54 protein-coding genes, 2 tRNA genes and 3 pseudogenes (2 of these 59 cut by a window edge) are annotated in these 57,671 nt (G+C 39.9%); 39 read left to right on the plus strand and 20 right to left on the minus strand.

Annotated features, from left to right (window positions below):
• A protein-coding gene (locus tag U735_RS0103600; RefSeq protein WP_157364999.1) for a type IV secretory system conjugative DNA transfer family protein crosses the window boundary here: on the plus strand, positions 1–1,392 show its 3' portion. 195 nt of this gene lie to the left of the window's left edge; only the last 1,392 of its 1,587 coding nucleotides appear in the window; the start codon falls outside the window, past its left edge; its stop codon occupies positions 1,390–1,392.
• A 567-nt stretch (positions 1,393–1,959) separates the two neighbouring features.
• Here U735_RS0103600 and U735_RS0103615 read toward each other — a convergent pair.
• From U735_RS0103615 to U735_RS0103660, 10 genes are all read right to left on the minus strand, one after another.
• Positions 1,960–2,643: a potassium channel family protein gene (locus U735_RS0103615; RefSeq protein WP_031442520.1), complete on the minus strand. Its 684-nt coding sequence runs from the start codon at positions 2,641–2,643 to the stop codon at positions 1,960–1,962.
• A gap of 8 nt (positions 2,644–2,651) precedes the next feature.
• Positions 2,652–4,400, minus strand: a complete 1,749-nt coding sequence (locus U735_RS0103620) for a TrkH family potassium uptake protein (RefSeq protein ID WP_031442521.1) — start codon at positions 4,398–4,400, stop codon at positions 2,652–2,654.
• Positions 4,401–4,783: 383 nt separating this feature from the next.
• A complete protein-coding gene (locus tag U735_RS0103625; RefSeq protein ID WP_031442522.1) occupies positions 4,784–5,608 on the minus strand; it encodes a DUF4138 domain-containing protein in 825 nt (274 codons plus the stop codon).
• A 12-nt stretch (positions 5,609–5,620) separates the two neighbouring features.
• Positions 5,621–6,553 (minus strand): conjugative transposon protein TraM, encoded by a 933-nt coding sequence (traM, locus tag U735_RS0103630; protein ID WP_031442523.1) that lies wholly within the window; start codon positions 6,551–6,553, stop codon positions 5,621–5,623.
• Positions 6,543–7,157 carry a conjugal transfer protein TraK gene (locus U735_RS0103635; RefSeq protein ID WP_031442524.1) on the minus strand — a complete coding sequence of 205 codons (615 nt, stop codon included), beginning with the start codon at positions 7,155–7,157 and terminating at the stop codon, positions 6,543–6,545. Before U735_RS0103635 ends, traM begins: the two co-directional genes overlap by 11 nt.
• 30 nt (positions 7,158–7,187) lie before the next feature.
• Entirely contained in the window at positions 7,188–8,030 is an 843-nt protein-coding gene (locus tag U735_RS0103640) for a hypothetical protein (RefSeq protein WP_031442525.1), read from the minus strand.
• A gap of 3 nt (positions 8,031–8,033) precedes the next feature.
• Positions 8,034–8,615 (minus strand): hypothetical protein, encoded by a 582-nt coding sequence (locus tag U735_RS0103645; RefSeq protein ID WP_031442526.1) that lies wholly within the window; start codon positions 8,613–8,615, stop codon positions 8,034–8,036.
• A 4-nt stretch (positions 8,616–8,619) separates the two neighbouring features.
• On the minus strand, positions 8,620–11,025 hold the full coding sequence (locus U735_RS0103650; protein WP_031442527.1) for a TraG family conjugative transposon ATPase: 2,406 nt from the start codon (positions 11,023–11,025) through the stop codon (positions 8,620–8,622).
• The gene (locus U735_RS0103655) at positions 11,012–11,296 is read right to left on the minus strand and encodes a membrane protein (protein ID WP_031442528.1); all 285 of its coding nucleotides are present in this window, start codon (positions 11,294–11,296) and stop codon (positions 11,012–11,014) included. Before U735_RS0103655 ends, U735_RS0103650 begins: the two co-directional genes overlap by 14 nt.
• Positions 11,296–11,583, minus strand: coding sequence for a hypothetical protein (locus U735_RS0103660; RefSeq protein ID WP_031442529.1), 288 nt, complete (start codon positions 11,581–11,583; stop codon positions 11,296–11,298). The genes U735_RS0103655 and U735_RS0103660 overlap by 1 nt, the downstream gene beginning before the upstream one ends.
• Before the next feature lie 202 nt (positions 11,584–11,785).
• Between U735_RS0103660 and U735_RS0103665 the strand changes: the two genes are divergently transcribed.
• The 32 genes and pseudogenes from U735_RS0103665 (at position 11,786) to U735_RS0103825 (ending at position 39,378) form a co-directional block, all read left to right on the plus strand.
• A complete protein-coding gene (locus U735_RS0103665; protein ID WP_157365000.1) occupies positions 11,786–12,442 on the plus strand; it encodes an N-acetylmuramoyl-L-alanine amidase family protein in 657 nt (218 codons plus the stop codon).
• 97 nt (positions 12,443–12,539) lie between these two features.
• A pseudogene (locus U735_RS0103670) lies at positions 12,540–12,944 on the plus strand (DUF3347 domain-containing protein); the annotation flags it as partial.
• Positions 12,945–13,399: 455 nt separating this feature from the next.
• Positions 13,400–13,965 (plus strand): annotated as a pseudogene (locus U735_RS24410) (helix-turn-helix domain-containing protein).
• Between the two features lie 81 nt (positions 13,966–14,046).
• Positions 14,047–14,694 (plus strand): class I SAM-dependent methyltransferase, encoded by a 648-nt coding sequence (locus U735_RS0103685; RefSeq protein WP_034247996.1) that lies wholly within the window; start codon positions 14,047–14,049, stop codon positions 14,692–14,694.
• A 142-nt stretch (positions 14,695–14,836) separates the two neighbouring features.
• The gene (locus tag U735_RS0103690) at positions 14,837–15,211 is read left to right on the plus strand and encodes an ArsR/SmtB family transcription factor (RefSeq protein WP_031442533.1); all 375 of its coding nucleotides are present in this window, start codon (positions 14,837–14,839) and stop codon (positions 15,209–15,211) included.
• Positions 15,208–15,810, plus strand: coding sequence for a mercuric transport protein MerTP (merTP, locus tag U735_RS0103695; RefSeq protein ID WP_031442534.1), 603 nt, complete (start codon positions 15,208–15,210; stop codon positions 15,808–15,810). The genes U735_RS0103690 and merTP overlap by 4 nt, the downstream gene beginning before the upstream one ends.
• Positions 15,807–16,028 (plus strand): GDCCVxC domain-containing (seleno)protein, encoded by a 222-nt coding sequence (locus tag U735_RS25910; RefSeq protein WP_084681069.1) that lies wholly within the window; start codon positions 15,807–15,809, stop codon positions 16,026–16,028. The genes merTP and U735_RS25910 overlap by 4 nt, the downstream gene beginning before the upstream one ends.
• A 19-nt stretch (positions 16,029–16,047) precedes the next feature.
• Positions 16,048–16,434, plus strand: coding sequence for a metal-sensing transcriptional repressor (locus U735_RS0103700; RefSeq protein WP_031442535.1), 387 nt, complete (start codon positions 16,048–16,050; stop codon positions 16,432–16,434).
• Between the two features lie 69 nt (positions 16,435–16,503).
• Entirely contained in the window at positions 16,504–16,773 is a 270-nt protein-coding gene (locus U735_RS0103705; RefSeq protein ID WP_027066246.1) for a thioredoxin family protein, read from the plus strand.
• Positions 16,774–16,775: 2 nt separating this feature from the next.
• Entirely contained in the window at positions 16,776–17,387 is a 612-nt protein-coding gene (locus tag U735_RS0103710) for a cation transporter (protein ID WP_031442536.1), read from the plus strand.
• Between the two features lie 165 nt (positions 17,388–17,552).
• Positions 17,553–19,811 carry a heavy metal translocating P-type ATPase gene (locus tag U735_RS0103715; RefSeq protein ID WP_031442537.1) on the plus strand — a complete coding sequence of 753 codons (2,259 nt, stop codon included), beginning with the start codon at positions 17,553–17,555 and terminating at the stop codon, positions 19,809–19,811.
• 20 nt (positions 19,812–19,831) lie between these two features.
• On the plus strand, positions 19,832–20,044 hold the full coding sequence (locus U735_RS0103720; RefSeq protein ID WP_031442538.1) for a heavy-metal-associated domain-containing protein: 213 nt from the start codon (positions 19,832–19,834) through the stop codon (positions 20,042–20,044).
• Between the two features lie 14 nt (positions 20,045–20,058).
• On the plus strand, positions 20,059–20,664 hold the full coding sequence (locus U735_RS0103725; protein ID WP_157365001.1) for a zinc-dependent peptidase: 606 nt from the start codon (positions 20,059–20,061) through the stop codon (positions 20,662–20,664).
• A gap of 219 nt (positions 20,665–20,883) precedes the next feature.
• Positions 20,884–22,443, plus strand: coding sequence for an IS21 family transposase (istA, locus tag U735_RS0103730; protein ID WP_051891860.1), 1,560 nt, complete (start codon positions 20,884–20,886; stop codon positions 22,441–22,443).
• Between the two features lie 17 nt (positions 22,444–22,460).
• Positions 22,461–23,186 carry an IS21-like element helper ATPase IstB gene (gene istB, locus U735_RS0103735; RefSeq protein WP_031442541.1) on the plus strand — a complete coding sequence of 242 codons (726 nt, stop codon included), beginning with the start codon at positions 22,461–22,463 and terminating at the stop codon, positions 23,184–23,186.
• Between the two features lie 128 nt (positions 23,187–23,314).
• A pseudogene (locus tag U735_RS0103740) lies at positions 23,315–23,593 on the plus strand (zinc-dependent peptidase); the annotation flags it as partial.
• A 56-nt stretch (positions 23,594–23,649) separates the two neighbouring features.
• Positions 23,650–24,045: a hypothetical protein gene (locus tag U735_RS0103745; RefSeq protein WP_232233165.1), complete on the plus strand. Its 396-nt coding sequence runs from the start codon at positions 23,650–23,652 to the stop codon at positions 24,043–24,045.
• 118 nt (positions 24,046–24,163) lie between these two features.
• The gene (locus U735_RS0103750) at positions 24,164–28,579 is read left to right on the plus strand and encodes a CusA/CzcA family heavy metal efflux RND transporter (protein ID WP_031442544.1); all 4,416 of its coding nucleotides are present in this window, start codon (positions 24,164–24,166) and stop codon (positions 28,577–28,579) included.
• Positions 28,580–28,595: 16 nt separating this feature from the next.
• Entirely contained in the window at positions 28,596–29,846 is a 1,251-nt protein-coding gene (locus U735_RS0103755; RefSeq protein ID WP_031442545.1) for an efflux RND transporter periplasmic adaptor subunit, read from the plus strand.
• A gap of 203 nt (positions 29,847–30,049) precedes the next feature.
• Positions 30,050–30,388, plus strand: coding sequence for a P-II family nitrogen regulator (locus U735_RS0103760; protein WP_031442546.1), 339 nt, complete (start codon positions 30,050–30,052; stop codon positions 30,386–30,388).
• A 4-nt stretch (positions 30,389–30,392) separates the two neighbouring features.
• Positions 30,393–30,809 (plus strand): Fur family transcriptional regulator, encoded by a 417-nt coding sequence (locus tag U735_RS0103765; RefSeq protein ID WP_031442547.1) that lies wholly within the window; start codon positions 30,393–30,395, stop codon positions 30,807–30,809.
• 73 nt (positions 30,810–30,882) lie between these two features.
• Entirely contained in the window at positions 30,883–31,014 is a 132-nt protein-coding gene (locus U735_RS26065; protein ID WP_262482701.1) for a hypothetical protein, read from the plus strand.
• 12 nt (positions 31,015–31,026) lie between these two features.
• A complete protein-coding gene (locus tag U735_RS25915; RefSeq protein ID WP_394357435.1) occupies positions 31,027–31,170 on the plus strand; it encodes a SpoIIAA family protein in 144 nt (47 codons plus the stop codon).
• A gap of 43 nt (positions 31,171–31,213) precedes the next feature.
• Complete coding sequence (locus tag U735_RS0103775) at positions 31,214–33,775, plus strand: heavy metal translocating P-type ATPase (RefSeq protein ID WP_031442548.1); 2,562 nt, start codon at positions 31,214–31,216, stop codon at positions 33,773–33,775.
• 222 nt (positions 33,776–33,997) lie between these two features.
• Complete coding sequence (locus U735_RS25920; RefSeq protein WP_232233167.1) at positions 33,998–34,159, plus strand: hypothetical protein; 162 nt, start codon at positions 33,998–34,000, stop codon at positions 34,157–34,159.
• Between the two features lie 44 nt (positions 34,160–34,203).
• Positions 34,204–34,452 carry an acyl carrier protein gene (acpP, locus tag U735_RS0103790; RefSeq protein ID WP_031442549.1) on the plus strand — a complete coding sequence of 83 codons (249 nt, stop codon included), beginning with the start codon at positions 34,204–34,206 and terminating at the stop codon, positions 34,450–34,452.
• A 75-nt stretch (positions 34,453–34,527) separates the two neighbouring features.
• Positions 34,528–35,319, plus strand: coding sequence for a cation transporter (locus tag U735_RS0103795; protein ID WP_031442550.1), 792 nt, complete (start codon positions 34,528–34,530; stop codon positions 35,317–35,319).
• 45 nt (positions 35,320–35,364) lie between these two features.
• Complete coding sequence (locus U735_RS24425) at positions 35,365–35,565, plus strand: hypothetical protein (RefSeq protein WP_034247998.1); 201 nt, start codon at positions 35,365–35,367, stop codon at positions 35,563–35,565.
• Positions 35,566–35,857: 292 nt separating this feature from the next.
• Positions 35,858–36,058, plus strand: a complete 201-nt coding sequence (locus U735_RS0103810) for an adenine nucleotide alpha hydrolase family protein (RefSeq protein WP_031442553.1) — start codon at positions 35,858–35,860, stop codon at positions 36,056–36,058.
• A gap of 475 nt (positions 36,059–36,533) precedes the next feature.
• Entirely contained in the window at positions 36,534–37,733 is a 1,200-nt protein-coding gene (locus U735_RS0103815; RefSeq protein ID WP_031442554.1) for a di-heme oxidoredictase family protein, read from the plus strand.
• Positions 37,734–38,174, plus strand: coding sequence for a QcrA and Rieske domain-containing protein (locus U735_RS0103820; RefSeq protein WP_031442555.1), 441 nt, complete (start codon positions 37,734–37,736; stop codon positions 38,172–38,174).
• Positions 38,146–39,378, plus strand: a complete 1,233-nt coding sequence (locus U735_RS0103825) for a hypothetical protein (protein ID WP_031442556.1) — start codon at positions 38,146–38,148, stop codon at positions 39,376–39,378. Before U735_RS0103820 ends, U735_RS0103825 begins: the two co-directional genes overlap by 29 nt.
• Positions 39,379–40,298: 920 nt before the next feature.
• On the opposite strand, the gene U735_RS0103835 is transcribed toward U735_RS0103825, so the two are convergent.
• Entirely contained in the window at positions 40,299–40,709 is a 411-nt protein-coding gene (locus U735_RS0103835; RefSeq protein ID WP_031442557.1) for a protein NO VEIN domain-containing protein, read from the minus strand.
• 481 nt (positions 40,710–41,190) lie between these two features.
• On the opposite strand from U735_RS0103835, the gene U735_RS0103840 reads away from it, so the two are divergent.
• The 5 genes from U735_RS0103840 (at position 41,191) to U735_RS0103860 (ending at position 44,770) form a co-directional block, all read left to right on the plus strand.
• Positions 41,191–41,508, plus strand: coding sequence for a hypothetical protein (locus tag U735_RS0103840; protein ID WP_031442558.1), 318 nt, complete (start codon positions 41,191–41,193; stop codon positions 41,506–41,508).
• Positions 41,509–41,634: 126 nt separating this feature from the next.
• Complete coding sequence (locus U735_RS0103845; protein ID WP_031442559.1) at positions 41,635–42,033, plus strand: DoxX family protein; 399 nt, start codon at positions 41,635–41,637, stop codon at positions 42,031–42,033.
• A gap of 6 nt (positions 42,034–42,039) precedes the next feature.
• Positions 42,040–42,465, plus strand: coding sequence for a DsrE family protein (locus tag U735_RS0103850; RefSeq protein WP_031442560.1), 426 nt, complete (start codon positions 42,040–42,042; stop codon positions 42,463–42,465).
• Between the two features lie 2 nt (positions 42,466–42,467).
• Entirely contained in the window at positions 42,468–44,126 is a 1,659-nt protein-coding gene (locus U735_RS0103855) for a bifunctional metallophosphatase/5'-nucleotidase (RefSeq protein WP_031442561.1), read from the plus strand.
• 11 nt (positions 44,127–44,137) lie between these two features.
• Positions 44,138–44,770, plus strand: a complete 633-nt coding sequence (locus U735_RS0103860; RefSeq protein WP_031442562.1) for a TlpA family protein disulfide reductase — start codon at positions 44,138–44,140, stop codon at positions 44,768–44,770.
• 260 nt (positions 44,771–45,030) lie between these two features.
• Here U735_RS0103860 and U735_RS0103865 read toward each other — a convergent pair whose 3' ends face one another.
• From U735_RS0103865 to mutS, 9 genes are all read right to left on the minus strand, one after another.
• Complete coding sequence (locus U735_RS0103865; protein ID WP_455550044.1) at positions 45,031–46,185, minus strand: IS256 family transposase; 1,155 nt, start codon at positions 46,183–46,185, stop codon at positions 45,031–45,033.
• Between the two features lie 181 nt (positions 46,186–46,366).
• Positions 46,367–49,450: an efflux RND transporter permease subunit gene (locus U735_RS0103870; protein ID WP_031442564.1), complete on the minus strand. Its 3,084-nt coding sequence runs from the start codon at positions 49,448–49,450 to the stop codon at positions 46,367–46,369.
• A gap of 12 nt (positions 49,451–49,462) precedes the next feature.
• Complete coding sequence (locus U735_RS0103875; RefSeq protein WP_031442565.1) at positions 49,463–50,965, minus strand: efflux RND transporter periplasmic adaptor subunit; 1,503 nt, start codon at positions 50,963–50,965, stop codon at positions 49,463–49,465.
• Positions 50,966–50,986: 21 nt separating this feature from the next.
• Entirely contained in the window at positions 50,987–51,277 is a 291-nt protein-coding gene (locus U735_RS0103880; protein WP_031442566.1) for a hypothetical protein, read from the minus strand.
• 18 nt (positions 51,278–51,295) lie between these two features.
• The gene (locus tag U735_RS0103885) at positions 51,296–52,480 is read right to left on the minus strand and encodes a TolC family protein (protein WP_031442567.1); all 1,185 of its coding nucleotides are present in this window, start codon (positions 52,478–52,480) and stop codon (positions 51,296–51,298) included.
• Positions 52,481–52,551: 71 nt separating this feature from the next.
• Positions 52,552–52,992, minus strand: coding sequence for a hypothetical protein (locus tag U735_RS0103890; protein WP_031442568.1), 441 nt, complete (start codon positions 52,990–52,992; stop codon positions 52,552–52,554).
• Between the two features lie 1,297 nt (positions 52,993–54,289).
• A tRNA-Leu gene (locus U735_RS0103905) sits at positions 54,290–54,373 on the minus strand.
• Positions 54,374–54,510: 137 nt separating this feature from the next.
• Positions 54,511–54,583: transfer RNA gene (locus U735_RS0103910), tRNA-Gly, on the minus strand.
• A 167-nt stretch (positions 54,584–54,750) separates the two neighbouring features.
• Positions 54,751–57,327, minus strand: a complete 2,577-nt coding sequence (gene mutS, locus U735_RS0103915) for a DNA mismatch repair protein MutS (RefSeq protein ID WP_031442570.1) — start codon at positions 57,325–57,327, stop codon at positions 54,751–54,753.
• A gap of 209 nt (positions 57,328–57,536) precedes the next feature.
• Between mutS and U735_RS0103920 the strand changes: the two genes are divergently transcribed.
• Positions 57,537–57,671 carry the 5' portion of an RNA methyltransferase gene (locus U735_RS0103920; protein ID WP_031442571.1) on the plus strand. 396 nt of this gene lie beyond the right edge of the window, so only the first 135 of its 531 coding nucleotides appear in the window; it begins with the start codon at positions 57,537–57,539; its stop codon lies off the right edge, out of view.

The raw sequence follows: 57,671 nt of genomic DNA on the forward strand, positions 1-57,671 counted from the left end.
CTGGGATTTTTTATAGGCTTCAATTATCACTTTGGAATTCCTAAAAATCCTGAAAAGTTCAAGGTCAGATTCAATCTGTTGAACGGTAGTCTAGTACTTAAGAATATTCGACGGGGTGCCTCTATCATAGGGTCGGCCGGAAGTGGCAAAACAGAAAGCGTGGTCTATGGTTTTCTAAAACACTTTGGCCAACACCGGTTTTCCGGGGTCATCCACGATTATAAAGATTTTGAGATTACTGAAATGGCCTATCCTCTTTTTGGTAAGGCCGATATTCCCTTTCATATTATCTCCTTTGACGATATCCATTGCCGGGTAAATCCCATTGCGGCCCGCTATATGACAGATGAAGAAAGCGTTAATGAGATTTCAAGGGTACTTTTGGAAAACCTCTTGGAACAGCGGGAATCCATTGCCATGGGATCTTCCAAATTCTTCAACGATGCCGTTGAAGGTCTTTTGGGCGGGTTGATCTGGAAATTGAAAACTGACCATGCGGAATTTTGTACCCTGCCACATCTCATTGCCACCTATCAATACCTGGATACCGAATACCTGATACATTTTCTAAGTTCCAATTATACCTCCAAGGCCATGGCGGATGCATTTATCTCCGGAAAGGATTCCGAACGACAGACCGCTGGGGTAATGGGTACTCTGGCCAATGCACTAAAAAAGATCAGTACCCAGCGTATCTTTATGGCCCTTTCGGCCGATGAAGTGCCCTTGGATATCAACAACTCTGTGCACCCATCTGTGGTTTCCATAGTGAACAATCCCAAATTTGAAACCGCCTATTCCCCGGTAATAGCCACCATAATACATACCATAACAAAACAAATGTGTATTCGTGAGCGGCCACCCTCATTTATCCTTATGGAGGAGGCCCCTACCATTCGATTGCTCAATATGCACCGTATTCCTGCAACTTTAAGAAGTTATGACATTGCCACTATTTATGTGCTCCAGGACAAGATACAAAACGATATGATGTACGGGGACAAGGCCAGCAGGGCCATTTTGAGCAACCTTTCCTACCAGTTCTTTGGGAAGGCAAACGACCCCGATACGGCCCGATATTACGAACGCTTTTTTGAAATCGTTAAACGGCCGACCATGAGTGTGAGCAAGGGAGAGAATACCTTAAATTTTGATACCCGTATTACCAAAGGGGAGCGGGAGGTAAGCAAGATACGGGCGGAGGAATTTTTTAGGTTGAAGGAAGGGGAGTTCATCGCCTTCGCCGATGGTAAGGATAAAAAAGTACGTTTTCCCAAACCTAATATTGTCAAAGGACTTCCCGAGCCTAAATTCCAAATCGGGGATGCGGCTATAAAAGCAAACTTCGAACAGATCCATTTGGATGTTAGGAAGTTTCTGCAATTTAAATGAATGCGATCACTCCGCATATTGGGTAGGAAAGTTTTTGATAATATGAGTCCTCTTAAAAATAGGGGAGTAATTTAAGCGTTATTTTTAACCAAAATTTCCTGTATTATGACACAAAGGAAACACTTCGAAATTCAAGTTCAAGATGTTGCTGGACACGCTATCGAATCAATTAGTCATCATGTACTGGAGCAGATGCATGATATCTATCCGGCAAAGATAATTACTTGAAAGACCCATTTTATAACAAACGGGTAGAGAAGTATTGACATATAGGGACAAAGAGGGTTTTATTCCGTATAACAATGTATAGGGTTGTTGCAATTTCCCTTGTGAGCCATAAAGCCCATTGTTTCATTTGCGTCATGTTCTTCTTTGAAAACAAGATATTCGCAATCGTCAAAAGTAATAATGGTCATTTCTGAGAACGGTATATTCTTTATTTCCGATTCAATGGGCAATTTATGAGTATTGCTATTTTGAGTTTGCATTGTTTGTTCCGGTTTCTCTTCACAAGAACATAAAACACAAATAATAAGACTATAAAAAAAAATAATTTTAATTTTCATTTTATTGGTTTGTAAAGTTTTGTAAATCTTTGTTGGCACCATAAATGACTAAAATTTCATTAGCATTCAAAATAGTATTTGGCGATGCCACACCTTGAACACTGTCTTCACTTCTAGTCTTGCCGACAACACTGGTAACTTCAGTTTTTTTAATTGTTGTTAAAGCTAAAAGGTTGAATTTTGACCTTAATTCAATTTCTTTGATAGTTTTTCCAACAAATCTAGTTGGAATTTCAACTTCAATGATGCTGAAGTCATCACTTAATTCAAACGAATCCACAACATTGGTCAAACACAATTTTTTGGCCCAACGCTCAGCAGTTTCTTCTTCGGGATGCACTATTTCATCTACTCCAATGGCCATTAGCACTTTTTCGTGCAATGGGTCGATTGCTCTACTTATTAAACGTTTAACGCGCAAGTTTTTAAATAATGCCGTGACCATTACATTGGCTCCTTGGTTTTCTCCTATGGCAATGATAACGATATCGGTATCTTTAAGTGGTAGCCCGGAAACTGTGAATTCGTCTGTAGCATCCATACAGATAGTATGCGAAATTTTTTCTTTGAACAAATCTACTTTATTCATTCGGTTGTCAATACCAATAACTTCATTTCCTTTAGCCGTTAATTTCTCCGCTAATGATGCTCCAAAATTACCTAGACCTACAATAATATATTTCATTTTTGTTTTTAATTGATAGTGATTTCCTCGCTAGGGTAGCGATAATTTTTATGTTTTATTTTTTTGAAAACGGCAACAATGATTGAGAGCATACTTACTCTCCCTATAAACATTATTACTATTAGGATACATTTGCTAGCAGTACTTAAATCACCAGTAATACCCAAACTCAAACCAACGGTACTATAAGCGGAAAAGCTCTCGAATGCAATATTCAATAGACCTTTTTCCGGGTCAAAAACAGTAATAAGTACAATACCTGAACCAATTACGATCAAGGACAAAGCTATAGTCGCGAATGCACGTTTTACAGAAATATCTGCAATTTCCCTTCTATATACCTCTATGCGTTGTTTCCCTTTTGCCAAACTCAGAATATTGAGTGTCGCTATGGCAAAGGTACTGGTTTTTATACCACCACCTGTTGAAGCTGGTGATGCACCGATCCACATTAATAAAAAAGTTATCATTACCGTAGGGAATGCCAAAGCGGTCATATCTACAGAATTGAAACCGGCAGTTCTCGGTGTTGCTGCCCCAAACAGTGCATTTACCAATTTTCCAAAGAACGAATGTTCGGCTAGTGTGTTATTGTACTCCAGGAGTAAAAACAAGACAAAAGCCACCGAGGTAAGGGATAGAGTTGTAACTAGTGTAATCCTACTATTAATATTTAGTACCCAAGGTTTATATGTTTTTGATTTTGAATTGAAATGGAAAATATTAATCAATTTGTGCTTTACAAACCGAACAATGTTGACAACAATAGGAAACCCTAAACCACCCAGTACAAAAGTAGATATGATAATGAGTTGTAAGAAATAGTTGAATCTAAAACCTGTTTCGTATATACTATTGCTTAAAGTTGAGAATCCTGCATTGCAAAATGCAGAAATAGCGTGGAATATGGAAAAAAAGGCTTTATCTGAAAAATTGTTGATCAACGCTTTGTCCAACGAAAGAAAAATAAATACAGCTGCAGTCAATTCAACAACTGCAGTAATAACAATAATATTCTTTAAGGTACTGAAAACATCACCAATTTTTTGAGAATTGGTCATTTCACTTAACGTTAACTGATTCTCGTAGGTACTACCTCCTTTAAAAAAATAACTGAAGTAACTCGCAAAAGTTAATATCCCCAAACCACCGATCTGTATTAAAAACAAAATGATAGATTGACCAAAAAGTGTAAAATAAGTAGCCGTATCTACTACGATCAGTCCCGTAACACAAACAGCACTTGTTGAAGTGAACAAGGCATCAACAAACGAAATTCCATTATGGGTAGCCTTTGGTAACATCAACAGTAATGAACCTAGAAAAATAATGGACAAGAAGCTTAATATGAATATTTGAGCTGGGTTGAAGTAAGTTCTGTTCAAGTTTAGTTTTTGTTCGGAAAACTCCCTGATGAACGACAAAATAACCCCTAAAATGACCCAAAGTGGATTCTCTAAGATTAAATCGGTTTTAAATGCTTCCCCAATGAAGAGATACATATAAAATATATAAAGTGTATATATTACAGAAATAATATCGAAAATAGCTACTTTTCGCTTGAATAAATTAGGGTTTTCAAAATATCGTGCATAGGTCGATATTAACCCTAAAGCAATAACTAAAAAGTAAAATCCATCAATGATCTGTTGAATCAATGTGGCTTGGGAGAAACCAAAATCAAAAATAAAGGCGAACATTCCAAGAACACTCGCCCAAAACGCGATTCCGTATAGTATTCTTAAATCATTTTTCATTCAACAAAAATAGTTTATTCTCTTTTTCAATGGAGTGCCTTTTTTTAAATCCACAGTCAGATGTGTACTTTGACACCTGAGGTGTTAAGCTTTTGATGCGTTTGGCCTGATCAAATATTGTAATTGTTAAATAAACGAATTTAATTCTTCTCTATTAAAACCGATAATTAGGATATATATGGTGCATGCCCAGCACGTGCGGACAGCTTTGAAGGATATTTATAGTGGAAAATATTTGTAAAATAATACTTCATAATGGAAAATAATTGCAATTCTAGTTCTTTAAACTAATTATAATGGCAAAAGGTTTGCAATTACAACAACGGGAATTCTATTTATCTTCCAGTAACTACTGTATTGGAAATCGAGTATTATTTTAAGACTCAATATTTCAATTTTACCGCTATATTCCTACTCCCATGCAACTCTTCCAGTTTCACCATAAGCCTCTCACGGGCTCCCAACGTAAATTTGGGATGGACACATACAAATTGAACCTGCTTACCTTTTGGAACCACTGTTGGCCTTTGAAACTGAAAGATAGGAGGTAGGGGCAATTCCTGATAGGATGACTTACGTTTATTGTTGCCGTTCACTTTGTACAGGTTCAAAGTATTGATCTCGAAATCGATCTGGGAACCGTTTTCAATTTTGAAAACCACATAGACCTCGTTAAGATAATAGATACTTTTTGTCATGCTAATAGTGACTCCATCCTTATATTTTATCTGATCAAAAGGCCTGGGATTTCTAAGCAATTGCGCACAGAGTTTTGGATAGTCCAAAGCTTTATCCGAGTTTGGGATGGTGTCAGAATCTGCCATGGACAATTTTACTTGGGAGACAATTGAGGGACCAGTCCTTTCATGGCCAATACTGTCGGAGTTATCAATGAAATAATTCAGCTTTTCAAGTTTTTGGGAATACTGTAGCAAATAAGAATAGACCCCTCCATCTTGGGTTACCACCAAAAGATTGCTTTCCTCCCCTGGAGTGGCCTGTAGCAGCCCAAAGTACTGTGCTCTCTCCCTGTTGAAACTAAAGGCATAATTGGAGGACCCTGTAACCCCTTGCCGAATAGGGTCGGGAAAGAACAACGATACCGTCATTTGTTCATTGGTATATATGGTGTCCATGACTTTGCCATTTTGAGAATTGGCAGCGTTAATCATAATCAGGAGACCAAACAAGAATATGTGTTTTTTCATAGGTTTATGGATTTAAGGCCTTTTGGGCGACTTTAAAATGAGTTTGTAATTGTTGAGCACGGCTACTTTTGTTCTTCTATTGGTTCGTTGGAAAACTTTTTTGATACCGCTTACTTGGGGGACCCCAGCGATATTGATATCGTCCAGGACATCGTCAACGACCTCGTTTGCCACTTCTCCCTTAAAACTGTTCTCCACATAAATACCTTCCAGTCCGTCCTGCAGATCGAAAGCCTTCAGTTTTACTGGGATGTGGTCAATATTGTCGATCTTGAGGAGCGTCCTGTTGGGCCCAAAACTTACGATGCCATAGATCAAGGTATTCTTGGGGATTATTGTGTTGCCCAATCGTATTTTTTGAAGTAGGCGCAATTGTAACCGGCTGTTCGTCCTTACCACTTGGTTGCCATCCACTTCCACGTTGACAACCAGGGGATCGGGAACAAAGGAAACAGGATCGGGAACTGGATCGGCAGCAAAAAATAGTTGGTGTTCCAAAGCAAGTTCCTTGATAGAAATGGGCTGAACATCTTCCTCTGCAATAGTATCCCTTTCTACGGGTGCAACTACCTTGGGTCTTGGGGGTTGCACATTCCGGTAGCTCTTTTGGGAATAATCGATCCGGCCTTGACTGTATATGCTGTCCACGATACGCTGTTTATCCCTATCCATAAAATCGGGATCGTAAAGTCCCGTAGAATCCAGCAACCTTTCATCATAAATACTGGGTGCATTTTTTACCCGTTCTTCGGGAATATTGTCCACCGCCTCCAGTTTGGAGCGGTACTCCTTTTGTTGCTCTTCCAATTCCGGTACTTTGGTCTTATCCAGTGATTCTCCGGATTCACCCCCTTTGTCCATGACCAACATGGTATATCCCACAATGAACAGTACAATGACCAGAATTACCGAACCGAATACGATCTTGTTCCTTTCAATTTTCATTCTGTACCTTTTTTAAAGAGTTCTCGAAATAGTCAGTGATCAAAAGTCCGTGGGTGTTCTTGGGAAAGTTCCGGTCCACGTGGATCAGATTGCCCGTAGTCACCAATTCATAAGTATCCGTTACTTTGCCCCGATTGATCTCGAATAGGGTAGTGGTTCGAAAAGTATAGGGTTCTTGGGAAATCTCTATCTCGGATTCGATCCGGAGTACCTTCTGTACTAGGGAATATTGTAATAGGCGGTTATAGACCCCATCCGATTTTTTCTGTTTGTACAGGGCATCCACCGAACTGTTGCCCAACCACAGCGCTTTTTCCAAGTTCTTTTCGTAGTTGCCCGGGTCAATGTTGTAGAAGTAAGTGTGGAACAGTTCCAAATGGGACAGGACTTCCACCCCCAGATTTTCTTTTTGGGAAACCAGTTTCAAGGGTATCACGTCCCCATCGGTGTTCACCATAAAGACCTTGTCGACGGTTTCCCTGTGCATTTTTAGCATGGAAAAAATGGCTACGACACAGGTCACCGTGGTGCTGATGACCAATGACCAAACTATGAACCGATTTTGGTCAAGGACTTTGTAGATATTTTTATAAGGTGTTTTCATTATTGCGTTTTAATGGTTTTTAGTGAAGGCCTATATACCGCTGAACAGTTTCAAAGTAAAAGAGATGGCACGCCGGTACAATTTGAATTTCAGGAACACGATAAAACCTATGGATCCCAGTTGTATCAAGGGCGCGAAAAATTGACTGCCCCAGTCCGTTCCAAAAAGGTCGGACCAAAAGTTGGTGTTCACCTCGGTATATAGCAGGTTTATAAAGACATTGACCAGAAAAAATGCAGGGACCACCATATATACCCCCGCATAGAGCTTAAAAAAGTTGTAGGCCATAGACCTGAACTTTTCAAACACGGCCAAACTGATGACCAATGGAAAAAAGGCCTGCATGATCCCCAACAGAAAGAAACGTTCCGCCAAGAACAAGGGATAGATGAACAGGTCCATCAACCATAGGAAAAGGCCGATAATGAAGGCCAATACCTTTAGGCCGAACAAGGGGGTCACCAAAGCCTCGTACAATAGGGCCATGGCCTTTTTGGCGGCCTCGATCGCTCCCACATCTTGTTCTATGTCAATTTCCTGCATCTGCAACGGAAGTAGGGCAGGGGCCGTGTCCCTGTATTGGGATTCAATGGCCACCAGAATAGAATCGAAGACCCCCAACACCTGGGTGGAAAAAATGACTATGATCACTACCGCAAAATTCTTGGCCAGTTCGGCAGGGGTCAGTCCCCAGGTATAGCCTTCGTTGTTGGCCACACCTTCATTGTACTTTTTTAGGATATTGATCAGAAAGAACAATACCGCAAGGGTCTTCATTCCGGTAATGGTGTACTGGGAAAAATCACTGTTCTTGATGGTCTGAAAAACAGTGTCCACATATTCCAATCCTATGCTCAAGGCCACTCCTGACATATATCAATAATTTGCTTTCCTGCCGTTGATAACTGCCTGCATTTCCCTAAAAGCGATGATTTCCCGGTAGCGCCGAGTCTTGGATTCTATCTCGGCCACCATTTCCTTGGACTGCACTTCCTTTTCCTTGAGTATCGCTGCCCGTTCGGCATCGGTCATCCTAAGGTTGTCGCTGGACAGCACTTCCTCTATGTAATCCATGCCCGTCAAGGAGTTTTCGATGATGTCGTTGAACGAATCCGAGATACGGGCAACTTCATCAGGCTTGATATAGGGAGAACTGAAAATCTCCCTAAGATCGTCCTGTACGATATCGAAAAGGCGCTGGTTGCTATCTGCCAGTTCCTTAACGGCCTTTAGCTGCTTGATGACATCGTTGACCTTGTCAACGTTCTCTTTTTGTTCCTTTAGAAATTTGACGGTCTTCAACAATTGGGAGGTCTGTTTGCCGGATTCCAACAAAGATTTCATAAAGGAGATGAAATTGGTGTTGTCGTATACCGGCATTCCCTGGCAGGCAGCGCCTGCAGGCAATAAAAGGGAGAGGGCCAACAGGATCCCCAATGTTCTGATTTTCTTTTTCATAGTATCACTTTTTTTGTTTTATAAATTCAGTTATAGCTTTCTCCATATCATTGGTCTTTTCATAAAGGGCCATTATGGCCTCGTTTTCCTCGCCATCGGTTAGATAGGCGGCATAGACTTCAGGGGGTACCTCCAACCTGAAAATGTTGCTTTCTTTCCCAATCTTGATGAATATTTCGGTGTACTTGCGTGGTCCCGCAAGGTTGTTCTTTATGGATTTCAATTGGTTCAGGTCGTGGCTGGACAGGTTCAGCCTGTTCTTAAGTTCCCCATATCCCTTTTCGTTGTTCAGGCTATAGATGACCTGGGTATTTTCCAGTATGCTGGCCGAGGTGGAATTGTTGGGCAATTGGTTGATGGATTGCAGGATGATCCCTATGGCCCCGTTCTGTTTTCGGATGGCCTGATAGTAGAATTCCACACTCTCCAATACATTGTCGAATTTGAGCTGTTTGGCGAACTCATCGAAAAGGATGATGCCCTTTTCCGCTCGGTTTTTCCAGATGGTCCGTTGGATGGCAGACTTGATCAGTTTGAGCATCACCGAAAGGATTTCCTTATTGTCCTTGACTTCGTCCAGCTCAAAAACGATCAAGCGTTTATCCTCTATCTTAAAGGTCTGGTCCTCGCTGACCTCGAAAAGGAAGCTGTACAGCCCGTTGCCGACATATTCGGACATGATATGGAGGAAGCCGGGGATATTGAAGTAATCGGCCTGTATTTTAAGCTGGTCCAACAAATTGTTTTGATGTTCCTCTATAAAGCGATAGAAACTGTCCAGGGAATGGTTCTTTTTGACCATCTGATAATAATACAGCAGTATCTTTTTAATGGAGACGGACTGGGCCTTGGTAGCCTTTAGCTCTGAGGCCAACAACTCAAAAAGGAATACTGAAAGGTCCTCCAATCGCTCTGGAGCTAGGTCTTCAGGGTCGTGAACATAAAATGGATTGATGCCCAGGTTCTTACCGCTCTCATATCTCAATACGGTATATTGTTCGGGATAGAGCTTGGCAAATTTGGTGTAGGACCCTCCAAGATCGATAATGACCAGCCGGACACCGGCCTCGAAGTATTGCCGTAGGATATTGTTGGCCAGAAAGGACTTGCCCTCGCCCGTTGGGGCGAAAATGGCAAAATTCCGTGCCTTTATGCGCTTTTTCCTTTCATCCCAGACATCCTTAAGGACTGGGATGTTGTGTTCCCGGTCGTTGAAGATGATCCCTGTAGCATCCGTTTTGTAGTTGCTGTTGTTGATATATAGGCACAGGGCATGTTTCAGGTCGGTTACGTAAAGATCCCCGTCCGAGAAATTGGGAGAGAAACAGAAATAACTATTGAGGATATAATTTTTTCGTTCCTCCCCCCTGGGGTAGTAGGGGACCATATCGAGCTCTTTGAATTCGGTCCTTATTTTTAAGCCTATTTTGGCAAGGCCCTTGGCTTCTGGATGCCAATAGATAACATTGAGATGGCCACGGATAATGCGCGAGCTGTCATCATTATTGATCTGGTCAAGAATCAGTTGGACTTTTGAAAGCGTTACCTTGTTCTGGGAACCAAAATTGGAACTTTTTTTGAGTTCTTCGATCTTCTTGTCCAATAACTTACGCCATTTGTGCTTGTCGTCCAGATAGATGATCTGGTTTACGATATGGTTTTCGTTCAATGCGAGGCCTATTCCATCGATAAACCCCTGATGGAACACAAAATCGTCCGATGTAAACCGTTCATTGGTCTTGCTGCTCTGGACGTTCCCTCCAAAGCAGAGTTCACTGTTGATGGCCAGAACATCAAAGAGATTTTCGCCAATAGCAACCTTGGACCTGTCCAAAAGTATGTCGGTGTCAAAACCTTCGTTGAACCCGTTGAAATAGTTTTCGGTGAGGGTTAGAATTTCCCTTTCGACCATTGGAACGAACTGCATTTTGCGACTGTTGTTGATAAAGGAGACGGAATCGTTTACGGAGTCCATAAAACTTTTGATATGCTCGTTCAGTTCCTGGGCAACCCCTTGTGGTACTTTTCGAAAAGGGTTTAAATATTTGGCGTTGTTCAATGACTTGTTCTTGGTAAGGATAAAAAACACAAAACACCTATGTTCTATATAATCACGTCCTTTGAAATGCTTATGTGTAGCCTTGGCCAAAAAGGTGGTATTGGGCAGGTTTTCAGAAGTGTACTGTTTCTTTAAATAAACATCCTGTTTGTGTATCACGCATCCGATGGGCAATGATTTGATGGCCTGGAACCAAGCGCCATGGATATCCTCAAAATCCTTCTCCGAAAGGGAATAGATCTCCGGTAAGGAGCCTTCATAACACTGGATAACATTGCCATTATTGGCGAAGACGATATTTTCCTGTATATACGCAATGGGATGGTCTGACGATATATTAATCTTGTCCATAAGTAAGTAATGACGATTTTTTATTGCTGATGATTTTTGGAAATACCCTCCAAAAGGTAATTGTTTGGGGGTTGTTTGTAATCCTGATCAAGGCTAAATACAGAGCAATATTGAATAACGAGACTCCGATAATCATGGCAAGACTGAACGAGAAAATGATGACCATTAAAGAACCGACCACACAGATCATCTGCAGTGCAAAAAAGGAAATGGACAGGCCGAATATCATGGCCTGTTTTCTGATGTTGCGGTATACCTCAAATTTTCGCATTAGACCACGATTCCTATTAGGTAGGTAAAGATGCCGACTACTGCCCCGGCAATAAGGACAAAGACCAGTACCCTGGTAATACCTTTCTTCAGGTCTGAATTTTCGCCAAAGAAATGGCCGGCATTGAACAGGAAGCCGATCAGGAAAATGACCCCGAGTATAATGGGAAAGATACTCCGGATAGTATCAGAAACGTCATTGACAGAGTCTTCTATTCCCCCGATTTGGGCAAAAGTTGACCCTGTGGTCATAAGTAAGAGTAAGATGGTTTTAATTGGTTTATTCATGACTGTTCGTTTTTTATGCTCCCCTAATAATGTAGGAAAGACCGATTGATGAATTATTCGTTATGGAATTTCTAAAGGATGGTAGAAATTGATGGGAATCGAATAAATTTTAACAGTAGAAAGCGTTAAAATTTTGTGGATTGGAGATGAATTACGGAAAACGATGAAAATTGTGCAACACGCACTTTAAAATTTAAACAAAATGAAACGCTTTTGGATAGTTTGCCTTTGGATGGGATTTGCCCCTTTTTGTAATCCCACACTGGCGCAGGAAAATAGACGACAAATGGTAGTCTTAGATCCTGGACATGGGGGAGTGGATTCGGGAGCGATTGGAATTAATGGAATAAAGGAGAAGGATATCGTTCTGGAGGTTGCTAAAGAGGCAATACGTTTGAACAGGGAACTGTTTGGAAACACCTTGGATATCTATTTGACTAGATATAATGATACTTTAATTTCTTTGAGTGATAGGACCAAGTTGGTCAAGATTTTGCAACCGGATATTTTTATTTCCATTCATTGTAATCAGGCTGATAGGAGGGAAGCCCAGGGAATTGAAGTCTATGTGCAGAAACCAAATTCTAAAACTAATATTGAACTACAGTCCAAATCCGAAAACTTAGGGGAATCATTATTGTCGGAATTTGATAAGGCTTTGGGATTTAAGATAAGGGAAATGAAATATGTAAATTTTCAGGTATTACGTGATACCCAAGACATTTGTCCGGGAGTGTTATTGGAATTGGGTTTTTTGTCCAATTGGGAGGAGGCGGAGCATAGTAGGAGGAGGGAGAGTGTTATGGGGTATGGGATTGTTATACTACAAGTAATTTTAAAAACTTTGGAGTCAATGTAGAACCGATAGAATTATTACGAACAGTACAAGAATTTCATAAGATTAATGAAACACCACCTTAAATCAAGATTGGCGCGCTGAAAAGGTTTTTGAAGGGTACATACTTATCAAGGATGCCTTGGTCGCCGACAACGCTGATAAAGCCCAATCTTCTGCGAAAGAAATCGAAGAAAGCCTTACGAAAGTAGACATGAAATTACTTGAAGACGAGAAGGCTCATAACCATTGGATGACCCTTCAAAAAGAAATTAAAGCCTCTGCCAATGCCATTGCGTATACTTTTGAAATTGCAGAACAACGAGATCATTTCAAGCATTTATCAGCCCATATGATAAGCAGCATACAGCTATTTGGTATTGATCAAAAAGTATACTCTAATTACTGTCCAATGGCGGATAGTAACAAAGGTGCATACTGGTTGAGTCTGGAAAAAGAGATTCGTAATCCGTATTATGGAGAGGCGATGTTAACTTGCGGAGAAGTAAAGGCCACATTACAATAATAAAATGCAAGTCACGGGATAATATATAAGGATAGTCAGAGAATCGATAAGAGGAAAATGGAAAATTAAGAGCTATGCCAAATAATGTTCCTAATGAGAAATACGGTCTCTATACCCTGATATCCAAAATAATATTATTTGTGATATACACTTTGGTAGCACTGTTTAACATGGCTTTGAGTGAGCAAACCTAAATAGTTGAACAGTAGTATTAAAAAATTAAAGATTGAGGAACTGCACTGAACCCACTACGAAATTTTAAGCGGATGATGATAAGCGAAAATCGCAGGAAAAGAAGAAAAAAAGAAAGAAAACCGCCAAAGGATGGTATTAGTAAGAAAGACAGAGTTTATAGTATAATTGCCATAGTGCTATTGTTCTTGTTAGCAACAATATTGGTTCTTGTACAAGCCTTTTCTTAGCCCAAGTAGATATAAAATTGAAGGTAGAATCAAATGAGCAATACTATCCATATTAAAAACATGGTCTGCCCCAGATGTATAAAGGCGGTTTCAACCATTTTGCAGAAATTGGACATTCCCTACACTTCGATTAAATTGGGAGAATTGGAATTAGTCTCCGCACTTGACTTGAAAAAAAATTGTCGTTGTCCATAGAACTTCAAGATGCCGGTTTCAGTTTGATAAACGATCGAAAAAGCCAACTTATCGAGCAAATGAAAAGTCTGGTAGTGCAAAAAATCCATCACTCAGATGAAGAAATGGATATAAAATGGCCCGATTTTATCAGTGACAAGCTCAATCTTGATTACAAGTATTTAAGTTCCCTTTTCTCGTCAGTAGAAAGTATTACGTTTGAGCAATACATTATCAATCAGAAAATTGAACGTGTGAAAGAACTCATTGTGTATGATGAATTAACCTTGAGTGAGATAGCTTTTCAATTACATTATAGTAGCGTTGCGTACTTAAGCAATCAATTCAAAAAAGTAACCGGAATGACACCTACGCAGTTCAAGAAGTCCGTGGACAAAAACCGAAAATCCTTGGATGAGATTTAAGGTGTGTTTACCACTATTAAGGGATATTTAAATCAATAGATGATATATTGATTTACCAATGAACCAAATTTAGATATCAAAATGAAATTAGACAGAAAGAAACATTGGGAAACAGTTTACGAAACTAAAAATCCAGACCAGGTAAGTTGGACCCAAGAAATACCAAAAACTTCACTGGAGTTTATACGTTCGTTCAAACTAAATAAAAAGGCAAAAATTATAGACATTGGTGGTGGCGACAGTAAACTTGTTGACTATTTACTTGAGGAAGGGTATAGTAACATTACTGTACTTGATATTTCAGAAAAAGCAATTGCAAAAGCTAAAAAAAGACTGGGAGAAAAGGCAAGTAAAGTAAATTGGATTGTAAGCGACATTACCGAATTTAAACCTCATTCGTCTTTTGATGTTTGGCACGACAGGGCAACTTTTCATTTTCTTACAACAGATGGCCAAATTAAAAAATATATTAAGCAAGCGACAAAATTTGTAAGTGGCTATTTAGTAATCGGTACCTTTTCACAAAACGGACCAAAAAAATGTAGCGGACTTGAAATAAAACAATACAATGAAGAGGAATTAACATTGGAATTAAAAAAGGGATTTGACAAAATTCAATGTATAACAGAGGACCACACAACACCGTTCAACACCATACAGAATTTTCTGTTTTGTAGTTTTAAAAGACAATTGACAGAAAAGCCAACATTACCTACTCCTACAAGCTAAATGAACTGATGTACAATTCGCTAGTTTTAGTTTTTGTCAAAACACGAACCAAAACGAAAAGGACATAATGATCTAAACTTCTTTATCATTTCATATTTATTTTAGCATTTGCTTAAATAATAAATAAATGTAACTTTGTTTTATGGAAAATAATTCTTGCATAAGACAACAAGCGGATATTGAACAGATAAACCGTTGTAAAGTGACAGTTTCAGAACTAAACGAAACATTTGATTATTTAGCAAATGGACTTTCATTGGTTGGAAATAGTGTAAGGCTGAAAATTCTTTACCTACTCTTTGAGGAAAAACGACTTTGCGTTTGTGATTTAAGCGACATTCTCGGAATGAACATTTCAGCTATTTCCCAACATTTGAGAAAAATGAAGGACAGAAATTTATTGCAAACGGAAAGAGAAGCCCAAACCATTTTTTACTCACTAACTCCTGAATATTCAACATTCTTGAATCCGTTTTTTGAAATACTCGATAAAAACAAAGTTTTAGAAACGATATGAAACGTGAGAACAAATTAATTGGTGCAGGTTTACTTGCTGCTATTACAGCTTCATTATGTTGTATTACACCCGTTTTGGCTCTCATTGCAGGAACAAGCGGAATTGCCTCAACATTTTCTTGGATTGAGCCTTTTAGACCTTATCTAATCGGGCTAACAATTTTAGTGCTCGGCTTTGCTTGGTATCAAAAACTAAAACCTCAAAAAGAAATTGACTGCGAATGTGAAACAGACGAAAAACCAAAATTTATACAGTCAAAAACCTTTTTGGGAATAGTAACAGCATTTGCAATTATAATGCTGGCATTTCCATATTATTCATCCATTTTTTATCCGGATAATAAAAAAGAAGTGGTCATTGTAAACCAATCAGATATTCAAATCGCAAACTTTAATGTTCAAGGAATGACTTGTGCTGGCTGTGAAGAGAGCATAAAACACGCTGTAAATGAATTGGACGGTATTATAAATGTAACCCCTTTGTATGAAAAGGGAAGTACCGTCGTAGAGTTTGATAAGTCTAAAACCTCTAAAGTAGCTATTGAAAAGGCAATTAATTCTACAGGTTATAAAGTGACGGGCAAAAAAGAAATAGAATGAAAACTATATTAAAATCAGAAATTACTTGTCCGAAATGTGGACACAAAAAAGAAGAAGAAATGCTGACGAACGCTTGTCAATTCTTTTACGAGTGCAAGAATTGCAAGACGGTTTTGAAACCTAATGAAGGGGATTGTTGTGTCTATTGTAGTTATGGCTCTGTAAAATGTCCTTCTATTCAAGAGAACGAAAGTTGTAATAATTCCAGTTGTTGCTAAACAATATAATTTTCAAATTATGAAATCGGAAGAGCACAAATTACCTACTGATTTAATCTTGGATATTAAATCCAGATTAAAAACTTTGAGTGGTCAAATAAACGGTATTGTTAAAATGCTTGATGAGGGAAAAGACCCCGAGCAAATCAACATTCAGTTCAAATCTATTGATAAAGGCATTCAAAAAGCACATTACTTACTGTTGGATGAAGTTTATCGAAAAGCGCTTGCTATTGGAATTGTAAAGGCTGTGGACTCTTGCCCAGGCAATTGTGGCAATGAAGATAAAATTGAATATTTAAAAAGTGAATTCCCTAACTTGGAATTATCTGATTTGACCAATCGCTTAAAAGAAATCCAAACCATTGAAACCAGATTAAAAGACTACAACGAAAAAAAAGATTAAAAAAAGTTTGGTGACCCCCTACCTCACGTTCTCATCTTTGTTCCATTATTAATTTAAACTTAAAATAAGATGAAACGACAAATCGAGATTTTTACAGCAGGTTGCCCAGTATGCGAGCCTGTGGTGCAATTAGTAAAAGAAACAGCAGGAAAGGACTGCGAAATCACACTTCATAATCTGTCTGAGCAATGCGAAAGTAAAATCTGTGTTTCAAAAATGAAGGAATATGGGGTTACAAGAGTTCCTGCCATTGCTGTTAACGGAAAACTATTGAATTGCTGTACCAACATCAAAATCACAAGAGATGATTTGGTAAATGCAGGCATAGGAAGCTGTTAGGTATGGCAATTACTAAATTAAACAAAAAAGCATCTATGGGGACTGCTGTATTTTCAGCAGTTTCCCTCAAACTATGCTGCTGGGGCCCTTTGCTACTTACAAGTGTAGTTGGTATTAGTGGGAGTTCTGTCTATTTTTCTTGGCTTATTGCATTGAAACCTTATCTATTGGCCATAGCATTTTTGTCATTGGGATTGGCTTTTTATCAAGTTTATAAAAAAAAGAGAGTGGACGATTGTGGCAACTGTGAAACTGATAAACCATCATTTTTTAAGTCGAAATTCTACTTGTGGTTGGTTACAGCGTTTGTTGTTACAATGACATTGGTTTCTTATTATCCACAAATATTTCACCCAACGGCCACAAAAGGAATTGTTGCAACAAACAATACACATATTCAAACTGTAAAATTGAATGTTGAAGGGATGGTATGCTCTGGTTGTGAAGAAAATATCAATCATTCTGTAAACAAAATTAATGGGGTTACAAATGTAACTACGTCTCTAGAAAGAGGAACTTCAATTGTAGAATTTGATACCACTAAAACGAATGTCGATGAGATAAAAAAGGTCATTCAATCAAAAGGGTATTTGATTACAAATAGTAGAGACTGATAGACACGTATCCATTGCGGTGATAAAAGATAAATTGAAAACGACTTATCCAATAGGTTAGTAATAATTTGTGAAGAGCAAATTCTACAAATCATTCAGCATATTACGTAACACATTAAAGTCTTTTAATCCTGAAATTTGTAACATACAAATAAGAATGGGTTTATGGAGACAATCAGCATATTTGAAACCAAAGAAAAGAATACTAAAAAAGGAGTAAAGGAATCATTTCCGGTTACGGGAATGACCTGTGCTTCTTGTGCAGCGAGTGTTGAATCTGTATTAAAACATACCGAGGGAGTATTTGACGCAAACGTCAATTTCGCGAACAGTTCTGTTTTGATAGAGTATGATGAGGGGTTAAACCCTAATCAACTTCAAAACGCACTTCGTGAGGTCGGTTACGATATTATAATTGATGCCGGAGACCCTTCGGAAGTACAACAAGAACTTCAGCAAAAGCATTATCAGGACATAAAAAGCCGTACCATCTGGTCGGCGATACTTACGCTGCCCATTTTTGTGTTGGGAATGTTCTATATGCAATGGGAACCAGGCAAATGGATTTCATTGGTATTGGCCTTTCCCATTCTTTTTTGGTTCGGGCGTAGCTTTTTCATCAATGCCTTCAAGCAGGCCAAACACGGTAAAGCAAATATGGATACCTTGGTGGCTTTAAGTACCGGAATCGCTTTCATCTTTAGTGTATTCAATACGTTCTTTCCTGAATTTTGGTTAAGTCGCGGTATCGAACCTCACGTATATTACGAAGCGGCTACCGTGATTATCACCTTTATTTCCTTGGGGAAACTATTGGAAGAAAAGGCAAAATCCAATACCTCTTCAGCCATCAAAAAACTAATGGGTCTTCAACCAAAAACCCTTAAAATTATTGAGAATGGGGAAGAAAAGGAAGTTCCTATTTCATCTGTACAGGTGGGTCAGACCATTTTGGTGCGTCCCGGAGAAAAGATTCCCGTGGATGGCGCAGTTTCCAAGGGAAGCTCGTATGTAGATGAAAGTATGATTACGGGAGAACCCGTTCCAGTTCAGAAATCCCAAGGGGAAAAGGTGTTCGCTGGCACCGTTAATCAAAAAGGAAGCTTTCAGTTTACCGCTGAAAAAGTAGGCGGGGAAACCCTGCTTTCCCAAATCATTAAAATGGTTCAGCAAGCGCAAGGTAGTAAGGCACCCGTTCAAAAACTGGTCGATAAGATTGCCGGTATATTTGTTCCTGTGGTATTGAGTATTTCCATTGTAACCTTCATTGTCTGGATGTCTGTAGGAGGCGATAATGCCTTTTCGCAAGCCTTATTGACCTCGGTAGCCGTATTGGTTATCGCTTGTCCCTGTGCCCTGGGCTTGGCAACGCCGACTGCCATAATGGTGGGTATCGGCAAGGGAGCGGAAAATAATATTTTGATAAAAGATGCCGAAAGTCTAGAGCTTGGACATAAAGTGAATGCAGTAATCCTTGATAAAACGGGTACGATTACGGAAGGAAAACCATTGGTAACCGACATTTTTTGGAAGGATAAGCTTGAAAATAAAAATGAATACAAGGAAATTCTTTTGGCTATCGAAGCACAATCAGAACATCCTTTGGCAGAAGCGGTAGTCAATCATTTAAAAGAGGAAAATATTGTACAAGCAGAAATTACTTCCTTCGAAAGTATCACAGGAAAAGGCGTAAAGGCCCAATCAGAGAATGGTTCAAAATATTATGTGGGCAACCATAAACTTATGGTCGAAAGGAATATTCAAATCGACGCTACTTTGATACAAACAGCAGAAAGTCTGGAAGAGAAGGCAAAAACAGTCATATTCTTGGGTAACGAAAATCAAGTGCTTGCGATACTGGCAATTGCGGACAGGATTAAAGAAACTTCAAAAAAAGCCATCGCTACGCTTCAAGAAAGAGGCATCGAAGTCTTTATGCTCACGGGAGATAACAATAAAACGGCTTCTGCCGTGGCACATCAGGTAGGAATAACAAATTATCAAGGCGAAGTAATGCCTTCGGACAAAGCGGCTTTTGTCGAAAAATTACAGACGGATGGGAAGATAGTAGCAATGGTGGGCGATGGTATCAACGATTCGCACGCATTGGCGCAAGCCAATGTTAGTATTGCAATGGGTAAGGGTTCGGATATAGCAATGGATGTAGCAAAAATGACCTTGATAACATCAGATTTGCAATCCATCCCAAAAGCATTGGAACTGTCAAAAAGAACCGTGTTGGGCATACGTCAGAACTTATTTTGGGCGTTCATTTACAACATTATGGGTATTCCAATTGCAGCAGGAGTTTTGTATCCCGTAAACGGTTTTTTATTAGACCCGATGATTGCAGGTGCAGCAATGGCATTCAGTAGTGTATCCGTTGTTGCAAATAGCTTAAGACTTAAACGAGTAAAACTTTAATAATAAATAAATTTAATACTATGAAAACTTTAGAATTTAAAACAAATATCAATTGTGGTGGGTGTGTATCAAAAGTAACCCCTTTTTTAAACAAACAAGAAGGTGTAGAAAGTTGGGAAGTAGATACCTCTAATCCTGATAAAATCCTAACCATTGAAAGCGATGGTGCAACCGAAGAAGATGTAAAAACGGTTTTGCAAAAAGTGGGATTTAAGGCCGAACCTGTAGATTAATACGTTTTTTTAAGATGGTCTATATTATAATTTCTGTTGTGATTATTCTTTTTACTGTTCATTTTTATAGAAAAGCGAAACGTCATAGTGTAAAGCCATTTCCAGAGCATTGGCACAAATTATTAATGGACAATGTTCAGTTTTATAGAAATCTTTCAAACAATAGGCAGCTAATTTTTCAGCAAAAAATGATGCAGTTTTTAAGTGAGGTCTATATCGATGGTGTACAGCTTGAACTGGAAGAATTGGATAAGATTTTAATTGCGGCAAGTGCAGTAATACCTGTTTTTGGCTTCAAAGAATGGCATTACACCAATTTAAGCGGTATCCTTTTATATCCAGATTATTTTAATGAGGATATGCAATTTAGTAGTAAGGATAACGCACGGAATATTGGTGGAATAGTTGGGAATGGAAGGTTCGAGAAACAGATGATACTTTCCAAAAAAGCATTGTGTCGCGCCTTTAAAAATACAACGGATAAAAGTAATACTGGCATACACGAATTTGTGCACCTTATAGATAAGTTGGACGATTGGATATTCCACTTCAAAGTTTACCACTGTTCTGAGCCAATGTTTACCACCGATTCCGAAGCAATGTTTACCACTGATTCCTGAGTATAGTTTACCAGAATAATCAGGGCAAAGATTTACAATTTTTCTGATTGATTAGGATTTTTGAAGATGGAACTACGCTTTTATAGGCTGACATTCCGGCACAAAGTTTACCAAAAATTCCAAAGCAAAGTTTACCACCAAGGGAATAAATCCATGATGCTGGGGTACATTAGGTTGAATAACCAACTCCTTAAAATTATGGCGAATAAAACCCTTGGTATGCAAAAAATTAGACAAATACTATTATTCCTAAAACGAGATGTATCAGAGCGTAGCATTGCGGAGCAGACTGGTGTCTCCAGGCCTACTATTCATTCCTACCGGGGCATCTTTGAGACCAGTGGATTTGATTATGATACACTTCTTAAACTTAAAGATCCGGAACTTTATGAATTGGTAAAAACCAAAAAGAAAGGATCGGACCGGACCCCGGATGTCCGTAAACTATATTTTTTGGAACAAGCGGATTATTTTATCTCCGAACTAGGGCGCGTCGGGGTAACCAGGCTACTGCTCTGGCAGGAGTATTTAAAAGAATATCCAGAAGGCTTTAGCTACTCTCGTTTTTGTGAATTATTGGATATCCAGATCAATTTGAAGAGCCCGTCCATGATCTTTAAACATAATCCCGGAGAGCTGCTGGAAATTGATTTTGCAGGTTCTAAGTTAAGCTATGTGGCCACTTCTACGGGGGAAATTATAGCCTGCCCGGTACTTATAGGCGTACTTCCTTTTAGTGGTTTTGGTTATGCAAAAGCATTACCTGATGCTTCCCTTGCCCAGGTAATTCCTGCCCTGAATGATATCTTAAATTATTTTGGCGGGGTTCCACTCAATGCCAGATCCGATAATATGAAACAATGGGTGGTCCGTAGCTGCAGGTATGAACCTACTTTTCCCCAGGCATTGGAACAATGGGCCCTGCACAACCATATAGGGTTGTTGGCCACAAGGGTAAGGGCTCCAAAAGATAAGCCATCTGTAGAAAACCAGGTGAAGATCACCTATCGCCGGGTGTATGCCACTATCCGTAACGAAACGTTCTACAGCATCCAAGAGCTGAACCAAGGGATAAAAAAGGCTTTGGAAGCCCATCATGACATTAACTTCCAGAAGAAGTCTTTTAGCCGAAGGGAGCTCTTTACCGGCCAGGAGCTACCGGCACTGCAGAGCCTTCCCGAGCATCCATACCAGTTCAATCATCTCACCAGGGCCAAGGTACAAAAGAACTATCATGTGGTAATGGGAGAAGACTGGCATTTTTATAGTGTTCCTTACCACCACGTTGGTAAGGAGATAAATATTATTTACGATACAGAATGTGTGGAAATCTATTATCAACTGGAGCGCATTGCCGTGCACCAGCGTAACTATAAAAAACATGGGATAACCACCCTTTTAGAACATATGCCCGAACATCATCGCAAGATGGCCGTGCAACGTGGATGGACTCCGGATTATTATTTAAAACAAGCTGCGGACAATGGTCCCCATACCAAAGAATTCTTTGAGAAGCTTATGAAAAGTAAGATTTCCGTGCATCAGGCCTATGGCCCCTTTCTGGGAATTATGCGACTGATCAAACAATATGGGGGTCTCCGTGTGGAGGCAGCCTGTAAGCGGGCCCTGACCGGAAACCGGTACAACTACAAAGTGGTAGCCACTATCCTAGAAAACAAGATGGACCGGATAGAAGAGAGCCCGCCAGAAAAATCACCCATACCCCATCACGAAAATCTCCGGGGACCACAAGCTTTTGTAAACAAAATGAAACATTAATTAATAATCTTTGAAAGATGAACACAGCAACAACTTTACAACAATTACAGGGCCTAAGGCTTGCCGGAATGGCCAAGCGGTATCAAACCCTACTAAGCCTGCCCACACATCAGCAGGAGGATGCCCACACCATTCTGGCCCTGATGTGCCAGGCAGAACAAGAGTATCGTAGGGACAAGCAGACCGAGCGATTGCTCAAGGCCGGGAAACTTCGCTATCGGGCCAACATGGAAGAAATTATCTGTAACCCGGAAAGGGGAATTACAAAAGAGACCCTATTACAGTTAGCTGAAGGACACTATCTGGAAAAAGGACAGAATTTACTGATCCAAGGCCAGACCGGAACCGGAAAATCCTTCCTGGCCTGTGCACTGGGGCGCTCCGCCTGTCTTATGGGATATAAGACCCTATACCTATCGATGAACAAATTTTTAGAGACTATTGCACAATCCAGGATCGATGGCACTTACTTAAAACTCATCAAACAGTTGACGGCAAAAAAGCTGATCATCCTGGATGATTTTGGTCTGAAACCCTTATCCGGCGATGCTAAACTGACCTTATTGGATCTGTTGGAAGATCGTTATGGCATAGGGTCGGTGATCATAACCTCTCAACTGCCCTTTGACCATTTTTACGCGTTCTTGGATCAGCCGACTTTAGCCGAGGCCATACTTGACAGATTGTCAGCAGCTGCACATAAAATAGAACTTAAAGGGGAATCTTTAAGAAAAAGAAAATAATGTTGTATAATTGATTTTTATAACCGTTCCCGCGGTGGAAAAAAGTGATGTAAACTGGTAAACTTACGCCAGGAATTTACTGGTAAACTTTAGAGCGGAATGGTGGTAAACTTTCCTCGGAATATCCAGACGATAGAACAGACGGTGTGCCAGAGCGGCTAATGGAACATCAATATGCCATACCTTGGTTAAACTTAATCCATAAAGAAATGGAAGCGATAAATGATAACCACTCTGATATTAGAAAGTATGGAGGCACCAATCAAGCCGAATTCTTTGCTGTAGCTTCGGAATACTTTTTTGAACGTCCGGACTTGCTTAAAAAGAAACATCCTGAATTATACAGGATGTTGAGTGAATGTTTTAATCAAAATTTGAGAGGTAATGTTTCACATTACAAAATATAATGATAATTTCTTTGCACAACCTGTGCATCTCAATTTTTGTATCTTTGTGAAACTTTATGAAAATATTCTTTTCCATATCAATGTCTATTTTATTCTTTTTTCAGGGAATTAGCATTGATATGGACTTTTGTGGACCAATTAAAGAAATTTCAAGCATTATTGCCCATTACCAAGACCATAAAATTTATGGCGACTCTTTCCTTGAGTATGTAGTTGAAGATTACATTGACAATGATGCAAAAAGTGAAGGGCATCATGATAACCCAGATAAGGAAAATACACCAATCCATTCCCATCAGCAATGTTGTCACCCTTTAGTGTTAATGATCGAGAACAACAATTTGGCTTCAATTAATCAATTAAAGTTTGAAAGCACAAAACAGGTTATCTTACATAAAGTAAACTTCACTTCCAGATATCTGGAATCCCTTTTCCAACCCCCTAAAGTATAATTCAGTTTTTTTGAGGATTGCTATATCCTAAAGTGATGCTTCTCAAGGTAGGCATTGCTTTATAAATACGTTGCGTCTATTCGCACCGTAAGTTTTAAACTGAATTAATACATTTTCTATGATTAACAAAATCATTTCATTTTCCATCAATAATAAATTTATTATTGGCTTATTTATAGTGGCATTGGTTGGTACGGGCATTTGGTCTATGGCCACTATAAACCTAGGTTCCGTACCCGATATAACAAACAACCAAGTACAGGTAATAACCGTGGCCCCAAATTTAGGTACTGAAGATATTGAGCAATTTGTTACCTATCCCGTAGAATTGGCAATGGCCAATCTCCCTGACGTTATCGAGCTGCGTTCAGTATCCCGTTTTGGGCTGTCCGTGGTCACCATTGTCTTTAAGGACGAGGCGGGCACCTATCTTCCCCGGCAATTGGTACAAGAAAAATTAACCGAAGTTGCCGGAGAAATCCCCGAAGGTTTTGGCTCACCTTTTATGGCGCCCATAACAACAGGTCTAGGCGAAATTTTTCAATATACCTTAAAAGTAAAAGAAGGCTATGAAGACAAATATGACGCCATGGAGCTTCGCACCATCCAAGATTGGATTGTAAAACGCCAAATGGCTTTAGTGCCAGGCGTAGTCGAGGTCAATGCCTTTGGAGGTTATGTAAAACAATACGAAGTTGCCATAAATCCTGATAAACTAAAAAGTTTTGGCATTACAATGAATCAGGTTTTTGAAGCCCTAAAAGTGAACAATGCCAATACGGGTGGTGCTTACATTGAAAAAAACCACCAAGCCAATTTCATTCGCGGAGAAGGCTTGGCACGTAGCCTTGAAGATTTGGAAAACACTGTCGTTACCACGCAAAACGGAAGTCCAGTTTTGGTTAGGGATGTTGCCGAAAAAGTGGGTTACGGAAATCAAGTGCGTTATGGTGCATTTACCCAAGACGGCCACGAATCTGTAGGCGGACAGATTTTGATGCTTAAAGGCGAAAGCCCTGGTACTGTGATTGAAAATGTACAAAGCCGTATTGATGAAATACAAAAATCCTTGCCGGAAGGTGTATATATAGCACCGTTTTTAAGCCGAAGCGAATTGATTGGAAGAACCACGAGTACCGTAGAAAAAAACCTGATTGAAGGCTCACTGATTGTAATTTTTGTCCTAGTGCTATTGTTGGGAAGTTTCCGTGGTGGTTTGATTACGGCTTCGGTAATCCCTTTATCATTGCTCTTCGCATTTATTTTGATGAAACAATTTGGGGTGTGGGCAAATTTAATGTCCTTGGGAGCAATTGACTTTGGAATCATCGTGGATGGCGCTGTAATTATTGTGGAAGGCATGGTTTTCCATATCCATCAACGGATGAAAAAAACCACAACTGCTATTGAACAAGCTGAAATGGATGAAATAGCATACGATTCGGCAAGTACAATGATGAATTCTGCATTTTTTGGACAGTTGATTATCCTTATAGTGTTTACCCCTATTCTCTTTTTGACTGGTATTGAAGGAAAAATGTTCCGCCCAATGGCTTTTACTTTTGGATTTGCAGTATTGGGGGCGATTATCCTTTGTCTTACTTACGTCCCAATGATTTCGTCGATGTTCTTGAAACCAGCAAAGAACCAAGACGGTTGGTTTGCCAAGTTTGAAAATAAAATAGATAGGTTCAGCGATAAAATAATGTCGGGTCTAAACAAAGCGTACGTGCCATTGCTCAATTTTGCACTTCGTTTCAAGGCTGGTGTGGTTATAGGCGCAGTTACCCTACTATTAATCGCAGGATTTATCTTTAGCAATATGGGTGGCGAATTTATCCCAAAATTTGATGAAGGCGATATTGCTTTTCAAGCATTGATAAAACCAGGTAGCAGCCTTACAGAATCCATCGAGGCTTCAAAAAAACTTCAAAATTTAATAAATGAATTTCCAGAGGTAAAAACGGTAGTTTCAAGGATTGGGGTTGCCGAAATCCCAACCGACCCAATGCCTATGGACATTGCGGATAGTTACATTATTCTTGAAAAAGATAAGAGCAAATGGACTTCCGCAGAAAGCAAAGAAGAACTCATAGAAAAAATACAGGAAAGAATTTCAGTTGTTCCTGGTGTAAATTTCGTGTTTACCCAACCTGTGGAACTTCGTTTTAATGAATTGCTTACAGGTGTCCGTGAGGACGTGGCCATTAAATTGTATGGGGAAGATTTGGGCGTTTTGGCAGATAAGGTGCAGGAAATTGCTGCGGTCATCAGAACCGTTCCAGGTGCTGCGGATCTTAATGTGGAGGCAACAAGCGGTTTACCTCAAATGACGGTGGAATACAACCGTGCTAAAATGGCCCAGTATGGTGTAACCATTGACAAATTGAATGATTATGTAAGTGCTGCCTTTGCAGGCGAACAAGCGAGCGTCATTTTTGAAGGTGAAAAACGATTCGATGTGGTTATTCGGTTGGCAAAGCAATTTAGACAAGATATCAATAACCTTAAAAATCTTTACATAGACCTGCCAAACGGAGCACAAGTACCATTGAAGGAAGTGGCGGATATCAGTTATAAACCAGGACCCATGCAAATCTCAAGGGACAACACTTACCGTCGTATTTCGGTGGGCGTAAATGTACGTGGCCGTGATGTAAAATCAATGGTAGAGGAAATCCAACAAAAACTCGATGAACAAGTGAAATTACCGCCTGGGTATTATATAACCTATGGTGGCTCCTTTGAAAATTTACAGCGAGCATCAGACCGATTAATGATTGTAGTGCCAATTGCACTTTTCTTAATTTTCATATTGCTTTATTTTGCCTTGAGTTCGTTTTCGCAATCGGTTATGATTTATATGGCAGTGCCTTTGGCGGCCATTGGTGGCGTATTTGCCCTTTGGATAAGGGGAATGCCATTTAGTATATCCGCAGGTGTCGGTTTTATTGTGCTCTTTGGAGTTGCGGTTTTAAACGGCTTGGTACTGATAAACAAATTCAATGAATTAAAAGAAAGTGGAATGACAAAGATAAAAGACAGAATATACGAAGCCACCCACGAGCGTTTACGCCCTATTTTGTTGACGGCAACCGCGGCCATTATGGGCTTTATTCCGATGGCGGTTTCCACCTCTGGTGGCGCGGAAGTGCAACGGCCATTGGCAACTGTGGTTATTGGTGGTTTGATTTCCGCAACGTTTTTGACCCTTGTTGTGATTCCAGTATTATACTATTGGCTGGAATCACGAAAAGAAAAGAAAGAAAATGGCGAAAATGCAAGTTACATTAAAACATCAACCAATATTGTAACCGTATTATTGATGGTTGGTGGTTTGATGGCTCCTGGAACTGCGCTTGCCCAGGACATCAATCAAGATGGTGCAATCCCAACAACCTTGACCATTGATGAGGCCATTGCTATGGCTAAACAGAATTATCCATCGCTTAAGGAAAGTCAGGCATTTATTGAACGTGAAAAGGCACTAAAGGGAACGAGTTTTGACCTTGGTAGCACTCAAGTTTTCATTGGTAAAGAAGAATATGGAAATAATCTTCCTGGAGTGCAGACAACCGTTGGTGTGCAACAGGGCAACATTGATTTGCTTTCCGGTTTTTCAAAATCGAAGTTTTACAAAGAGCGTATTGTCTTGGGAGAAAAGTTTTATGTGGCCAGCGAGCAACAGTTGGTGCGTAATGTGATGCAGGCCTATGACCAAATTAATTATTACAAGGCACAGTTGCGTTTTGCAGACCAATTGGACAGTATTTATGCCAATTTTAAGACCGCTGCCCAACTTCGGTATGATACGGGAGAAACAGGTAAGTTGGAATTTATTTCAGCCTCTTCCGAATTTCAACAGATTCAGGTATTAAGGCAACAAGCCTTTGAGGATATTGAAATTGCAAAACGCGGCTTAAAACAATATTTGGGAACGGACGAAGCTATTGAGACCATTAGTGAACCATATAAAACATTGGAATTTATAGCGACATGGGATGCCACTTCGGTGGACAATAACCCAATGTTGCAATATGCCTTGCAAAATGCCGAAGTAAGTAAAGCAAACGTGGATGTTGAGAAATCACAATTCCTGCCGAAATTCAGTTTAACTTATGGAAGGCAGGTTGTCGATGAAGTGTCAGGCTTCAACACCTATCAAGCGGGTATTGGCATTCCGTTGTGGTTTTTTCCGCAAAAATCAAGGGTAAAGGCTGCCAAGGCAGACGCAATGGTAGCAGAGAATCAATATTTGGAGCAAAGGGCGGTTACGGAAAGTCGCGTGTCGCAGCTGACCAAATCCCTTGAAAAAACAAAAAAGATTTTACAATATTATGAAGAAGGCGCACTATTGTTGGCAGAAGAACAGATTGTAACAGCGCAATTGGCATCCAAGGAAGGCGAAATAGATTATGTCAATTACATCACGATTCTCAACAGTGCCATCCGCATTAAACAAAATCATTTGCAATACATAAACCAGTTTAACCAACAATCCATTGAGATACAATATCAATTGGGCAATTTATAATCTTAAAAAAAGAATAATGAAGAATATACTATTAGTAAGTACCGTATTATTTACACTTATGTTTATGAGCTGTAAAGATGCACCAAAATCTGAACTTGGGCATAACGAAGCGGAAAGCGTATCACAAACCGAAGAAGGTGGAGAAGATGCGCACGGTAATGAAGGCCGCAATGAAAAAGAAGGTCACAGCGAGGAAGAAGGGGTTGTGGAACTCACAAGGCAACAGGCCGAAACCATTGGTTTGAAAGTAAAGCCTTTAGAACAAAAAAGCCTGGGGAATTCAATAAAGGTTAGTGGCCAATTGGAATTATTCCCACAGGACAGGGCGAACATTAGCCCATTTGTAGGCGGAAATGTTAGAACCATTAATGTCATTGAAGGTGATAAAGTAAGTAAAGGTCAAGTACTTGCATACCTTGAACATCCAGATATTATTAGTATGCAACAGGAATTTCAGGAAAAAAACGACGAACTCGTATTCCTGAAACAAGATTTTGAACGTAAACAAACTCTGTATGACAAAGGAGTATCGTCTGGCAAGGAGTATCAAATGGCACAATCAAAGTTTCGTTCTACAACATCTAGCGTTAATGCATTAAAAGCAAAATTGCGACTGTTAGGATTGAATACCGATAAAATTGCGGAAGGCCAAATTTATTCAACAGTACCAATAACTACACCAATTGGTGGTTATGTAGATGAGGTTATTGTAAGTCTGGGGGATTATGTTGCCCCTCAATCAAAAATGTTTATGGTAAGTGATAACTCTGAATTACATGTCGATTTAAAAGTTTATGAAAAAGACGTCAGTAAAGTAAAATTAGGACAACAAATTTTCTTTACCGTGACCGCTAAACCTGATGAATTGCTCAAAGCAAAAGTTCACTCAATCGGAAAGACTTTTGAAACAGACCCAAAGGCCTTACATGTTCATGCGGATATGGATAATAAGAATGGTGATTTACTTCCAGGTATGTATGTAGAAGGACGCATAGTACAGGGCGAGAAAATGGGTTTTGCCGTACCGGAAGCCGCTATTATTAAAGAAGGTGATCAATCCTTTATTTTTATCTTGGACGAAGATAAAGAAATGGAAGCAGGTAAAATGAAATTTAAAATGATTCCCGTATCGACCGGTATCACTGATTTAGGTTTTGTTGAAGTCAGCCTTCCTGCAGAAGTTACAACCGATGTCAAAGTTGTAATAAATGGAGCTTATAACCTGTCTTCAGAAATGGTCAAGGGCGAACTGGAACACGACCATTAATCCAAAAATAATCAAAAATTTTGATTCCGAGTTTGTTTATCGTTTTAATTGGTTAGTTAATAATAGAAAGCAAGCTCGGTTCAAATTTGATTAACATTTAAAAAATTTAAAATATGAAATGAGCCATAACAATTTTGGTTGCCAACCGAAATGTTGATTGGCCAATTACATATGACGTTTAGTAATCAAATAAATATCAACAGATGAAAGAAATAAAAGCATTTGTAAAACCGAACCGGATACAAAGAGTAATAGAAGCCTTAACCGACAACGGATTTAAAAGCATGACCCTGTCGCAGGCGGAAGGCACGGGAGCGTTCAAGGCAAAAGGCGCAAGGCCGTCTCTTGATTTTCGTATTACAGATAGTCCTGTGGTTAAAATTGAGCTGGTCTGTCAAAATGAAGAAGCCCAGGCAGCTATTGAAATAATTTTGGTAAGTGGCAAAACTGAGGAGCCGGGAGATGGTATCATATATATATCAAATATTGAAGATGCCTTTCACATTAAAACAGGCGATTCCTTAAAACGGTACAATTTATAGAATAATGGATGTATGTGAGAAAATAATGGAGAACAACAATGTAAAACCAACGGCCATGCGCCTGTTGATTTTACAGTTCCTTTTAAGTAAGAAAGTTGCGGTAAGTTTAACCAATATTGAAGATTATTTCGATAATTCTGATAGAACCACACTGTACCGTACTTTAAAAACTTTTGTAGAAAGCAGCATCGCCCATCAAATAGATGATGGTACAGGCATTACCAAATATGCCTTGTGCGAAGAACATTGCACTTGCGAATTGGAAACCGACCTACATTTACATTTTCACTGCAACAATTGCAATGAAACGGTGTGCTTGACCGAATATAAAATCCCACATATCAATCTGCCAGAAGGTTATGTTGCAGCAAATGCGAACTTGGTGGTAAAAGGAATTTGCGATAAATGTAGTGGGCAATAATGCACTTCCATTGCATTTTCCATTAAATTAACTTTAAAAGTTGTTACAAATAATAGACATAAAACACGATAATGTGACTGCTACAATTGCAAGCGGAAAATTACAACAGCAGGACAATGAAGAAGTACACCCAATTATCTATGCCATTCTTGATAAAGGCTTAAAAATACGTTGGTATTTTGAGATGAATAATTTTGAAGAATGAGGCATAATAGGTTTGTGGAAATATTTTAAAATGGATGTTGCCCATGGAAAGGACTATGAGAGAATTGCCATGGTAGGCGAAAAAAAACAGCAAGAATGGGCCTCTAAAGCTACTGATTTCTTTATCGGTTCAGAAGTCAAATATTTTGACCTTTAGGATGAGGAACAAGCAAAAACATGGGTACATAACAACTAAGGATATGAAAAAACTAAAAATCAAAATTTCCGTAGTCCTTCCGCAGGTGCCGGACCAGAAAGATGCCTGTGTCAACAGGCTCATCGATAAACTAAAAGGACGTGAAGGCATTGATAATGTGCACGTATCCCATGAAAAAGCGGGTGGTGTTCCGCAGCTTTGTTTCCATTACGACCCTGATGTCATTTCCCTTGATAGGGTACAGTCTTTGGCAGAGACCACGGGAGCCCAAATCACCGATAAATTTGGGCATAGGTTGGTAGAAGTGGAAGGGATACGCCACACCCGTCACGCCCGAACCATCGAGAAAGCAGTCAAGGAGGTCGATGGAGTCCTGGAAGTTTCCGCATCTGCCTCAGGAATGATACGTGTGGAGTTTGATAAGGGCATTACAGGATTTGGGGCTATTAAAAAGAAAATAGAAAAGCAAGGGCTTACCATTATCGAACCTTCCCTTGGTACAGCAGCGTATTTACAAAAAATGGAAGTTTCCAAGGGTGAAGAAAAATCCGAAGGTACTCGGGACAGGGAAGAAAATCAATACGTCGGCGAGAGCGAAGACCACGTTCACAAGGATGGCGAAGAACACGACCACAAGGAGGGTGAAGGGGAGGCACACGCCCACGGCGGTATTTTTGGCAAGAACACCGAACTTATATTCGCCATTATTTGCGGTGCCCTTCTCGGAATGGGTTTTGGATTGTCCTACGTGGACTCGATACCAGATTGGGTCAGCTTATCCCTGTACATGGGTGCCTACTTTTTTGGAGGTTACTTTACAGCAAAAGAGGCCATACAGACTGTGGTCAAAGGTGGTTTTGAAATCGACTTTTTAATGTTGGTCGCCGCCATTGGTGCCGCTGCTCTGGGCGAATGGGCGGAAGGTGCCTTGTTACTGTTCCTGTTCAGTCTGGGTCACGCCCTTGAACATTATGCAATGGAGAAGGCCCGGAAGTCCATTGCGGCATTGGCAGATTTAGCACCAAAAACCGCCTTACTAAAAAAAGATGGCAAGACCGAAGAGGTCGGTATCGAAAAGTTGAGTATAGGCGATATCATCGTGGTCAAACCGAACAGTAAAATATCTGCCGATGGGGTTGTGGTCGATGGAAAAAGCAGTGTTAACCAAGCCCCTATCACAGGGGAAAGTGTACCAGTGGACAAAGTTCCCGTGGAGGATACTGCCAAGGATTATTCAGACGATGATGAAATCAATGATGAAAACCGCGTTTTTTCCGGAACCATTAACGGCAACAACACCCTTGAAATAAAGGTTATCAAAGAAGCAAGGGATTCTACACTGTCCCGTTTGGTAAAACTGGTGAACGAAGCACAGACCCAAAAATCGCCTACCCAGTTGCTTACCGATAAATTTGAAAAATATTTTGTACCCTCAGTATTGGTGTTGGTAGTACTGTTACTCTTTGTTTTTCTGGTCGTTGATGAACCGTTTAGTGCCAGCTTTTATCGGGCTATGGCAGTATTGGTTGCTGCCAGCCCCTGTGCGTTGGCGATTTCGACACCGAGCGCCGTATTGAGTGGGGTGGCAAGAGTCGCCCGTGGTGGAGTGCTCATCAAAGGAGGGCGACCTCTGGAAGACCTGGGCGTTATTACCGCCCTTGCCTTTGACAAGACGGGTACCCTGACCGAAGGAAAACCCAAGCTTACCGAAGTGGTTCCACTTGGGGATATTTCTGAAAACGAACTTTTAAAAATAGCCGTTGCCGTAGAAAATCTAAGCGATCATCCCCTGGCAAAAGCAGTAGTTAGAGATGGACAGGAGCGGTTGAAAGGTGATGAAATACCGGAGGCGACCAATTTGGAAGCCGTGCTGGGCAAGGGCATAAAAGCATCATTGGGCAATGACAAAATCTATGTCGGCAACCTCGACCTGTACGAAGGGCTTGATGAGAGTACACCTTCCGAAGAAATAACCACACAAGTCCGTGGCCTTGAAGGTGGGGGAAATACTACGATGCTCATTCGGAAGAATGAAGAATATGTAGGCATCATCGCCCTAATGGACACCCCTCGTGAAGCCGCCAAGAGAACCCTCAAAAAATTGAAGGAAATCGGTATCAAACGTATGATTATGCTTACTGGCGATAACCAAAAAGTAGCCGATGCCGTGGCAAAAGAAATAGGATTGACCGATGCCTGGGGGAGCCTATTGCCGGAGGAAAAGGTGGATGCCATAAAAGAATTGAAGGAGAAAGAGTCCAAGGTAGCAATGGTAGGTGATGGCGTTAATGATGCACCCGCAATGGCAAACAGTACCGTAGGTATAGCAATGGGTGCCGCAGGAAGCGATGTGGCCTTGGAAACAGCCGATGTTGCCCTTATGGCCGATAAGTTGGAAACCCTGCCATTTGCCATTGGCTTGAGCAGGAAGGCAAAGGCCATTATCAAGCAAAACCTTTGGTTAAGCCTTGGGGTCGTGGTACTGCTGATACCCGCTACCATTTTGAGCTGGGCCAACATAGGGGTGGCCGTGGCATTTCACGAGGGGTCTACCTTGGTAGTTGTGGCCAATGCGCTGCGTCTTTTGGCTTATAAAAAAGATTAGAAAATCCGGACTTGTAAAAATCTGGTTTTTTGAAAGAACATAAAATTACAAAGACGGAAAGAATTTTATTGTCCAAAGGGAAACACCCAACTGATATGAGGTTGAAAATATATAAATACCTCAAGAGAAAGGTCTGTAGACAGTTTGAACGAAATGCAAAAGGTCTTTATCAAAAAAAATGAAAGTAACAAAACAGCAAATAAAACCACGTTTTATAGAACGATGAAGTTGTTTAAGGAAAAAGACATAGTTCACCAGATTGATGATGGAACGGCCGTTACAAAATTTACGATTTCCGATGAAAACCCTATTACAATAGCAGATAGCGAAACACCCGAGATTTCCGTCAACTCGTTCGTGGACTATTTGGATAGTTTGAAGTAACTCTTGGAAAGATATATAGAATCACACAATTAAATCATGTACATATGGACGAATTTAAAATAAGATTCAACAAGCTCTTGGTCCATAAATTTGGAATACATCAGAATCAAATAAGACCGGAAGCGTATTTTACGAAAGACCTTGGGGCGGATATGTTGGATATTGTCGAATTGATGCTAGAGTTTGAAAACGAGTTCAACATAGCCATTCCAGAGAATGAGGCAGAAAAATTAAACACCTTTGGCGATGCTGAGACATACATTCGGAATGTGATCGAAAATGCGGATTCGTAACGAGAATTAAAAAAATTAGCACTATCAATTGGGCGAAATGCATCATTAAAGAAAATTATCTAGTAACAAATAATAATGAAAAAAAGCACTTTTATAATAACTAAAATGGACTGCCCTTCAGAAGAGCAGATGATTCGGATGAAGCTGGAGTCTTATTCTCAAGTAAAACATTTAGATTTTGATATTCCCAACAGAAAATTAGAAGTATATCACGTGGACGGTATCAAAGCGATACAAACCTCTATAGTCAGCTTAAAACTTGGAGATTCCTTAGAGGGAACCATAGAAGCCGAACCACCCGTAATGGAAGACCAATCCAAACAAAAAAGAATCCTTTGGTGGGTTTTGGGCATCAACTTTGCCTTTTTCGTTATCGAAATGACCACCGGTTGGATTTCCTCTTCAATGGGGCTTGTGGCGGATTCGTTGGATATGCTGGCAGATTCCATCGTGTATGCGCTAAGCCTATTTGCGGTAGGCGGTGCTATTTCTAGAAAAAAGAAGGTGGCCAAATACAGCGGATACTTTCAGATGGCATTGGCAACGCTTGGGTTTGCAGAGGTCCTGCGAAGGTTTTTTAGCGATACCGAAACACCTTTGTTCCAATGGATGATCATTGTTTCCATCTTTGCCCTTCTGGGGAACCTAATTTCGCTTTGGTTAATAAACAAGGCTAAAAGTAAGGAGGCACATATGCAGGCAAGTGCCATTTTTACGTCCAATGATATTATCGTAAATGGGGGTGTTATAGTAGCAGGGGTGCTGGTTTATTTTCTTAAAAGCAAATGGCCTGATTTGGTGATTGGAGGCATCGTTTTCACGTTTGTAATGCGTGGTGCCATAAGAATATTAAAATTGTCGAAGTAGCTTTAAGAAACCTCGAAATAGAAATGTGATAAGTCAATAATACAAATGAATATTTCGCTTTGGGTAGTAGTATTAGGATTAGTGGCTTGGGTGGAACATTGTGGTGCGGACCAACTGTTGACACCTTTAACGATACTGGGCAAACAATGGGGACTGACCGCTTTGGCAGGGGTGGCATTCATTGTCATCGTTACCGCCAGCCCGGAAGTGGCCACAAACATTACCTGCATGTCGATGAACGTATAGTATTTTGCTTTACAAGCCTTTACGCTAGAAAAAGAGCGATTCTATGAATAAGGCGCTGAATAAAAGGTGAATTGACCATCTAAAATATTGACCATGTCTAAGAATAGAAGGGAGAGAAGGCAAACAAAAAAAGACAAAAAACCCAAGAGTATTGGAATAGCAAAGCGGGATAAAGTTTCCTGTATTTTGATATTTGCTGCTATGTTTATTGTATTACTTGTCATTTACTTTATAGATGCTATTCTATATTTCTTTTACCTTCTTTTTAAGTAATAATAAAAACAAAAGTAATATGAAAACTACGGCAATTTTGGTGCCGATAGATTTTACCCGTGCAGCGAATAATACGATAAACTATGTTATGGGTCTATCGAAGCAACTAAAAACGAAAATTGTTTTTGTACACACCTGCTCAGTGGCATATCCATCGAGCACGCCCATAGGAATGGCAGCTATGGCCGCTCCAGTTTCGAGAACCCAAGAATCCCAGTAAAAATTATATAAACAAAAACTCAAGGATTATCTCGGAAGCTTTCTGGATTTCGCATCTAAGGACTACAAAAGTTTTGTTGATTTTGGCACCACCGTAGTTGTCATTTATCAAACAGCAAAAGATGAGAAAGCCGATTTGATAATAATGTGCGCTAAAGGCGCAGACTCATCAATCGAATAATTTTTTTAGGCACGGTAAGTGAAAAAGTAAGTCGTACAACAACTTGCTCGGTATTAGTTGTTCCAGCGAGCGTAAAATACACTTCCATCAAACACTTAGTTTTAGCGCTAAATGAAGATAGTCTCGAAAATGAAGTTGATTTAGACCACTTGGTCAACTTGAAGGAATCATTCGCTGCTATAACATTATTTCCTTAACCTAATGGTATAAACATTTCAAAGATTTTCTGCATTATATTAAATAATTTAGACATATCTAAAAATTTAATTATATTAGCATAAATTAATTAACAGTAATGTCTAAAATAGCTTTTGTTTTCGTTGGACTATCAGTATTTCTGTTTTGTGGCTGTGAAAATTTGGGACCCGAAGAACCAATGGAATTTGATCTGTTGGATGGGCCTATCGATGGCCTGTCCATAAGCGAGCAAAAACGGTTTTTGGCTGGCGACATAGCTTTTAACGATGACGTCTTTACTGTTGAAAATGGCCTCGGCCCCTTATTTGTAGGGACTAGCTGTGTTAGCTGCCATTCAGGGGATGGCAAGGGCCATCCTTTCAATCAACTAATTAGGTTTGGCAATAATGATTTGGATTTATCTGCAATGCCAACTATCGGCGATGGCAGGAACCAAATTCAAAATAAGGCCTTACCCGGTTTTGAACCTGAAACCCTGCCCCACGGTGTGCCCTTTTCCATTTTAGTGGCACCTGCGGTAACAGGATTGGGCCTGTTGGATGCTGTCCCTGATGAGGAAATCGTGGCCTTGGCCGACCCAATGGATGAAGATGGAGATGGAATTAGCGGACGGCCACACTATAATCTTACTCCCGAATTCACAAAGATTCGGGAAAACAGTGTTCCACAGGGAGACAATTATATCTTCAGGTTTGGGAAGAAGGCCAACAGCTATGATTTGTTGCATCAAACCGTAGGTGCATATAATCAAGACATTGGGATAACCTCCCTTTTCGACCCAATTGACCCGTTCAGTGGCCTCGAAGTAGATCCGGAGATAAGTACCAAAACTTTGAACGACGTGGTGTTTTACCTTAAAACCCTTAAGGCTCCTATTTCAAGAAACCAAATGGATCCAGATGTTATTGCCGGTAAAGAGCTTTTTCAATCGGTACATTGTGCTGCCTGCCACACACCGACCCTGACAACAGGGTATTACCCCATTAAATCTTTGTCTTTCAAGGAGTTCCATCCTTATACGGATTTATTGCTACATGATATGGGCCCTGGCCTTGATGATGGATTTACAGAGGGCAATGTTGAGACCTCCGAATGGAGAACTCCACCGCTATGGGGAATCGGTCTATCCGCCAATTCCCAAGGCGGACAAATGTTCCTGCTACATGACGGAAGGGCTTCAAGTATTGAGGAAGCCATAGAAATGCACGGGGGCGAGGCAAATAATTCAAAGGCCCGGTACATTTCATTAGCACCAGAAGAAAAGTCACAATTGATAAAATTCATTAACTCCCTATAGATGCACAGGAAGGATTTCATTAAACGTTTAGGGTATCTAGCCACAGCCCTCCCAGCTTCCACCTTTTTTCTCCACAGCTGTGCGGGCCTGTACTATGCCTCCTTCATAACGGAAGAAGGAGTGTTGAGGATTTCAAAGAGTGAGTTTGAACAGATAAAAGGAGGGAAACAAATAGAGCGTGATTTTGTGGTCATCCAAAGCGATTCCATGGAATATCCCATAGGCATATTCAAAACTCAGAATCAAGGTTATACGGCCAGTTTAATGCAATGTACCCATCGAGGCTGTGAACTCAATATTGGCGGAGGTATATATAATTGTCCTTGTCATGGTAGTGAATTTGACCGCTTGGGTCACGTTCTGCAAGGGCCTGCAGAAGAAAACTTGAAGTCATTCGCAATAACAACCGATAATGAAAATATCTATGTACATGTCTCCTAAAATATGCGCTGTACTTTTCATGGTTCATATTTGCGTTTCGACCATTAGCGCCCAAATCAAGTATAAAGACAGTACCAAGACATCGATGAATATGGATGCGGTCTATGACCGTCCATTTTTGACTTTCGACAAATTTCCCGTCAATCTGGGAGGTTATCTGGAGGCGAACTCCATCTATAGCATTGAGGATGGATTGTCTGAAGGGCTCTCTTTTCAGGCCAGGCGATTGACACTTTTCGTTTCGGCTTCCATATCCAAGCGCATTAAGTTTTTGACTGAGCTGGAATTTGAAAACGGAACCGAGGAAATTGCCATTGAGTTCGCCTCGATGGATATCGCCCTACATCCCCTACTTAACCTTCGAGGGGGAATTGTATTGAATCCCATAGGCTCATTTAATCAAAATCACGACGGTCCGAAATGGGAGTTTGTAGAGCGGCCGGATGTTAGTACCAATTTGTTGCCCGCCACTTTCTCCAATGCTGGTTTCGGCATATACGGAAAGGCATACAAGGGAGATTGGACTTTGGGATATGAAGCGTATCTGACCAATGGTTTTGACACAAGCATTATCAATAACGAAGAAGAAAGAACTTTTTTAGCGGCTGTCAAGGAAAATTCTGCGCGATTTGAGGATAATTTTAGTGGGAGCCCGCTCTTAAATGGAAAATTGGCAATTAAACATCGTAAAATAGGAGAACTGGGTATCTCTTATATGGGAGGCGCGTACAACAGGAAGGAAATAGACGGCCTTCAAGTCGACACTGGATCAAGGCGGGTGGATGTACTGGCTTTAGACCTAAATACGACCATCAATAAAACCGGAACAAGGCTAATTGGAGAGATGGCCTACATTTTGGTGGATGTACCGGATAACTTCACACAGCAATTTGGAAATCAACAAGCAGGCTTTTTTGTCGATATTATCCAACCGGTGTTAAAAACGAAAATACTCGATGGGGAAGAGGCAATACTGAACCTGTCGCTCCGAACGGATTATGTGGATTACAATATCGGGAAGTTTGCCCAGACCAATACGGATATTGGAGATGACCTATTCGCCTTGACCCCTGCCTTGAGCTTCAGGCCATCACCCCAGACCGTTCTAAGGATTAATTACAGATACCAATGGCAGAAGGATATTTTGAACAATCCAGCTTCAAGAACCGCTACATGGTATTTCGGGATCAGCACTTATTTTTGATGCTTTTGGGAGGTTGGTTTTTAACAAATTGGATAGGTCCCTATACGGTTCGCTCATTTTAAATTAAATCAAATTACTGTAAGCCGTATTTGCTGATTTAGGTGTTGCGTTGCTGGATAAATTCAATGAGGTGAGATTGCAGCGGATGAAGTGGGAATGGAATTAACTATTGTTAAAGATTTTTAGAAATCTCGTTGATACATCTTTTATTTTATTAATTGATGTTTCATCTTTTGCTGTTTCAATAAGTGCCCAATATTTTGGCTCGTTCCGGATAAATTTTCTTGTCATACCCGAACCACGTTGATTTATAAATCCCCAGAACCAAAGGTCATCCCAAACTACTATTTCTTCAGAAGAATAATTATCCTGTAGTACTTTATTTATTTTATGGAAATTCTATTTAGTGGATGGCCCAATACGATGGAAAATTGCTTCAATTACCGCATCGACAGGCAAGAAGATTTTTTCTTCTTTGTCAATGACTTTCGGCGCATCGTCCCATATTTAATTTTGAAGTCCATACTTACCATTATGTAAGTGATAAATGGTTTTGGTAAACAATGCAGATGTTTTATTACCCCAACCTTTTTTGTCTCAACATACCATTGTAAAGGAATTCATAATTATGGACATTTCTTGCTTCATCTGTTAGAAAATCGATGAATGTCTTAAAACTATGTAGCTGAGATTGATTCGAATTTACTTTTTGAAAAAAAGACGAGAGTGTATCAATTTTAGGCTGACTTTGGGTTCACTACGTGATGAAGAACTGAATACAGTTTATCTTCAAGTGAATCGAACGGTGCTATAAACAGATTGTAAGAGTTTGATTGAACCCTTTTATTATAATCCCTGTTTTCATTTAAGAAATTAAATAAAGAGGATAGTTTAGAATTCGTTGCTGTATCCAAAATGAATTATTTTTCAAGAGTTACTGTTCCATTGGTATTAACCCAATAATGCTGTATGCCTATCTTGTTCAGTTTAGGAATAATACTTGCTATTGCTTTTCTTATTTGTCCATCCTCGGGATGCACAATGGCAATTTTTGCATTTGGAAACGCAACTTTGGTTTCCAAGCATTTAATGATTACTTTGCCTAAGTGGGTCTTAATCTGTCCAGAGTTGAAATAATCCCGTCGCTTGGTTGGCGAATCTTTATGTGCTTTTGCACCTTTTACCTCTATTAATAATTTTTTGCCATTCTTAACAGCTACAATATCATATCCTCTCGTTTGGCCCAAGCTGAAACTTTCTATTTTATAGCCTTGTTGAACCAAATGAGGCTTAAGTAATTCAAAGGTTCTATTTTCTGTCAGTTTTTCCATTTAAGCTAAAATTTCTCACAAAATAACTGAATTAAAACAATTAGACTTTTTGAATGTGCAGATGGGTTAACGGAATGGAAAGTTAAAATTGGAAATTGTGTCCAAGATCTTTTGTAATGAAGCGCAATTACCGAAAAGAAGTTTTTCAGTCGCTTTTCCTGCACCTACTGCTGCACAAGCCGTTCTGAGGTTGGATGACATCCCGAATTGTTTTCCTACAAGCAACAAAGCAAATATCACAAGTGCAATAAGTGGTGTGGGCTTTCCTCTAATAGTTTGGGCATTTCAAGTGTCAAAAAGATAATCTATTTATTCAAAAAAGCTGTTTCTAATGAGTTTGATTTTCACATAAGTACTTACTCTTTTTGAATTATTTTAGATTAAGTAACATAGGTTACAGACATATTTTAATATTGTTTTTATTTTTGTATCAATTGTGAAATCTAAAACTTACATAGCGTTATTTCTTACATTCATCTTTATGGCGAAATTTATCGTCATTGATGCAAATGGGTTGAACGCTTTGTTCAACGGAAATGACATATCTTTTGTAAAACCTAATTGTAAAAAGAAAAATTCCCCGAAACAGACAAACAAAACAATCGATTTTTCGCAAGTTAATCTTAGCGCGTCACAAGTTATTATGTTAAGTGGTATTTGTACCTCGCAGTTTCATTTTGAACTTTTCTCTTGGGAAACAAATATTTTAATACCTTCAGCAATTTTCAACGAACATTTTTCTTCAATATTAAGTTATCGCTATTTAGATAACGATTCTCCACCACCTCGTTTGGCTTAAATCCATTACTTTTTAAAAACTAAAAGTCGGTGCTGCCGTAATATTTTTTCGAGCTTAAGCAATTAAATCAAAGGAAATAGTACGGCTAGACACCGCACAAAATCAATTTTATTTAACGTATTTATAATGACGACAAAAATTTTAATCAGTCGCCGTTCCATACAACTATTACGCATATTGGTGAGCGGCATATTTATTGTTGCAGGTTTTAATCACTTGTTTAACATAGAGAAAACTGCCAAACGTATTGAACAAGCCAGTTTTAAAGGTATTGCCTATTTCTTTGGCGAACCTCAGTGGCTAATCATTATCTCTGGTATCGTAATGCTAACAGCAGGTTTTATATTCTTGATAGGATATAAAACCAAATGGGCGGCAATAGTTTTGATGGCGGTTTTAATACCCATCACATTAACGGTTCAAGTAGGGCAAATTACAACCCTTGGACCACTCTTTAAAAATATAGCAATTCTCGGTGGACTTCTTTTTTTTATACTGAATGATACCAATAACCTTTTAAAATAAATAAAAATGAAAACAATTTTTAATAGTACAGTAGTAATAGTAATGACTCTTTTTACGAGTTGTAGTTCTTTAGGGCAAAACACTGTAGATACAAACAAAAATAATTATGTGGTACTCACTAAAAAGGTGCCACAATTAGAGCCAATAATTTTAACTGCGGAAGCATTAAAAGAAGTAGATGGTAGCAATTTTGGTCAATTTGAAGTTATCATTTGCGGCAAGGAAATTGGCGATATTACAGATAGTTCTAAAATGAACAACTTTATAGAGCGAGCTGAAAATGCTGGTGTACAATTGGTGGCCTGTGGTTTTTCGCTCAATAAATTCAAGGTTGATAAAACGAAAGTACCCAAAGAAATGAAAACCGTCGAAAACGGTATTCTATACAACCTTCAACTTCAGAAAAAAGGATATAAAAGTTTAAGCCTATAATTATGAAAATATTTAAGAAAAGTTTCATTGCAGCTCTTTCGATAATTGAAATACTATTGGTTTTGGTCTCGTGCAAAACAGCAAAACCGAATGGAATGGGAACAAACGATCCTGTAGGAGACACCTTGAGCATTACTGTGTTACAAACTGCCGATATACACGGACAGCTTGATACACATCCCGAACTTTTTTGGGAAAACGAGAACGTACTTTTTAAAAATCGTGGCGGTCTGGCCAATATTAAGACGCTCTTTAAATTGGAACGACAAAAAAATCTCAATAGAACAATTATTGTTGATGGTGGCGACTTAATACAAGGCAGTGGTTACACGGCTCTGTCTGAAGGTAAGGTAATGCCAGAACTCATCAAAAATATGGGCTATGACGTCATCATCCCGGGTAACTGGGAAGTGGTGTACGGCAAGGACATGATGATAGATGTGATGCAGGGATATGGCACGGATGTCATTGCACAGAATATGTACCACGAAAAAAGCGAAGAACTTTTGTTTCCCGCTTATTCTGTTAAAGAAATAGAAGGTGTTCGTATTGGGTTTATGGGCATAAACGATCCTGATGTTCCCGTTAGACAAAATCCAATTTTTAGTAAAGGGATTGCCTTTAGTGGTCTTACCAATGATTTGAAAAAGCAAGTGGATGATTTAAAGGTCAATGAAGACTTGGATGTACTTTTTTTAGTAACGCATCTTGGTGTTTTTAAACAGGTAGAACTTGCCAACAATACTATTTCAGAAAGTGTAGATTACATATTAGGGAATGACACACACGAGCGCGTGCGCAAACCTATACAAGGCAAATTCGCAAAGGTTACCGAACCGGGTGCATTTGGTTCTTTTGTTGGTAAACTTACCTTGCATTTTGTGGATGGCATATTGGTGGATGATGATTATGAACTTATTGATGTTGACCCAAGGATTTTTCCAGCTGATAAGGAAGTACAGGCGCTTGTTGATAAGGCAAAAGCGCCCTATGAAGACCATTTGGAAACAGTGATTGGGTACACCGAGACACCTATTTATCGCTATCTTACCGTTGAAAACCCTATGGATAATATGATTACCGATGCCGCACGTTGGAAAACTGGTGCTGATATTTCTATCTCAAACGGCTTTCGATTTGGTAGCCCTATTGTTCCGGAAAACGGAAAGCCTGCACCTATTACTCGTGCAAATCTTTGGAATTTACTACCTGTAAACGAAAAAGTAAAAACAGGAAAGGCGACTGGTAAACAAATAAAAGATTGGTTAGAAAAGGAAATGCACCATGCCTTTTCCCAAAACCCAACCGAACGTTTTGGCGGCTGGTTGGTTCGGTTCTCTGGAATGAAGGTTAATTTTAATAGTCAAAACGAACGTGGAAACCGTATCTCAGCAATAATGGTCAACGGCGAGCCTATGAAAGATGACGAATTCTACACGATTTCTGCTTGCGTACGACCAGGCGACCCAATAGATAATTTGTGCAGGATGTCTAATGTGAAAGATGTGGAAGTAATGGATTATACCATTCACGAGGTTGTTGAGGAATATCTCAAAAAAAATTCGCCAGTTTCGCCCACCTTGGAAGGAAGAGCCTATTGCGAATATCTCGGCACGTATTCCTTTTCGACCGTACCCAAAACAAACTATAAATTTCAATAAAAATTAAAGTTATGAATACTAAGAAAGAAAATAAGAACAAAAAGAAAACGTGGATTCAATACGGAATTTTTGCCATAGTGGCCCTTACACTTTACGTAACTGGTTTACATACCGAAGTTATAGGTTTCGCGCAACGCGGATTACTTGCTACAGGTTTGATGAATCCTGATGTAGAAGAAATTGCGCAGGTAAGAAACAATGACAAGAACGATGATAAGGCATCAATGCCAAATCTTACCAAATCAGATTTAAACCTAAAATTGATTGACGTTGAAGGCAAAACAAGCTCATTGAAAGAATTTAAAGGCAAGGTCATATTTTTGAATTTTTGGGCAACTTGGTGTCCGCCTTGTATTGCCGAAATGCCGAGCATCGATAAATTGCACGAGGAAATGGGCGATGAAGTTGCTTTTGTATTATTGTCATTCGATGATGATTTCGAAAAGGCTAAAGCTTTTGATAAACGTAAGGGATATGATTTACCCATTTACTCTCCTACAAGTAATCTTCCCGCTATGTTTCAATCATCCGCCTTACCTACAACTTATGTAATTGATGCCGATGGAAATCTGGCTTTGACACATAAAGGTATGGCCGATTATGAAACGAAAGATTTTAAGGGGTTTTTAAGAAGTTTGAAGTAGGATATGTATAACGGACTTAATTTCAAAGATATAAATTGGTAATAAAGGGTTTCTTCCCGGATCATCGGAAAGGGTTAGCAGAATGGAAAGCTAAAATTGGGGATTGTGTCCAAGATAATTTGTAGGGAAGCTCTTTGCCCGTAATGTAACTTTTCGTGAAATTTAGGGGAATGTGCTGAGTAGGATTATAAAATTAATACATAAAAAACGACACTATCCCTTAAAGTGTGTAAATTAAAAAACCGAGGGTTTGACTTTTTTTAAAGTTGGACCCTTTTTTCAAATATAGTCAAAAACTGATTTAGGATTATTCCCCAGTTCCTGATTGGCATGGACCATTTTTTCGTGGCCTCCCTTAGAGCTAGAAAAGTGGACTTCATAACTGCTTCATCTGTAGGGAACGAGAGCTTGTTCTTGGTGTATTTCCTAATCTTTCCATTTAGATTTTCAATAAGGTTGGTGGTATAGATAATTTTTCTGATCTCCAAGGGGAATTCATAAAAGGTGGTAGGCTCTTCCCAGTTGTCCCTCCAGCTTTTAATGGCATAGGAATATTTGTGCTCCCATTTTTCGGCAAAGTCTTCCAGGGCGGCCTTTGCTGCGCTCTGGGTAGGTGCATCGTAAATGTTCTTCATATCCTTTGTAAACTCTTTTTTTTCCTTCCATACCACGTATCTACAGGCATTTCTGATTTGATGGACCACACAGATTTGGGTCTTGGACTCCGGGAACACGTTCTTGATGGTATCGGTAAAGCCGTTCAGGTTGTCAGTGGCGGTAATGAGCAGGTCCTGTACGCCCCTTACCTTGATATCGGTCAGTACGGACATCCAAAAGGCAGCGGATTCGTTCTTGCCCAGCCACAGCCCCAAAACCTCTTTTTTACCGTCCCGGCGAAGGCCAATGGCGATGTACATGGTCTTGTTGATGACTTTGGAGTTCTCCCTTACCTTAAAAACGATGCCGTCCATCCAGGTGATCAGGTAAACGGGGTCCAGTGGCCTGTTCTGCCATGCTACGATGTCATTGGTCACCTTGTCCATAATACGCGATATGGTGGATGTGGAAACATCAAAGCCGTAAACCTCCCGGATCTGCTCTTCTATGTCCGAATTGCTCATGCCCTTGGCATACAGGCCAATGATGACATTCTCTATCCCATCGACCATATTGGTACGCTTGGGGACCAGAATTGGGTTAAAGGGGGCCTCCCTGTCACTTGGGACTTTTATGTCCGTCTCGCCCAGTGAGGTCCTTACTTTCTTTGAAGCATATCCATTTCGGGTATTGCTCTTATCGGATTGTTGGTGCCTATCATAATCCAAATGAGCATCAAGCTCTCCTTCCAGCATTTTTTCAATGCCACGTTTTTGGATGGATTTTAGAAATGAAGTGAGTTCGTCCCTGTCTTGAATTGCTTTAAAAAATCGTCGTTTAGAAAATCTTCTTTCTTCATGAGTGTATAAAATTTAAAATTAAACAAAAAAAATATCGGGGGTCGCGACCCTCGATATTTTTTACTTTACACACTTATTGAGATACTAACTAAAAAACCTTCCAACCGTGGTATGAGGTTTTTAATTTGTAATCCGTTTGCTATTTTTTCCTTTTCAGAACCAACTTATACACACAAGGAATTACCACCAAATTCAAAATAGTAGCTGATAACAAACCGCCCAAAATGACAACTGCCATAGGGCTTTGAATTTCACTACCGGGTTCGCCACCTTTTAAGGCCAATGGTATCAATGCCAGACCTGTGGTAAAGGCTGTCATTAATATGGGATTCAATCTATCTAATGCACCTTTCTTTATCAATTGAAAGCCTTGGATTCCTTCTTTTCTTAAATCCTCGTAACGTGAGACCAAGAGAATACCGTTTCGTGTGGCAATACCAAACAAACTGATAAAACCTATGGTCGCTGCAATACTTATGATACCTGAAGTAAAATACACAATCATGATACCACCAATCAAGGCCAAGGGTAAATTGATCAATACCACGAACGCCAGTTTTACGTCCTTGAATTCATAATACAATAAAAGGAAAATGATAGCTACGGCGATGATGGCTGTTATTAAAAGCAATTGTGATGCTTTTGATTCACTTTCGAACTGTCCTCCATATTGTACACGATAGCCTTCTGGCATATTTACATTGTTGCCCACGACTTCCTTTATTTCGTTAACAGCACCACGTAAATCCCTGCCTTGAACATTGGCGGCGACCACAATCTTTCGTTGTACATCTTCCCGATTGATGGTGTTTGGACTGCTTACCGATTGAACGGTTGCCAAGTCGCCCAGCGTGGTTTGTCCACCATTTGGTAAACTAATCAAGGTTTTGTTGATGTTCTCAATATTGTCCCGAAACGGTTTTTCATAGCGAACCACCAAATCAAAATATTGCTGACCTTCATAAATCTCGCCCGCTTCTTCCCCCGCAAAAGCGATATCTACTTGTTCCATTAAATTGCCAACTGTCATTCCATAAGCCGAGAGAATTTGGCGTTTGGGTTTAATACGAATTTGAGGCACTTCAATTTGTTGGTCAACCGCAACATCTGCCAGTCCATCAATATCCTTGATGTTCTGTTCTACGCTTTTACCAACTTCAAACAGTCGCTGTAAATCTGAACCAAAAATCTTTATGGCAATATTGGCCCGTGTACCTGAAAGCATATGGTCTATACGGTGGGCGATGGGTTGCCCCAAAGTAATGTTGACACCTGGTGCAACGCTCAAATTGTTTCGGACTTCTTCAAAGAATTCTTCTTTTGTTTTGTCCTCAAGCATAAAGGGCACATCAATTTCCGAAGCATTGACACCTTGTGCGTGTTCGTCCAATTCGGCACGGCCTTGTCTTCTTGTAACGACGGCTACTTCGGGCATATCCAATAGTATAGTTTCGATTAATTTACCTGTCTTGTTGCTTTCTTCTAAAGACATTCCTGGTGGACCGACTACACTTATTACCAAAGAGCCCTCGTTAAATTCAGGAAGAAAACTCCTTCCCAACTGTGTGACCACTAAAAGACTTAACAGAAAGGCAATCACAGTTACGCCAATAATGGTTTTGGGTATTCTTGTGGCACGTTCCAAAAGGTTGCCATAATGCTTTTGTAACCATCGCTCCACGCGTGTACCTTCTGCCTGCTTGTTCAAAAGTTTTTCGTTATCCAACAAATAGGAACATAGAATAGGCGTGACGGTTACGGCAACAACCAACGAGGTCAAGACCGAAGTCACAAATGCTATTCCCAGTGGTTGCAACAAACGACCTTCCATTCCGCTTAAAAAGAACAAGGGAACAAATGATACAATAATAATTAGGGTTGCAATAATGATGGAACTTCTAATCTCTACCGAAGCATCACGCACTACTTTTATGGTCGATTCCCGCTCCGATTTCGGTTTTCTGATGTTTTCGCGCAAGCGTTTATACACATTTTCCACATCGATGATGGCATCATCTACCAATGCTCCTATGGCAATGGCCATACCACCCAAACTCATTGTATTTATGGTGTAACCCAGCCATTTTAATATGATGATGGAAACCAATAATGAAATAGGGATAGCCAGCAAGGAAATAACGGTAGTCCTCCAATTCATTAAAAAGATGAACAGGATAATCATTACAAAGAAAGCTCCTTCTAAAAGAGTCATATTTAGATTACTAATAGAAGCATCTATGAAATCTGACTGCCTAAAGATTTGACTTTTGATGTTGACACCTTTGGGCAGGGTTTTTTGCAAATCTGCAATAGCTTCGTCCAAGCGGTCTGTCAGCTCCAAGGTGTTTACATCGGGCTGTTTAGAAATGGTCAGAATCACAGCGGGATTTGCGTTTAATGAACCATCGCCAATTTTATCAGCTGCACCAATTTGTACGGTTGCAACGTCTTTGATCTTAATAGTTTGACCATTCACTTCTTTAAGAACCGCTTCTTGTAATTCTTCCAGCGCATAGGCTCTACCGCTTCCCTTAATGATGTACTGATTGCCATATTGATTGATGACACCACCGGGCGCATTTTGATTTGCTTCCTTAACGTGTTCTACCAATTCTGATAGGCTCACGTCGTAATACTTCATCTTTTCGGGATTGGCAAATACTTGGTATTGTTTGTAATCGCCGCCAATGACTACCACATTTGCAATACCGCCTATGGCTTTTATACGCGGCCTGATGGTCCAGTCGGATAAGGTTCGCAGTTCCATTGGTGAAAGGCTATCCGATGTCACTCCCAAGAGCATTATTTCGCCCATAATGGATGAAATAGGTGCCATCGTTGGTGCTCCTATGCCTTCGGGTAGGTTCTCTCGAACCATCGGGATACGTTCGCTCACGATTTGTCTGGCACGGTAAATATCCGTTCCCCATTCAAATTCTACCCAAACAATGGAAACACCTGCCGCCGATGAGGAACGGATTCGCCTTACATTGGGTGAACCGTTTAAGGCAGTTTCCAGTTGATAGGTCACTAATTTTTCTACTTCTTCAGATTCCATTCCGTGGGCTTCGGTAAGAATGGTTACCGTAGGTGCCGTGAGGTCTGGGAATACATCCACGTTCATAGTACGCGCATAATAGATTCCCAAAACGCTCAATGCAACCGCTCCCAAAAGAATGAGCAATCTGTTTTGAAGTGAAATTGATAATATTTTGTTTAGCATTTCTCTTTGTTTTTAATGTTCGTGGCCGTGCGCCGGTGTAGAACCGGACATTGAAGCCATTTTAACTTGATACGCTCCAGTTGTTACCACCACTTCGCCCACTTGCAGACCTTCTAGTATCTCTACATTTTTGCCATTACGCTTTCCAATCTTGACAGGTCGTCTTTCAAAACTTTCGCCTGATAGTTGAACGATAACTGAATAGCTTCCATAGTCTTCCAAGAGAGCATTCATAGGAATCATTGTGTTCTGTGTTGCATTTCCCATCGTTATCTGAACAGGTGTTAGACTTCCTATTGGCATATCGACGGTAGCATTGACTTCTGCAAAAACAGAAATCAAAGGGTTTTCACGTTCCACGTCCTTACCAATCGAAAGGATTTTGCCTTCGGCATCAGTTACGTCTTTCCATTGGTTATCATTATCCTGATACCATATACCTTGTACATTGCCCATCGCAAGTCCGTAGTTGGGTGCTAATTGCGCTTTTAAAACTCTGGATTGATGCGTCCCAACGGTTACAAGTGTAACACCTTGTTCTACATAATCGCCATTTGAAACAGTTATGGATTTGATAAAGCCATCAAAAGGTGCTCGTATTTGTTTACTTCCGCCCGATACACCGGATACCAATGATTGATAGTTGGCTTTGGCTATCTCGAAACTGCTCTCTACTTTTTCAAATTCAGATTTTGGGACTATTTTGGATTCGTATAGCTCTTTCTTCCTTTCATATTCCGATTTGGCCTGTTGGAATGTCGCTTTAGCAGAAGCGATATCCGTACTTAAATTATTGGATGCCAATCCTTGACTGTTCAAGCTCATCAACAACTGACCCTGTTTTACCGCTGTACCTTCCGTAAGGTTATTTACCTTAAAATCTACCACACCATTGGATTTTGCCGCCAAGGACTTGGTTGAACCTTGCGATGGCATCCAAACACCGGACGTATTGATGACATCGTAAATTTTACCCGAAATTACAGGTGCGGTCTGAAAATCGATTTTCCAAGCTTGCTCCTTTAAGAACGAGATTCCTGCATCATCTTCTTCCGTACCCAAAGTTTTTATGGCCTCATCCGTGGTGGCATATACCATTACATCATCAATGGAAATTTTATCTGAATATTTTGGTGTTGTCAATTCAAAAACCAATTGATAGTTTCCAGCTTCTTTCGGTTGTATGGCAGGCGAAAAAATACCTGGTGACGAAGGCGCATTTGCCTTATTTCTGATGCCCTTTCCATCTTTTATTAAACTGACCGTTACAGAACCTTCACGAACGGGCTGGTGTTTATCCAAAACCGTAAAGTGGGCTGCGAATTTACTTCCGTTACCTACTATAAGCGCAGGAAACTCAACAAAGAGTTCTGTTTTATCCGTCCAGACAGTATAGCTCAATCGTGGATTTTCTTCGCCCACGTGACTACCATCTTCATTATGTGCGTGTGCGTCTTCTGACTTGTTATTGCATGACATTGCCAAAAAGGCGAGCACTATTATTATATATTTCATCTTTCGTATGTATTTGATTTTTTAATGGTCGTGGTGTTCAGAACCATCTTCGTGTTTGTGGGTATCAGAATCATCATCTGAATGGTTGCCGTCAGAATCGTGGTCGTGACCGTGGTCATCTGCCTTTGTTCCCATAGAATCTTTTCCTACTTCAAATTCTTCTTGTTCTATGTCTTCCTCGTGCATATGGCTTCCATCTTCATTGTGTTCGTGACCGTGGTCATCTGTACTCTCTTTTTTTGCTTCCCTACAACTGGTTACCAAAAAAGTTGATGCGATTGCTATTGCGAATATTGTTTTTGTAATTTTCATAATCTTTGTTTTTAAGGTTTATAAAGTATGTTTTAATAATTGTGCCTGTAATAATTGTACTTCCTTTTCCATTTGCAGCATTCTGTCAGATGCATTACGGTAGAATTGAAGCTCCACATAGTAGTCCATAAACGAAAATTCGCCCAGCATATAGGCCTTAAAGAGCAGTTGTTCGCTGTTTAAGTTGGCCATTGTGGTTTGATACTCATTGTATTTTTCAAGCATCAATTCGTATCGGTTGTATGTTTCCTGAAATTGGGTATATAGCGAAGCGGTAATGACTTGAGTATTCGATTTTTGGTACTCATAATCGGCTTTGGCCGATTTTACCTTGTTCTTGCTATTCCACAACGGAATGGAAAGACCACCATAAAAACCCGAAAAATTACTGCCACTAACACCTTGATAATTGTAACCAAGTGCCATATTGGGCAATACCTTGTTTTTTTCCAGTTTTACTTTTTGAAGCGAAGCCGTTTCAGTAACCTTTAAACTTTGTAAAGAAGGGTCGTTTGCCAACTTTTCTTGCCAAAGCGTTTCTACCGTAGCCACCTCGATAGGTAAATCGATACTTGCTGTAAAGCTATCAATGGCATTTCCGCCGTTCAAGGTTTTGAGTTTGGACAGTACAATTTGGATTTCACTATCAATCTGTTGAACAACGAATTGCTCGTGAATCCAAGCGATTTTCGCCTTGTTCAAATCCAAAATACCGACTTGCTCTTTATCATAAAGCTCTTGAATCTGGTCAAAAACCTGTTTGCCCTGGGTTCTTCTTTTGGTTTCAATGGCTTTCTGCTTTTGAAGGAAAACGAGTTTAATCAATACCGATTTTGCTTCCAACAAAACTTCCTGCCGCTTTTTGGCATAGGACGTTTGCAGTTGTATCGACTTTAAGTCGTTCCATTTACTGCGTGAACCATAAACCGTCGGAAACTCGAAGGATTGCGATATTTCATATTCGGAATAATTCCCCGTTGCGTTATCGCCAAATGGCAAATTATAGCCTGAAAGCTGTGGGTCGGGTAAATTATTGGCGCTCTTGTTTTCGAGCTGTTGACTTTCAATGAACGATTGATAGCCTTTTAACTCTGTGTTGTTCTGTTCTATTTCGTTAAGCAATTCCCCAATGTTTTTATCCTGTGAGAAACCATTAACAAAGAACAGGCATCCGCAAATCGCGGATACGATATATTTTTTCATTGTTTGAAATTTTAGGTTTAATCTTAGTGCATAAAAGGATTTCTACCTTAGCGGTAGGTATTCCTAAACGATTAACCTAAAGATGGTGGGCCCCGTAAATCGAGGGATGAGAGGTAAGGATTAAAATGATTGTTGGGTGAATGATAAATTGGCGGTTTAGAGTTTTGCCTACTATCAACGACATAAAATTCCTGAAAATCAGATGTAGGTTTTACCACATTATCATCTACGATAGTCTGCCGCTCAACGGTATTCCTTTTAAGTACAACAATATCGCTGGATACCGTGGAATGGACGTGCATATCCATAAAGAACCCAAAGAAACCGTATGGGGATTCTTCTTTCTCGTGAGAACTGTCATCGTGATGATGGTGTTCGCCAGTATGGGCAATATCTGAATGGGAATGCGTTTCCTCGTGCTGATGATGCAAATGTGGAAATGCCTGATGCAGCACCATTAGGCTAAACAAGCCCAAAAAGAAAAATGCCGATATTTTATTTGGTTTTTGCATCAACTACAAAAGTATGAAAATTATCTTTGGTAACAATAGGACAATTGTGCTGTAGTAAAAAGTTAAGCGTAATAGTTTATATCTTTTAGCGTTTCCTATTTCTCTGCTTGGTTAAATGCTTTGGGGCCAAAAAATCATACTGAGAAATGAATAAGCTGAGTAACATATTTACGATTACTTTTGATAAATATATGAATAATTGTATCCAGAAGTGCACAAGTAACAGGTGAGGGAACTCTACCGCTTCTGGGAATAGGATTATAGTAAGTGGTCTTTAATTATTTGAGATAGAACATTCCATGAAAATTTCAGGAACACCACCGCTAAAGAATCGAGAGTCGTTATTAACGATGCATAGGCAATCGTAAAATGTTCGTTGGTAAAATTGCTTGGTAACGCCTGTAGGAATTTTTTATTGCTATACCAGATTGCAAAACCTGGAAAAGCTAGCCGTTGAATTTTTAGAGAGTAAAAAATAATATGCAAAATAAAAAGCACTACGGTGATAGATTTGGATGGTTCATGGATGTACTTATGGGAGTAGACGACGGAATTTTAAATACTTCCTTGATAGTTTGTTTGTCATGTTTAATATGAAAATTGGTCAGACGGGCGACGGTAATTCCGTTCAGCCGCAAATCCTTTTCTTCTTTCATTTTTGGGAATGCCTTTAATTCACTGGCATATCAAATGGCAGTGCAAGGTTTATCGTATTTAAAATATCTGTCCATGATAGCTTTTTGTCATTTTAAAAGTGCAAGGCTATTTTCAACTTCATCGCCTATTTATGTGTCCACCTTTTTGCCCCGATCACTTCGGATAAACAGCGACATAGTATTGGCATCTATGAATCTGATACCGTTGTCCCTGCCGTTTGAGGGTAGATAAATGTCAGGTGTATGATCCTGACTTTTTGATGATATAGAAGATTTGCCACTTGATAGGGTTGGGAAGCCGATCTAATTGCCAATTTTCTAGTATCGAAGGTCAATAGTTTCTTTGGCGATAATCTCTCCTTTACTCAAAATTAGAACTTAAACGGCTCACTTTTTTTGAAGTTTAATATTTCTGAAGTGAAATCAATAATCAGTAAAAAAGTAAGTTATAGTGTATTTGTGTTGATTTGTAGTTTGATTTGGTTTGTGTCCCGAACCATAAGTTAAAATTGAATTCAATTGTAAACATTTGAGATCAAAAAGTCCAACTTGAAACCTATACACCCGAAAAATTAATTTGTTGTACCTATGTTGTACCTGAATAAAAAAAGCCAGCTTTATAAAAGCTGGCTTTTCCTTTGTACTCGAGGCGGGACTTGAACCCGCACGGACTAATGTCCATTGGATTTTAAGTCCAACGTGTCTACCAATTCCACCACTCGAGCCTAACTGCTCAGAGCAGTAGAGATTTTACAATGGAGCGAAAAACGGGATTCGAACCTGCCTGCAGCAGGCAGGCCCGCGACCTAGGTCGCTATACAGAACGATTGTCTATTGCCGTCTTTCAACTTTCAAGAAAATGAGCGAAAAACGGGATTCGAACCCGCGACCTCCACCTTGGCAAGGTGGCGCTCTACCAACTGAGCTATTTTCGCAATTTATGTAATGAACGTCGCATCCTTTTCTGATGCGGGAGCAAATTTAATACAATTCTATAAAAAGCAAAGAACTTTTCGCTAAAAAGAATCAAAATATTTATAATGTGCCCAAGGTGAATATTTTAGATGGGATTTAAAGGCCAATTGGCTATCAGGCACATCCCCTAGGCGTTTTTCTTTTTGGTGAGCAAACGCTTAATTTCGTTGAGTTTCATCAAGGCTTCAACAGGGGTTAAAGTGTTGATGTCCAAATGGGTTATTTCCTCCTTGATCTGTTCCAATAGGGGGTCGTCCAAATTAAAAAAACTTAGTTGCATTTCATTTTGCACCAATTGCAATTTATCGGAAAGCTCCTCGCTGGAATGTGATTTTTCCAGTTTTTTAAGAATCTTATTGGCTTTGTGAATCACCTGTTGTGGCATACCGGCCATTTTGGCCACGTGTATACCAAAACTATGCTCGCTACCTCCAGGGGTGAGTTTTCGTAAAAAGAGCACATTGTCCTTCAGTTCCTTTACGGACACATTGAAGTTCTTGATACGTGTAAATGTCGAGGTCATTTCATTGAGCTCGTGATAATGTGTGGCAAACAAAGTTTTTGCCCTAGCGGGATGCTCATGTAAATATTCCGAAATGGCCCAGGCAATGGAGATTCCGTCATAAGTGCTGGTGCCCCTGCCTATTTCATCCAAAAGTACCAGACTGCGTTCTGAAAGGTTGTTAAGAATAGAGGCTGTTTCGTTCATTTCCACCATAAAGGTAGATTCCCCCATGGAGATATTGTCACTGGCACCAACTCGCGTAAATATTTTGTCTACATAACCAATTTTGGCGGCATCAGCAGGTACAAAACTTCCCATCTGCGCCAATAATACTATGAGGGCCGTTTGTCTTAAGATGGCCGATTTACCACTCATGTTGGGGCCTGTAATCATAATGATCTGTTGCTCATCCCTGTTCAAAGTAACATCATTGGCAATATAGGCTTCGCCCAAAGGCAATTGCTTTTCAATAACTGGATGCCTTCCGCCTATAATAGATAGTTCAGTAGAATCGTCCATGTCCGGGGAAACGTAATTGTTCTCCTTGGCCAATTGGGTAAAACCACATAGACAGTCCAACTGTGCTATTTGAAAGGCATTGTTTTGTACTGGGGCTATGTATTCCTGCATCCAGACCACCAACTGGGAAAACAATTGTTGCTCCAAACTTAAAATGCGTTCCTCAGCACCTAATATTTTAGCTTCGTATTCCTTTAGCTCTTCGGTAATATAACGTTCGGCATTCACCAAGGTCTGCTTTCGGATCCAATCTTCCGGCACTTTATCCTTATGGGTATTCCGCACTTCTATATAATAACCGAATACATTGTTGGAGGCTATTTTCAGTGAACTAATTCCGGTACGTTGGGTTTCCCTTTCCAACATTTTGTCCAGGTAATCCTTGCCGGAAAAGGCCAGCCCCCTTAGCTCGTCCAATTCTGCGGAATAGCCCTTGGCAATGGTGCTCCCTTTTAGCATGTTTACAGGAGCTTCCTCACTGACCATTTCTTTGATTTTGCTTCTCAACATATCGCAGGTATGTAATTGGTCCCCAATAAGGCTCAAAGCTTCGTTCTTACTTTTGGTAGTAATCTGTTTTATGGGGACAATGGCCTCCAAGGAATTTTTAAGCTGCACAACTTCCTTGGGATTTATTTTTCCCGTGGCTACCTTGGAAATCAATCTTTCCAGATCGCCTATCAATTTTATGCCGCTCTGTAATTTTTGATGGGCAGCTTCGTTTTCGGTTAAATGCGTAATGACCTGATGTCTTCTTCGTATTTTTTCAATGTTCTTCAAAGGCAGGGCCAACCATCTTTTTAACATTCTACCGCCCATGGGGGAGATAGTCTTATCTATGACATCTAAAAGGGTAACTGCATTTTGATTGTTGGAGTGGTAGAGTTCCAGGTTTCTTATGGTAAACCGGTCCATCCAAATATGTTCCTCTTCCGCAATGCGCTGAAGGGTATTGATATGCTGTAACTGTCTGTGCTGCGTATCTGAAAGGTAATGCAATACAACCCCGGCCGCCACTATGCCATGGGTCAAATGGTCTACGCCAAAACCTTTAAGGCTTTTAGTTTTAAAATGATTGGTAAGTGTCTCCAGGGCATAATCATCCTGAAAGATCCAATCTTCCGTAAAAAAAGTATGGAAATTTTTGCCAAAGACTTCTAGGAATTCCTTTTTGTTTGCTTTTGAAACCAACACTTCGTTAGGGGAGAAATTTTGCAGCAATTTGTCTATCTGTTCCTCATTGCCTTCCGAAGTTAGAAATTCGCCGGTGGATATATCTACAAAGGATATCCCCAATCTTTTTCGTCCAAAATGGACCGCACATAAAAAATTGTTGGTCTTGGCCGATAGGATATCGTCGTTCATGGCAACCCCAGGGGTAACCAACTCGGTAACACCTCTTTTTACTATGGTCTTGGTAAGTTTCGGGTCTTCCAACTGATCGCATATGGCCACCCGTTGCCCCGCTTTTACCAGTTTTGGCAAATAGGTGTTCAGGGAATGGTGAGGAAAACCTGCCAGTTCTGTTCTGTCACCACCATTGTTACGGTGGGTAAGAATAATGCCCAGTATTTTTGAAGCCTTAACGGCATCTTCCCCAAAAGTCTCATAAAAATCCCCAACACGGAACAATAATAGGGCATCAGGATATTTCACCTTAATGGTATTGTACTGTTTCATTAAAGGGGTTACCTTTTTTGTTTTTCCCGAGTCTGCCAAAAGAGATTTTATTAACTTATTTTTGCATTCCTTTCCTAGACAACGAATGTAAGGTTTATCTACTGGAATGTACACTATTGTTGATATTTTGGGGATAACTTTATGCCGTTTTGACCTGGCTAATGTCATTGATAAAGTTAGGAAATTAGTAAAAATAAAAATTGTATTGAATGCGTAAATTGGAGAATAGCGAATTGGACCGACTTAATGTAGAAGAGTTTAAACAGGTGGAAAAAACGCCGATTTGTATTGTGCTGGACAATGTGCGGAGCTTGAACAACATTGGATCGGTTTTTAGAACGGCC

Source organism: Arenibacter algicola (assembly GCF_000733925.1).
Taxonomy (GTDB): Bacteria; Bacteroidota; Bacteroidia; order Flavobacteriales; family Flavobacteriaceae; genus Arenibacter; species Arenibacter algicola.

Coding starts and splice junctions, on each gene's coding strand:
- istB (WP_031442541.1), top strand. CDS start 22,461: ATGAACACAGCAACAACTTTACAACAATTACAGGGCCTAAGGCTTGCC.
- U735_RS0103640 (WP_031442525.1), bottom strand. CDS start 8,030: ATGTCAGGAGTGGCCTTGAGCATAGGATTGGAATATGTGGACACTGTT.
- U735_RS0103750 (WP_031442544.1), top strand. CDS start 24,164: ATGATTAACAAAATCATTTCATTTTCCATCAATAATAAATTTATTATT.
- U735_RS0103650 (WP_031442527.1), bottom strand. CDS start 11,025: ATGGACAAGATTAATATATCGTCAGACCATCCCATTGCGTATATACAG.
- U735_RS0103655 (WP_031442528.1), bottom strand. CDS start 11,296: ATGCGAAAATTTGAGGTATACCGCAACATCAGAAAACAGGCCATGATA.
- U735_RS0103775 (WP_031442548.1), top strand. CDS start 31,214: ATGAAAAAACTAAAAATCAAAATTTCCGTAGTCCTTCCGCAGGTGCCG.
- U735_RS0103665 (WP_157365000.1), top strand. CDS start 11,786: ATGAAACGCTTTTGGATAGTTTGCCTTTGGATGGGATTTGCCCCTTTT.
- U735_RS0103850 (WP_031442560.1), top strand. CDS start 42,040: ATGAAAACAATTTTTAATAGTACAGTAGTAATAGTAATGACTCTTTTT.
- U735_RS0103880 (WP_031442566.1), bottom strand. CDS start 51,277: ATGAAAATTACAAAAACAATATTCGCAATAGCAATCGCATCAACTTTT.
- U735_RS0103615 (WP_031442520.1), bottom strand. CDS start 2,643: ATGAAATATATTATTGTAGGTCTAGGTAATTTTGGAGCATCATTAGCG.
- U735_RS0103660 (WP_031442529.1), bottom strand. CDS start 11,583: ATGAATAAACCAATTAAAACCATCTTACTCTTACTTATGACCACAGGG.
- U735_RS0103820 (WP_031442555.1), top strand. CDS start 37,734: ATGCACAGGAAGGATTTCATTAAACGTTTAGGGTATCTAGCCACAGCC.
- U735_RS0103835 (WP_031442557.1), bottom strand. CDS start 40,709: ATGGAAAAACTGACAGAAAATAGAACCTTTGAATTACTTAAGCCTCAT.
- U735_RS0103795 (WP_031442550.1), top strand. CDS start 34,528: ATGAAAAAAAGCACTTTTATAATAACTAAAATGGACTGCCCTTCAGAA.
- U735_RS0103620 (WP_031442521.1), bottom strand. CDS start 4,400: ATGAAAAATGATTTAAGAATACTATACGGAATCGCGTTTTGGGCGAGT.
- U735_RS0103755 (WP_031442545.1), top strand. CDS start 28,596: ATGAAGAATATACTATTAGTAAGTACCGTATTATTTACACTTATGTTT.
- U735_RS0103870 (WP_031442564.1), bottom strand. CDS start 49,450: ATGCTAAACAAAATATTATCAATTTCACTTCAAAACAGATTGCTCATT.
- U735_RS0103855 (WP_031442561.1), top strand. CDS start 42,468: ATGAAAATATTTAAGAAAAGTTTCATTGCAGCTCTTTCGATAATTGAA.
- U735_RS0103845 (WP_031442559.1), top strand. CDS start 41,635: ATGACGACAAAAATTTTAATCAGTCGCCGTTCCATACAACTATTACGC.
- U735_RS0103685 (WP_034247996.1), top strand. CDS start 14,047: ATGAAATTAGACAGAAAGAAACATTGGGAAACAGTTTACGAAACTAAA.
- acpP (WP_031442549.1), top strand. CDS start 34,204: ATGGACGAATTTAAAATAAGATTCAACAAGCTCTTGGTCCATAAATTT.
- U735_RS0103720 (WP_031442538.1), top strand. CDS start 19,832: ATGAAAACTTTAGAATTTAAAACAAATATCAATTGTGGTGGGTGTGTA.
- U735_RS0103645 (WP_031442526.1), bottom strand. CDS start 8,615: ATGAAAAAGAAAATCAGAACATTGGGGATCCTGTTGGCCCTCTCCCTT.
- U735_RS0103890 (WP_031442568.1), bottom strand. CDS start 52,992: ATGCAAAAACCAAATAAAATATCGGCATTTTTCTTTTTGGGCTTGTTT.
- U735_RS0103875 (WP_031442565.1), bottom strand. CDS start 50,965: ATGAAATATATAATAATAGTGCTCGCCTTTTTGGCAATGTCATGCAAT.
- U735_RS0103840 (WP_031442558.1), top strand. CDS start 41,191: ATGGCGAAATTTATCGTCATTGATGCAAATGGGTTGAACGCTTTGTTC.
- U735_RS0103745 (WP_232233165.1), top strand. CDS start 23,650: ATGAAAATATTCTTTTCCATATCAATGTCTATTTTATTCTTTTTTCAG.
- merTP (WP_031442534.1), top strand. CDS start 15,208: ATGAAACGTGAGAACAAATTAATTGGTGCAGGTTTACTTGCTGCTATT.
- istA (WP_051891860.1), top strand. CDS start 20,884: ATGCAAAAAATTAGACAAATACTATTATTCCTAAAACGAGATGTATCA.
- U735_RS0103860 (WP_031442562.1), top strand. CDS start 44,138: ATGAATACTAAGAAAGAAAATAAGAACAAAAAGAAAACGTGGATTCAA.
- U735_RS0103815 (WP_031442554.1), top strand. CDS start 36,534: ATGTCTAAAATAGCTTTTGTTTTCGTTGGACTATCAGTATTTCTGTTT.
- U735_RS25910 (WP_084681069.1), top strand. CDS start 15,807: ATGAAAACTATATTAAAATCAGAAATTACTTGTCCGAAATGTGGACAC.
- U735_RS24425 (WP_034247998.1), top strand. CDS start 35,365: ATGAATATTTCGCTTTGGGTAGTAGTATTAGGATTAGTGGCTTGGGTG.
- U735_RS0103635 (WP_031442524.1), bottom strand. CDS start 7,157: ATGAAAACACCTTATAAAAATATCTACAAAGTCCTTGACCAAAATCGG.
- U735_RS25920 (WP_232233167.1), top strand. CDS start 33,998: ATGAAGTTGTTTAAGGAAAAAGACATAGTTCACCAGATTGATGATGGA.
- U735_RS0103690 (WP_031442533.1), top strand. CDS start 14,837: ATGGAAAATAATTCTTGCATAAGACAACAAGCGGATATTGAACAGATA.
- mutS (WP_031442570.1), bottom strand. CDS start 57,327: ATGAAACAGTACAATACCATTAAGGTGAAATATCCTGATGCCCTATTA.
- U735_RS0103625 (WP_031442522.1), bottom strand. CDS start 5,608: ATGAAAAAACACATATTCTTGTTTGGTCTCCTGATTATGATTAACGCT.
- U735_RS0103825 (WP_031442556.1), top strand. CDS start 38,146: ATGAAAATATCTATGTACATGTCTCCTAAAATATGCGCTGTACTTTTC.
- U735_RS0103700 (WP_031442535.1), top strand. CDS start 16,048: ATGAAATCGGAAGAGCACAAATTACCTACTGATTTAATCTTGGATATT.
- U735_RS0103710 (WP_031442536.1), top strand. CDS start 16,776: ATGGCAATTACTAAATTAAACAAAAAAGCATCTATGGGGACTGCTGTA.
- traM (WP_031442523.1), bottom strand. CDS start 6,553: ATGAAAATTGAAAGGAACAAGATCGTATTCGGTTCGGTAATTCTGGTC.
- U735_RS0103765 (WP_031442547.1), top strand. CDS start 30,393: ATGGATGTATGTGAGAAAATAATGGAGAACAACAATGTAAAACCAACG.
- U735_RS0103760 (WP_031442546.1), top strand. CDS start 30,050: ATGAAAGAAATAAAAGCATTTGTAAAACCGAACCGGATACAAAGAGTA.
- U735_RS0103810 (WP_031442553.1), top strand. CDS start 35,858: ATGAAAACTACGGCAATTTTGGTGCCGATAGATTTTACCCGTGCAGCG.
- U735_RS0103885 (WP_031442567.1), bottom strand. CDS start 52,480: ATGAAAAAATATATCGTATCCGCGATTTGCGGATGCCTGTTCTTTGTT.
- U735_RS0103715 (WP_031442537.1), top strand. CDS start 17,553: ATGGAGACAATCAGCATATTTGAAACCAAAGAAAAGAATACTAAAAAA.
- U735_RS0103705 (WP_027066246.1), top strand. CDS start 16,504: ATGAAACGACAAATCGAGATTTTTACAGCAGGTTGCCCAGTATGCGAG.
- U735_RS0103725 (WP_157365001.1), top strand. CDS start 20,059: ATGGTCTATATTATAATTTCTGTTGTGATTATTCTTTTTACTGTTCAT.